Origin of the sequence: Nostoc sp. (genome assembly GCF_036919555.1) — a bacterium.
GTDB lineage: Bacteria > Cyanobacteriota > Cyanobacteriia > Cyanobacteriales > Nostocaceae > Nostoc.
Genome location: NZ_JBALCS010000054.1, coordinates 1 through 57550 on the forward strand (window position 1 = coordinate 1; position 57550 = coordinate 57550).

At 41.8% G+C, this 57550-nt stretch carries 58 protein-coding genes and 4 pseudogenes (1 of these 62 cut by a window edge); 35 read left to right on the forward strand and 27 right to left on the reverse strand.

What is annotated here, in order from left to right:
- Positions 1-741 precede the first annotated feature (741 nt).
- The 7 genes and pseudogenes from V7K36_RS16270 to V7K36_RS16300 all read left to right on the forward strand — a co-directional run.
- Positions 742-1311, forward strand: coding sequence for a photosystem I assembly protein Ycf4 (locus V7K36_RS16270; RefSeq protein ID WP_334827680.1), 570 nt, complete (start codon positions 742-744; stop codon positions 1309-1311).
- Between the two features lie 165 nt (positions 1312-1476).
- Entirely contained in the window at positions 1477-2277 is an 801-nt protein-coding gene (locus V7K36_RS16275) for a peptidylprolyl isomerase (RefSeq protein ID WP_334827678.1), read from the forward strand.
- Between the two features lie 86 nt (positions 2278-2363).
- Positions 2364-3509 carry a beta-ketoacyl-ACP synthase gene (locus V7K36_RS16280; protein WP_335117380.1) on the forward strand — a complete coding sequence of 382 codons (1146 nt, stop codon included), beginning with the start codon at positions 2364-2366 and terminating at the stop codon, positions 3507-3509.
- A gap of 144 nt (positions 3510-3653) precedes the next feature.
- The gene (locus V7K36_RS16285; RefSeq protein WP_335117382.1) at positions 3654-5777 is read left to right on the forward strand and encodes an O-linked N-acetylglucosamine transferase, SPINDLY family protein; all 2124 of its coding nucleotides are present in this window, start codon (positions 3654-3656) and stop codon (positions 5775-5777) included.
- Positions 5778-5980: 203 nt separating this feature from the next.
- Complete coding sequence (locus V7K36_RS16290; RefSeq protein WP_335117384.1) at positions 5981-7270, forward strand: Glu/Leu/Phe/Val family dehydrogenase; 1290 nt, start codon at positions 5981-5983, stop codon at positions 7268-7270.
- Between the two features lie 408 nt (positions 7271-7678).
- Positions 7679-7996, forward strand: coding sequence for a hypothetical protein (locus V7K36_RS16295; RefSeq protein ID WP_335117386.1), 318 nt, complete (start codon positions 7679-7681; stop codon positions 7994-7996).
- Positions 7993-8247: pseudogene (locus tag V7K36_RS16300) on the forward strand (aspartyl protease); the annotation flags it as partial. The gene V7K36_RS16295 and the pseudogene V7K36_RS16300, both read left to right, overlap by 4 nt.
- 487 nt (positions 8248-8734) lie before the next feature.
- On the opposite strand, the gene V7K36_RS16305 reads toward V7K36_RS16300, so the two are convergent.
- From V7K36_RS16305 to V7K36_RS16315, 3 genes are read right to left on the reverse strand one after another with little or no spacing between them, the layout of a single operon-like run.
- The gene (locus V7K36_RS16305) at positions 8735-10108 is read right to left on the reverse strand and encodes a DUF1802 family protein (protein ID WP_335117388.1); all 1374 of its coding nucleotides are present in this window, start codon (positions 10106-10108) and stop codon (positions 8735-8737) included.
- Positions 10109-10118: 10 nt separating this feature from the next.
- A complete protein-coding gene (locus V7K36_RS16310) occupies positions 10119-12035 on the reverse strand; it encodes a hypothetical protein (protein WP_335117390.1) in 1917 nt (638 codons plus the stop codon).
- A 38-nt stretch (positions 12036-12073) separates the two neighbouring features.
- On the reverse strand, positions 12074-12772 hold the full coding sequence (locus V7K36_RS16315; RefSeq protein ID WP_335117392.1) for a hypothetical protein: 699 nt from the start codon (positions 12770-12772) through the stop codon (positions 12074-12076).
- Between the two features lie 337 nt (positions 12773-13109).
- Between V7K36_RS16315 and V7K36_RS16320 the strand changes: the two genes are divergently transcribed.
- Entirely contained in the window at positions 13110-13601 is a 492-nt protein-coding gene (locus V7K36_RS16320; protein ID WP_335117394.1) for a hypothetical protein, read from the forward strand.
- A 95-nt stretch (positions 13602-13696) separates the two neighbouring features.
- Entirely contained in the window at positions 13697-14029 is a 333-nt protein-coding gene (locus V7K36_RS16325) for a translation initiation factor (protein ID WP_335117396.1), read from the forward strand.
- Positions 14030-14635: 606 nt separating this feature from the next.
- Here the strand turns inward: V7K36_RS16325 and V7K36_RS16330 are convergent.
- The 4 genes from V7K36_RS16330 to V7K36_RS16345 all read right to left on the reverse strand — a co-directional run bounded on the left by V7K36_RS16330 (position 14636) and on the right by V7K36_RS16345 (position 17180).
- On the reverse strand, positions 14636-14851 hold the full coding sequence (locus V7K36_RS16330) for an NAD(P)H-quinone oxidoreductase subunit O (protein ID WP_335117398.1): 216 nt from the start codon (positions 14849-14851) through the stop codon (positions 14636-14638).
- Between the two features lie 136 nt (positions 14852-14987).
- On the reverse strand, positions 14988-15869 hold the full coding sequence (locus tag V7K36_RS16335; protein ID WP_335117400.1) for a DNA-formamidopyrimidine glycosylase: 882 nt from the start codon (positions 15867-15869) through the stop codon (positions 14988-14990).
- Between the two features lie 249 nt (positions 15870-16118).
- The gene (locus tag V7K36_RS16340) at positions 16119-16334 is read right to left on the reverse strand and encodes a photosystem I reaction center subunit IV (RefSeq protein WP_012410286.1); all 216 of its coding nucleotides are present in this window, start codon (positions 16332-16334) and stop codon (positions 16119-16121) included.
- A 261-nt stretch (positions 16335-16595) separates the two neighbouring features.
- The gene (locus V7K36_RS16345) at positions 16596-17180 is read right to left on the reverse strand and encodes a PAP/fibrillin family protein (RefSeq protein WP_334827657.1); all 585 of its coding nucleotides are present in this window, start codon (positions 17178-17180) and stop codon (positions 16596-16598) included.
- A gap of 244 nt (positions 17181-17424) precedes the next feature.
- Between V7K36_RS16345 and V7K36_RS16350 the strand changes: the two genes are divergently transcribed.
- The 4 genes from V7K36_RS16350 (at position 17425) to V7K36_RS16365 (ending at position 21508) form a co-directional block, all read left to right on the forward strand.
- Positions 17425-17667 (forward strand): DUF3134 domain-containing protein, encoded by a 243-nt coding sequence (locus tag V7K36_RS16350; RefSeq protein WP_335117402.1) that lies wholly within the window; start codon positions 17425-17427, stop codon positions 17665-17667.
- An 80-nt stretch (positions 17668-17747) separates the two neighbouring features.
- A complete protein-coding gene (mraY, locus tag V7K36_RS16355; RefSeq protein WP_335117403.1) occupies positions 17748-18839 on the forward strand; it encodes a phospho-N-acetylmuramoyl-pentapeptide-transferase in 1092 nt (363 codons plus the stop codon).
- Between the two features lie 490 nt (positions 18840-19329).
- Positions 19330-20457 (forward strand): hypothetical protein, encoded by a 1128-nt coding sequence (locus V7K36_RS16360; protein WP_335117405.1) that lies wholly within the window; start codon positions 19330-19332, stop codon positions 20455-20457.
- Positions 20458-20482: 25 nt separating this feature from the next.
- A complete protein-coding gene (locus tag V7K36_RS16365; protein WP_335117407.1) occupies positions 20483-21508 on the forward strand; it encodes a hypothetical protein in 1026 nt (341 codons plus the stop codon).
- A gap of 35 nt (positions 21509-21543) precedes the next feature.
- Here V7K36_RS16365 and V7K36_RS16370 read toward each other — a convergent pair whose 3' ends face one another.
- The 5 genes from V7K36_RS16370 to V7K36_RS16390 all read right to left on the reverse strand — a co-directional run bounded on the left by V7K36_RS16370 (position 21544) and on the right by V7K36_RS16390 (position 25261).
- Complete coding sequence (locus V7K36_RS16370; protein WP_335117409.1) at positions 21544-23295, reverse strand: sensor domain-containing diguanylate cyclase; 1752 nt, start codon at positions 23293-23295, stop codon at positions 21544-21546.
- 137 nt (positions 23296-23432) lie between these two features.
- Positions 23433-23945: a MogA/MoaB family molybdenum cofactor biosynthesis protein gene (locus tag V7K36_RS16375; RefSeq protein WP_335117412.1), complete on the reverse strand. Its 513-nt coding sequence runs from the start codon at positions 23943-23945 to the stop codon at positions 23433-23435.
- Positions 23946-24046: 101 nt separating this feature from the next.
- Positions 24047-24388: a photosystem II reaction center protein Psb28 gene (gene psb28 / locus V7K36_RS16380; protein WP_335117414.1), complete on the reverse strand. Its 342-nt coding sequence runs from the start codon at positions 24386-24388 to the stop codon at positions 24047-24049.
- Positions 24389-24491: 103 nt separating this feature from the next.
- Positions 24492-24944, reverse strand: coding sequence for a D-aminoacyl-tRNA deacylase (gene dtd, locus V7K36_RS16385; protein ID WP_335117416.1), 453 nt, complete (start codon positions 24942-24944; stop codon positions 24492-24494).
- Positions 24863-25261, reverse strand: coding sequence for a hypothetical protein (locus tag V7K36_RS16390; protein ID WP_335117418.1), 399 nt, complete (start codon positions 25259-25261; stop codon positions 24863-24865). Before V7K36_RS16390 ends, dtd begins: the two co-directional genes overlap by 82 nt.
- A gap of 677 nt (positions 25262-25938) precedes the next feature.
- Between V7K36_RS16390 and V7K36_RS16395 the strand changes: the two genes are divergently transcribed.
- From V7K36_RS16395 to V7K36_RS16405, 3 genes and pseudogenes are all read left to right on the forward strand, one after another.
- Positions 25939-26178: a hypothetical protein gene (locus V7K36_RS16395; protein WP_335117420.1), complete on the forward strand. Its 240-nt coding sequence runs from the start codon at positions 25939-25941 to the stop codon at positions 26176-26178.
- Positions 26175-26588, forward strand: a complete 414-nt coding sequence (locus tag V7K36_RS16400) for a putative toxin-antitoxin system toxin component, PIN family (protein ID WP_335117422.1) — start codon at positions 26175-26177, stop codon at positions 26586-26588. The genes V7K36_RS16395 and V7K36_RS16400 overlap by 4 nt, the downstream gene beginning before the upstream one ends.
- 293 nt (positions 26589-26881) lie before the next feature.
- Positions 26882-27949, forward strand: a pseudogene (locus V7K36_RS16405) (STM4504/CBY_0614 family protein).
- A gap of 77 nt (positions 27950-28026) precedes the next feature.
- On the opposite strand, the gene V7K36_RS34150 reads toward V7K36_RS16405, so the two are convergent.
- Entirely contained in the window at positions 28027-28443 is a 417-nt protein-coding gene (locus tag V7K36_RS34150) for a Uma2 family endonuclease (protein WP_442948471.1), read from the reverse strand.
- Positions 28440-28664 (reverse strand): hypothetical protein, encoded by a 225-nt coding sequence (locus V7K36_RS34155; RefSeq protein WP_442948472.1) that lies wholly within the window; start codon positions 28662-28664, stop codon positions 28440-28442. Before V7K36_RS34155 ends, V7K36_RS34150 begins: the two co-directional genes overlap by 4 nt.
- Positions 28665-28968: 304 nt before the next feature.
- Here V7K36_RS34155 and V7K36_RS16415 point away from each other — a divergent pair, with 304 nt between their 5' ends.
- The 4 genes from V7K36_RS16415 (at position 28969) to V7K36_RS16430 (ending at position 31540) form a co-directional block, all read left to right on the forward strand.
- Positions 28969-29625, forward strand: coding sequence for a DUF2301 domain-containing membrane protein (locus tag V7K36_RS16415; RefSeq protein ID WP_335117424.1), 657 nt, complete (start codon positions 28969-28971; stop codon positions 29623-29625).
- A complete protein-coding gene (locus V7K36_RS16420) occupies positions 29625-30314 on the forward strand; it encodes a YdcF family protein (RefSeq protein WP_335117426.1) in 690 nt (229 codons plus the stop codon). The genes V7K36_RS16415 and V7K36_RS16420 overlap by 1 nt, the downstream gene beginning before the upstream one ends.
- Before the next feature lie 168 nt (positions 30315-30482).
- Positions 30483-30977: a helix-turn-helix domain-containing protein gene (locus V7K36_RS16425; protein WP_335117429.1), complete on the forward strand. Its 495-nt coding sequence runs from the start codon at positions 30483-30485 to the stop codon at positions 30975-30977.
- 11 nt (positions 30978-30988) lie between these two features.
- Positions 30989-31540 (forward strand): IS630 family transposase, encoded by a 552-nt coding sequence (locus V7K36_RS16430; protein WP_335117432.1) that lies wholly within the window; start codon positions 30989-30991, stop codon positions 31538-31540.
- Here V7K36_RS16430 and V7K36_RS16435 read toward each other — a convergent pair.
- The gene (locus tag V7K36_RS16435; RefSeq protein WP_335117434.1) at positions 31535-32731 is read right to left on the reverse strand and encodes an alpha/beta hydrolase; all 1197 of its coding nucleotides are present in this window, start codon (positions 32729-32731) and stop codon (positions 31535-31537) included. The genes V7K36_RS16430 and V7K36_RS16435 overlap by 6 nt on opposite strands.
- Positions 32732-33020: 289 nt before the next feature.
- On the opposite strand from V7K36_RS16435, the pseudogene dprA reads away from it, so the two are divergent.
- The 9 genes and pseudogenes from dprA to V7K36_RS16480 form a co-directional block, all read left to right on the forward strand.
- A pseudogene (dprA, locus tag V7K36_RS16440) lies at positions 33021-33737 on the forward strand (DNA-processing protein DprA); the annotation flags it as partial.
- Positions 33738-33800: 63 nt separating this feature from the next.
- Positions 33801-34913 carry a site-specific integrase gene (locus V7K36_RS16445; protein ID WP_335117436.1) on the forward strand — a complete coding sequence of 371 codons (1113 nt, stop codon included), beginning with the start codon at positions 33801-33803 and terminating at the stop codon, positions 34911-34913.
- A 204-nt stretch (positions 34914-35117) separates the two neighbouring features.
- Positions 35118-35354: a hypothetical protein gene (locus tag V7K36_RS16450; protein WP_335117438.1), complete on the forward strand. Its 237-nt coding sequence runs from the start codon at positions 35118-35120 to the stop codon at positions 35352-35354.
- A 30-nt stretch (positions 35355-35384) separates the two neighbouring features.
- Positions 35385-35576, forward strand: coding sequence for a hypothetical protein (locus tag V7K36_RS16455; protein WP_335117440.1), 192 nt, complete (start codon positions 35385-35387; stop codon positions 35574-35576).
- Between the two features lie 224 nt (positions 35577-35800).
- Entirely contained in the window at positions 35801-35974 is a 174-nt protein-coding gene (locus V7K36_RS16460) for a hypothetical protein (RefSeq protein ID WP_335117442.1), read from the forward strand.
- 154 nt (positions 35975-36128) lie between these two features.
- Positions 36129-36278 (forward strand): hypothetical protein, encoded by a 150-nt coding sequence (locus tag V7K36_RS16465; RefSeq protein WP_335117444.1) that lies wholly within the window; start codon positions 36129-36131, stop codon positions 36276-36278.
- 95 nt (positions 36279-36373) lie between these two features.
- Positions 36374-38173, forward strand: a complete 1800-nt coding sequence (locus V7K36_RS16470; RefSeq protein WP_335117446.1) for a VapE domain-containing protein — start codon at positions 36374-36376, stop codon at positions 38171-38173.
- Positions 38174-38616: 443 nt separating this feature from the next.
- Positions 38617-38877, forward strand: a complete 261-nt coding sequence (locus tag V7K36_RS16475) for a hypothetical protein (RefSeq protein WP_335117448.1) — start codon at positions 38617-38619, stop codon at positions 38875-38877.
- Between the two features lie 247 nt (positions 38878-39124).
- Positions 39125-39637 carry a hypothetical protein gene (locus V7K36_RS16480; protein WP_335117450.1) on the forward strand — a complete coding sequence of 171 codons (513 nt, stop codon included), beginning with the start codon at positions 39125-39127 and terminating at the stop codon, positions 39635-39637.
- 29 nt (positions 39638-39666) lie between these two features.
- Here V7K36_RS16480 and V7K36_RS16485 read toward each other — a convergent pair whose 3' ends face one another.
- Entirely contained in the window at positions 39667-39858 is a 192-nt protein-coding gene (locus V7K36_RS16485; protein WP_335117453.1) for a hypothetical protein, read from the reverse strand.
- A gap of 84 nt (positions 39859-39942) precedes the next feature.
- On the opposite strand from V7K36_RS16485, the gene V7K36_RS16490 reads away from it, so the two are divergent.
- From V7K36_RS16490 to V7K36_RS16510, 5 genes and pseudogenes are all read left to right on the forward strand, one after another.
- On the forward strand, positions 39943-40527 hold the full coding sequence (locus tag V7K36_RS16490; RefSeq protein ID WP_335117456.1) for a hypothetical protein: 585 nt from the start codon (positions 39943-39945) through the stop codon (positions 40525-40527).
- Between the two features lie 65 nt (positions 40528-40592).
- Positions 40593-40970, forward strand: coding sequence for a hypothetical protein (locus tag V7K36_RS16495; protein WP_335117458.1), 378 nt, complete (start codon positions 40593-40595; stop codon positions 40968-40970).
- Between the two features lie 80 nt (positions 40971-41050).
- A pseudogene (locus V7K36_RS16500) lies at positions 41051-41530 on the forward strand (DNA-processing protein DprA); the annotation flags it as partial.
- Positions 41531-41944: 414 nt separating this feature from the next.
- Positions 41945-42790, forward strand: a complete 846-nt coding sequence (locus V7K36_RS16505) for a hypothetical protein (RefSeq protein ID WP_335117460.1) — start codon at positions 41945-41947, stop codon at positions 42788-42790.
- A gap of 216 nt (positions 42791-43006) precedes the next feature.
- Positions 43007-43489, forward strand: coding sequence for a PIG-L deacetylase family protein (locus tag V7K36_RS16510; protein ID WP_335117462.1), 483 nt, complete (start codon positions 43007-43009; stop codon positions 43487-43489).
- Positions 43490-43493: 4 nt separating this feature from the next.
- Here the strand turns inward: V7K36_RS16510 and V7K36_RS16515 are convergent, their stop codons facing one another.
- The 4 genes from V7K36_RS16515 to V7K36_RS16530 form a co-directional block, all read right to left on the reverse strand.
- Positions 43494-45032: a serine hydrolase gene (locus V7K36_RS16515; protein ID WP_335117464.1), complete on the reverse strand. Its 1539-nt coding sequence runs from the start codon at positions 45030-45032 to the stop codon at positions 43494-43496.
- 170 nt (positions 45033-45202) lie between these two features.
- Positions 45203-45943: an RNA methyltransferase gene (locus tag V7K36_RS16520; protein WP_335117466.1), complete on the reverse strand. Its 741-nt coding sequence runs from the start codon at positions 45941-45943 to the stop codon at positions 45203-45205.
- 127 nt (positions 45944-46070) lie between these two features.
- Positions 46071-46466 carry an HNH endonuclease gene (locus V7K36_RS16525; protein ID WP_335117468.1) on the reverse strand — a complete coding sequence of 132 codons (396 nt, stop codon included), beginning with the start codon at positions 46464-46466 and terminating at the stop codon, positions 46071-46073.
- Between the two features lie 2 nt (positions 46467-46468).
- Positions 46469-46810 (reverse strand): hypothetical protein, encoded by a 342-nt coding sequence (locus V7K36_RS16530; RefSeq protein WP_334832849.1) that lies wholly within the window; start codon positions 46808-46810, stop codon positions 46469-46471.
- A gap of 121 nt (positions 46811-46931) precedes the next feature.
- On the opposite strand from V7K36_RS16530, the gene V7K36_RS16535 reads away from it, so the two are divergent.
- Positions 46932-49496, forward strand: coding sequence for a penicillin acylase family protein (locus V7K36_RS16535; protein WP_335117470.1), 2565 nt, complete (start codon positions 46932-46934; stop codon positions 49494-49496).
- Between the two features lie 12 nt (positions 49497-49508).
- Here V7K36_RS16535 and V7K36_RS16540 read toward each other — a convergent pair whose 3' ends face one another.
- The 7 genes from V7K36_RS16540 to secA all read right to left on the reverse strand — a co-directional run.
- Positions 49509-51209: a flavin monoamine oxidase family protein gene (locus V7K36_RS16540; RefSeq protein WP_335117472.1), complete on the reverse strand. Its 1701-nt coding sequence runs from the start codon at positions 51207-51209 to the stop codon at positions 49509-49511.
- A gap of 347 nt (positions 51210-51556) precedes the next feature.
- Complete coding sequence (locus V7K36_RS16545; RefSeq protein WP_335117474.1) at positions 51557-52240, reverse strand: class I SAM-dependent methyltransferase; 684 nt, start codon at positions 52238-52240, stop codon at positions 51557-51559.
- Entirely contained in the window at positions 52237-52581 is a 345-nt protein-coding gene (locus tag V7K36_RS16550; protein ID WP_335117476.1) for a low molecular weight protein tyrosine phosphatase family protein, read from the reverse strand. Before V7K36_RS16550 ends, V7K36_RS16545 begins: the two co-directional genes overlap by 4 nt.
- 200 nt (positions 52582-52781) lie before the next feature.
- Entirely contained in the window at positions 52782-53510 is a 729-nt protein-coding gene (locus V7K36_RS16555; RefSeq protein ID WP_335117479.1) for a DUF3800 domain-containing protein, read from the reverse strand.
- A 333-nt stretch (positions 53511-53843) separates the two neighbouring features.
- Positions 53844-54314 (reverse strand): hypothetical protein, encoded by a 471-nt coding sequence (locus tag V7K36_RS16560; RefSeq protein ID WP_335117481.1) that lies wholly within the window; start codon positions 54312-54314, stop codon positions 53844-53846.
- A gap of 28 nt (positions 54315-54342) precedes the next feature.
- Positions 54343-54801 (reverse strand): aspartyl protease, encoded by a 459-nt coding sequence (locus V7K36_RS16565; protein WP_335117483.1) that lies wholly within the window; start codon positions 54799-54801, stop codon positions 54343-54345.
- A 105-nt stretch (positions 54802-54906) separates the two neighbouring features.
- Positions 54907-57550, reverse strand: partial view of a preprotein translocase subunit SecA gene (gene secA / locus V7K36_RS16570; protein ID WP_335117485.1) — the 3' portion only. It continues 149 nt past the right edge of the window; only the last 2644 of its 2793 coding nucleotides appear in the window; the start codon falls outside the window, past its right edge; the stop codon is at positions 54907-54909.

Sequence of the window (57550 nt, forward strand, 5' to 3'; positions counted from 1 at the left end):
GACCAACCTACGAATACGAAGCGATCGCGCTTGAGCCAGTCGTCTAGAACGTCAAACCACCCTCTACTGGGGGCGCGTCCAACTGCGATGGTCATCGGACTAAAATCCTCTTTTTTTACTAAAATTGCAACGTTTCTAAGGCAGTACGGAGAGCTAGTGTAACCGACTCCCGTGAGGAATTAACGTTTTTTTTGACAATCTCAACAGCCTGAAAGCAACTGAGATTCTGAGAGCTTGCCGACCAGTGAAGTCACCATTTCTCAGGGTTATGACATTACACGTACCATCGGCTAGTAATCCAGCTTGTGGTAACTTAATGATTCTTAATTTATCACACTAGTCCGGGTTTTGCCTGATACACAACAAGCAAATCAGGATATGAAACACGAACCTCATAAATAATATAAATATCAGAATTTTTACAATTTGACACAAGTTTTCTCAGAAATCTGAAAAAATTTAGTGCCGATGGACGTAGGTAGGTAACTCATTCCCAAGAGTTCAAAAAGAGGCAGAGAGAGGGGATAAGAATGGCAGAGGGGTAGATTGAGAAAGAATTTTTATCAGTCATTGAGTAAAGAAATTATCTAACCTGCCTTAACAAATTATTATATGGGTAGCAGCAGCGAAGGCCGCAGTTGAGTTTTGTCAACAATCTTTGGTAAAATGAAATGCACACAAAGCCACCACTCAATGTAAAAACATTCAGTGTGCTAGTATTTCACGGGCAATGGTAGTTCAATGACGGCATCAACAACGATTAACAAAGGCGATCGCCTCTTGCATCAAAATGTTCTCGGTTCTCGTCGCTTCAGTAACTACTGGTGGGCAACTATCGTTACCTTGGGAGCAAGCGGCTTTTTATTGGCTGGGATATCCAGTTATTTAAAAGTTAATTTACTCATAGTTACCGATGCAACTCAACTGATATTTGTCCCCCAAGGATTGGTGATGGGGTTATATGGCACTGCTGGCTTGCTATTAGCCACATACCTGTGGGTAGTGATTTTATTGGATGTAGGAGGCGGTTACAACGAATTTAATCAGGAAACTGGCACAATCAAAATATTCCGTTGGGGATTTCCTGGCAAAAACCGCCGAATTGAGATTGACAGCCGCATAGAAGATGTGCAATCTGTGCGAATAGCCGTCAAAGAAGGTCTTAATCCCCTTCGCGCACTCTATCTACGCGTTAAAGGCCGGCGAGATATACCCTTAACACGGGTTGGACAACCGTTATCCTTAACAGAGTTGGAAACAGAAGGAGCAAAGTTAGCCCGCTTCTTGGGAGTGTCACTAGAAGGGCTGTAAGGGAGTGGGGAAGGTGGGGTCCCCTCTGGGGATAAGGGGTAATGGGGAGTGAGGTGATCAGGGAGACAAGGGACAAGAGGGACAAGGAGAATAATCAATGCCCAATGCCCAATGCCCAATGCCCCTCAAAACGATAAGATACTCTGGTTGAATCAGTAACTGGCAATGCGGTTAAAAATTTCACAATTTTTGCTTTCTCTTGTGCTTATCAGTGCCTTGATGTTGGGAGGATGTTCAACACAGCAAGTCGCTTCTAATACGTCTTCTCCAAGCTCGACAGCTACCTCGGCGACAAGCGAGGCAAGCACCAAGACAACTACTGAAGCAACATCTGTATCTCAAACTAGTAGTGAGAGTATTCCTGGAATCACAGATTTACCACGGCTCGAAGGCAAGGCTACTGTGGTTATGACGGTTAAAGGCTCGCCGATTACTATCGAAGTAGACGGCACTGATGCTCCGATTACAGCTGGCAACTTCGTAGATTTAGTGCAAAAGGGCGTGTACGATGGTTTAGCTTTCCATCGAGTTGTACGCGAACCCCAACCGTTTGTAGTTCAAGGGGGCGATCCCAAAAGCAAAGACCCGAAAGTTCCAATAGATAAACTGGGAGAAGGTAGTTATATTGACCAAAAAACGGGAAATGCTCGTTATATACCTTTAGAAGTTAAGCCAAAAGGTTCAGATACTCCGATTTACAATAAACCATTTGATGCTACTGCTCAACCCGTCGTATTGCCCCATAAGCAGGGTGCAGTAGCGATGGCGCGATCGCAACCACCAGACTCTGCTTCTGCCCAGTTTTACTTTGCTTTAGCCGATCTAGCCTTCTTAGATGGTAACTACGCCGTGTTTGGCAATGTCACTCAAGGCTTTGACGTCGTGAACAAAATTCAGCAAGGCGATCGCATTGACTCCGCTAAAGTCACCCAAGGTGCTGAAAATCTGAAAATACCGGGACAATAGGAGGAGAAATCAATTCAAAATTCAAAATTCAAAATGAAGAATTGAATGTTTGAATAGCGAAAGATTCCTCACTCGCAAAATTCAAATTGGTTAAGGTTTGTATCACTGGTATTGGTTTAATTTCCGCTTTGGGTGGAAGCTTAGAAGATAGTTGGCGAAATTTGCTAGCAGCTAAATCTGGAATTCGATTACATCAACCATTTCCAGAACTTACACCACTTCCTCTAGGTTTGATTGGTCAACAACCATGTGAGTTGGCAATGTTAACTCACATGGTTGTTGCTTCTGCTTTGCAAGATGCTGGGTTAGTTGCACCTTTAGCTGATTGTGCTGTAGTCATTGGATCGAGTCGCTCTTATCAAGCGTCTTGGGAGATGTTGGCCAAGCAAATGTATGGAGACGCGGCGAATTTCCCGGTGTTATCTTTTAAAAATTGGTTAGATACATTACCTCAGATGAATGCGATCGCAGCAGCGCGACAAATCGGTGCATCGGGGATGGTTTTGGCACCGATGGCAGCTTGTGCAACGGGAATTTGGTCTATTGCCCAAGCAACTTTACTTATACAAACTGGGCAATGTCAACAGGCTCTAGCTGGCGCAGTGGAAGCACCGATTACACCCTTAACTTTGGCAGGGTTTCAGCAGATGGGTGCTTTGGCGAAAACTGGAGCTTATCCATTTGATTTGTACCGGGAAGGCTTAGTATTAGGCGAAGGCGCAGCTGTGTTTGTCTTAGAATCAGCAGAGTTTGCAAAACAGCGTCAGGCAAAAGTGTATGGTGAAATTCTCGGTTTTGGCTTAACTAACGACGCATATCATCCCAATTCACCAGACCCAGAGGGAAAAAGTGCGATCGCTGCCATCAAACAATGTCTAGAACGTAGTTGTCTGTCACCAGCCGATATTGATTATATTCATGCTCATGGCACAGCTACTCAGCTAAATGACCGCATAGAAAGCATGGTAATCCAGCGTTTGTTTCCCCAAAAGGTGGCGGTTAGTTCCACCAAAGGAAGCACAGGCCATACACTAGGAGCATCTGGAGCTTTAGGTCTAGCTTTTTCTCTGATGGCATTAAAGTATCAAATTCTACCGCCTTGTGTAGGATTGCAGCAGCCAGAGTTTGAGTTAGCCATCGTTACAGCAGCACGTCTAAGTAAAATTAGGCAGGTCTTATGTTTGAGTTTTGGCTTTGGCGGACAGAATGCTGCGATCGCATTAGCAAGATAAAAACTTGTGAGGGTTATCATTTGTCATTAGTTCCCTGCCCTTAAGTTAGCTGTGAGAATATCTCGGTTACTGATGCCATTGCTGTAAAAACATATATAGTAGTGCCTATACACAAAGCAGCTTGCTATTAGTCATTGCAACGCTATGTTAATTAATGAATTAAGAGATATTAATTTTATTATTTTTCCTGACTGGTCTAATTTAGAAACAGCGATCGCCGAAGACTTGATAAATGTTCTCAGAACTCTTTTCACACATCCAGCTAGACAAGATATAACACTGCTAATTGACAGCCAAAGTTTATCAGATGAACTACAGGATAATGCTAACTCATTGCTTTTTGAGACAGTTCTGAAACTTAGCTTAGATGAGGCTATCTCTGAAGACTTGAATGTAGGGCTTACGGGTCAGTTAACCACACAAGAATGGTCTGTTATTAAATCATTAATTAACTTTCGCATCCCAATTAACAACGAAGATCGCTACATTATTGAGCAGCAAGAAATCGCCCAAGTTCCCAGATGTGATTTGTCAGAAATTCAAAAGCAAACTGTTTATGAAGCGGCTCGGCTAGAATCTTGGCACAGATGGGGTGAATATTTCGCAGCCAGTCAATCGCCTGAAAATGCTATCCCATATTACAACAAGTATTTAGCCAGTTGTCCGCACCAGATTGACTATTATCTGAAGCTAAGTGATGTTTTGTATAAAACTGGTCAGATGCAAGCGGCTATCCAAACATTGCAGAACGGTATTAGCCATTGCCCTCAAGCACAAGAACTCTACTTCTGGTTGATTATTCGCTTAAAGCAAAGCCAGAAGTATCTGGAAGCTCGTAATTTCGCTCAACAGGTTACGGAGAAGTTTCCTGAAAACTACGTATTTAAGATGTTGAGTCATCTTATACTGCCAGAAATTTATCATACTCCTGAAGAGATTGATACCTACCGGACATGGTTTCAGCATGGGCTAGAAAAACTCATTCAAGAAATAACAATGAATAGCCCTGATGAACAGAAAAAAGCTTTAATAGGAATCAGCCATCATACAAACTTTTTTCTTGCATATCAGGCAAAGAATGATGTGGTACTACAGCAGCAATATGGACGGCTAGTACACCAAATTATGGCGGCAAATTATCCACAATGGAGTCAGGTGCGTCCGATTTCTTCTATTAGCAACAATCAGCGAATTAAAATTGGCTATCTTTCCTATTTTTTGTGTAGCTGGAGCGGAACAGTTTTGTTCTTAAACTGGCTTAAATATGCAGATAATCAAAAATTTGAAATTTATTCATATCATATAGGGCATCAAATTGATGCTGTTACTCAATTATTTCAGTCCCATAGTACAAAGTTCTATCATTTGCCGAATAATTTAGAACAGGTTTGTCAACAAGTTATTGACGATCACCTTGATGTGTTAATTTTTCCAGAATTAGGAATGGATGCCACAACACTATGTATTGCTGGACTCCGTTTAGCACCGATTCAATGTATGGCTTGGGGGCAACCTGTAACTTCTGGACTGCCCACCATTGATTATTTCTTATCCAGCGAACTGATGGAGCCTGTGAATGGGCAAGATCACTACACCGAAAGCCTTGTACGTTTGCCTGGTGTTGGGATTTCCTATCCTACGATCAAAGTTGACTCAGTTCGCCTAAACCGATTATTTTTTGGATTACGAGAAGATGCGATCGTCTACATCTCTAGTCAAGCTGCCTATAAATATCTACCACAGCACGATTACATTTATGCAGAAATTGCCCGTCAAGTTCCCAATGCTCAGTTTATGTTACTTCGCTCTGGGATTTCTCAAGAACGTCTGAAACGGGCATTTGCGGCTGTAGGGTTAGATAGTCTTGACTATTGTGTATTCTCTCCTGTCCTACCCCGTGAAGATTACTTTGACTTGCTTTCTTTGGCAGACATTTATTTAGATACTTTTGAGTGGGTGGGTGGAAACACAACATTGGATGCGATCGCCTGTCATTTACCGATTGTTACTTGTTCTGGTGAGTTTATGCGAGGACGTCACTCCTATGGTTTCTTGCAAGCTATCGGTGTAACAGAAACAATTGCAGATGATTCCTGGCAATATATTAAGGTTGCAGTGCGATTAGCCGTAGATATTGATTGGCGATCCTCAGTTCGTGAAGCTATGAAACTGTCAATCAAGGTTCTGTTTGACAATCCCACTGCTACCCAAAACTTAGAAGCATTCATCAAGCAGGCGATCGCTTTGAGAGAGAATCAACCCACTTAAACGTAAGTGTTATGTAACTGCTTGCTAACGGTAAAGAACTTCCAAAAGTCTATTAGTCCGCATACTGCTTTGTATCTCTAGCAGGATATAAAAAATAAAACTGTAACAAAAACTACAAAATGCTTGTTTTTCCTAAAAAAAAGGATAAGCTAAGTATAGATAATATCCGGTTCGTAAAGATACCGTGATTAGGAGAAAGTTTTATGATTTCAAAATCACTGTTGCTGCCAGAACCCTATTCTCCAGCGCATATATGTCCATTTGACCAAGCCTGTAGCTACTTAGAAGCGGCAGCTAAAGAATTAAATTTAAATCAGGGTTTGCTAGAAATCCTCAGCCACCCGCGTAAAGTTGTCACGGTTTCCATTCCGGTAAAACTAGATGATGGGGAAATTCAAGTTCTCGCTGGACATCGGGTACAACACTCCGATGTCTTAGGCCCCTACAAGGGTGGAATTCGTTACCATCCAGCTGTGACACTGCGGGAAGTATCCGCTCTAGCAATGCTGATGACTTGGAAATGTGCCTTGTTAGGAATTCCTTACGGTGGTGGTAAGGGTGGCATTGCTATAGATCCAAAACGCTATAGTGTTGGCGAATTAGAGCGAATCAGCCGCCGTTATATCAGCGAGTTGATTAAAGATATTGGACCTGCTGTAGATATTCCTGCACCGGATATGGGTACTTCTGCCCGTGAGATGGCTTGGATGATGGACACTTACTCTGTGAATGTCGGTCATGCTGTACCAGGAGTTGTAACTGGGAAGCCCCTTTCTATTGGTGGTTCTCTAGGACGAGAAATGGCAACTGGACGTGGTGTGATGATTATTGTGCGTGAGGCGTTAGCAGAGCAAAGTAAATCCTTGGTAGGAGTGCGAGTAGTGATTCAGGGTTTCGGTAACGTTGGCTGTGCCGCAGCAGAATTACTATATGAAGCAGGTGCGAAAATCATCGCTGTTTCAACTGGTGCTGGAGGAGTATTTTCCGATGTTGGTCTTGATATTCCCAAGTTGAAAGTCTACGCTGCTGAAAATCGCAAGAGTATTATGGGTTTTTCAGAATCTGTATCAATTAGCAATGCAGATTTATTAACTTTATCCTGCGATGTCTTAATACCAGCAGCTTTAGAAAACCAGATTACTGAAGAAAATGTGAATCAGGTGCAGGCGCAAATTGTCGCAGAAGCAGCTAATGGGCCCGTTACTCTTGAGGCTAACTTGGCGTTAGAGGCGCGGGGTGTGACAGTGCTACCGGACATCTTGGCCAATGCTGGCGGTGTAGTGGTGAGTTATTTAGAGTGGGTGCAGGGTCTTTCTTACGTATTTTGGGATGAGGAACGCGTTAACAGAGAAATGGAACATTTGATGGTGAATGCTTACCATCGGGTGATTCACCAGTCGAAAGTAAGGCAAATTTCTTTAAGGTTAGCAGCTTACACACTGGGGGTAGGTAGAGTGGCTCAGGCACTGACTGACAGAGGTCTTTATCCTTAAGATTTAGGAACATGCAGTGGTTTTTAATTAAATAGACCAGATGCGTAGGGGTGCAATATTATATTGTGCCCCTACAATAACTTAGCGATCGCTGCGACATCAAAACTCATACCATTTCCAAAAATCTTTACAACACATAAATTTTATCTCACATTCCGTACTTCATTTTGTTAGACGTATATTGATATCAAAGTTTGCTATATCTTTTCAATAATATTTAAGCGTGTGGATAATTAATTTTGGTTTTCTTTTAATATAGTTTAATTATGCTACTAATTTAACTGCGGAATGTGGGATATATTGTACTGTCTTTCGTTAATAGGTAAATCACGGAGAAAGTAAAAACGATCGCCTTTATCTTCCTGTAAAATAAAGTTAAGACAGCATTAAAAAATCAGGGTAATTACTATGACTGAATCAACTGCAAAACAACTTGCACGTCCGGGTAGAATCTTTCCAGAACGCACTTTACCACCAGAAGAACTTGCTAGACGCAAAGCTGAACTAGAGGCATTTCATCAGCTTTGTCGTGCAATATTTGAGCGTGTGCGTCCAGAACATATCGAAAAAAATTATGGCTGGTATATTGCAGTAGAGCCAAATAGTGGAAATTATTTCATTGATGAAGATATAGAAATAGCTAGCCAGAAGGCACGCACTAAGCACCCAAATGCTGTACATTGTACCTTTTGTTTGAATGAGACTGGAGCCACTGGCACAATATAATATATGGGTATTTTGGCAGCAACGGGCAGCTATTTTTTGAAATTGATTTGATTACATCTGATGGATTAAATCTGCCTGTGGATACTATGTTAGATACTGGGTTCACAGGCTTTTTAGCTATTAATAAACAAGATTTAGATGGTTTGGACTGGCAATTTATTCGTGGTCAAGAACTACGAACGGCACAGGGCGAAAAATTTTTTGATTTGTATTTAGGTAAGGTGCAATTGAATAGACTGGAGTATGAGATTTTATCGAGTTATAAATAGTGGAATTTAAATTGTCCGTGTAGTTAGTGGTTATCAAAATTTGGAATCTTTATTTGCAGAATCAGATGAGTAATATCATGTCCGCTTGATTGCTTATTAAACCCGAAGAACCCCACCCCGCCAAAGCTATGCTTTTGTCTCCCTGCCCCTAATCCCCAGAGGGGACCCCGAGTTCCCCGCCGGCGGGGAGGGGATTAAGGGGAGCCAGCGCTCAGAGGAGTCTCCCCAAGTGGAGCATCTGGCGTGTGGGGTGCAATGACTATGGGAATCACAACGAATTACCCGGACATGATATAAGTTGGTGTTTTAGTTTACTTCTAATTATCTCCTAGCTTATTTTAGATTCATTAATCAATCAGCCTGAAAGTAAAAGCGATGCCTACGGCTGGCTATACCTACGCAGTTTCAGTTATTTTTAAACGAACCGCAAAGGATGCAAAGGTAAGAAAAGAGATATATTGTACTATTTTTAGTTAATAGGTAAATCGCGGAGAAAGTAAAAGCGATCGCTATTCAAATTACTGCTTTTTATTCGTCCTAAATAGCCTGTTAATGGTGAAGAAAGTTCTATCAGAATTTCGTGCATTTCTGTTGTTCTTAGTGGCTGTGGTGGATGTGAGCCGAAATACGCACCATGTAGAGATTCAACACCAGCAGATTCTATACCTGAGTTTTGTAGATAATTTTTGACAAGCTGGATAATGTGCGATCGCAACTTTATAGATTCTTCAACTTTATCGATATAAATATTAAGTTTATCTTCAGCTAAACCAAAAGGAGCTTGTTGTAAACAATCTTTTAGTTCTAACAAATTGATAGAATTTTTGTAGTGTGCTTGCAGTTCAACTAGTTTTTGTAAGGTTTCAGGACGAATTACATTCATTTGATTTTCGGTAGCTGTTCTTAATGCGTAAAAATTTAGTTCTCCGGCGGCTACAATTAACTTAATTGAATTTTCATACTGAACTTTACGAAGATGGTTCATACCTATTCTTAGTAACTGTGCAGGTGTACCATCAGTAACTTTTTCAGTTTTAGTTGCTTTGCACTCTCCTACTATTGGATAAGGTTGTTCAGCGTAAAAATCCATGCCACCTGCGCCACCAACTGCATCTGGATTCAAACCTGAACCTGTAAAGCCTAATTTTAGTAATCCTCTACGCACTAATTTTTCAAAAGTATGTCCGTCGCTAGAGTTCCCAACTTCAGCAATTTTCTGAATCCAAAGTAAGTCTAAATCTAATGGATTTGTTGCTTGATCACTACTCCAACCTAAAAACACTTTGATATCGTCGTCTAATTGTTTCGCTGCTGGTTGGCTAATGGCTAGGGATGCGATCGCACTCTGCAATTCTTCCAATTCAGGATGCAGCGCGGGTTCTAGTTTTTCTAATTGGTGTTTGCGTTGGGTGAAGATGCGATCGGTTAAAATTGGCTTTTCTTCAGAAACCGTTAAAGAATTAGGTAAACTAACAAATTTTCCTAGCTTTTCCTGAATGTTGGGATTGACTAATATTTCTTGTAACTGAGGTAACTGATAGACACGGAAGTAAGCCAAGAAAATATACTGTTGTTGTCGTAGTATCTCTTTTAATACTTTTGGTGTCCATATTGTTAATTTAGACAAAATATCTAATGGTTTAGTCTCGTCTAAAATTTGGCAAAGTTCACATTTAGCCCAAACTTTAATTAAAGCTGAAGAATCAGTAGGATAAAGTGCAAATCTCTGCCCTGGACGAATAAACATCCTGGGTAAAGCTGCAATTGTTCGCCCCTGTATTAAGGCTTCAATATCAGAGACGCATAGACACAGCGCTGTTGGAATTGAAAACTGCTGATTCATTTTTAGTTAGCTATAGATTTAGGTCGATATGATCAGCATTAGCAACACTTTTAGGAATACTAATAGGTAATCCATCATCAGTTAAATTAGTAGGTTCTTGCCCAGACGGATCGCTGAGTATTTCCCGAATTAAAGGATTACTTATTGCTAGTTTTTTCTGCTCAATAAATTCACAAATCTGTTCTTCTGTCAGATCGTAACTTTCACGGTTATAGTAAACGAATAATATCGCCAACAGAGGTTTAATATCTTGGCTTTGCAAGCCTACCCACTCTCCACCTTTTTTTTCCAACAGGATTCTCAAACGTTCTCTAGCTAATTCTGCATTTGGACTAATTTTCTTTGAACGCACTAAGCAACCGCGAGTTAAATCAAATGTTTTGTAATCAATTAGTCGTCCCAAGGCAGCACCTATAACCGTGCGGTCTTGCTGAACTACATCTACTCCAATCCTCACTTTTCTCTTATTGCCGATAATTTTGAAATCCATAAAGCCATTATTTGCTGCACTAGGCTCTACTTCTTCAATTGATTCGATTGTTACTCCCTCTAAAGTTTTACCTATTAAATTATTGAAAGCAAGCAAAAGAGCATCTGTAATTGTTGCTTCTTCTTTCATTAATGAATCAATAGAAGCTTCTACATTTGCTAACTCACTATTGAAGTATGCTTTAACTGGATGGATTGTTGTAGATGTCCATGAAGTTGTAGTATTCGTAGTTATTGTTGTTGAATTTGTAGAATCATCAATAATAGGCTCATTAGGTACGAAATTCTCTGCACACCATTTCAAAACTGACCTAACAGTAGGTCTACTCTTACCAAGTTCTCTGAGTTTAGTTTCATTAAATGGGTCGAGAGGATGAGGTGGGGTTTGTTGATGTTCCTCATAAAAATCTTGTAACCATTGACTAACTAGAGCCACAATATCATCAGAATTTAGATATTTTAATGCAATTGGTTGCCTGTCAGCTTGATCACTTACTAATCTATCAACAACTGCTTCCGCTTCTGGTAAAGCCTTGATTTGGTCTTCCCAGGTACGAGGATACATTGCTAACAGTAAAACACCTTGTTTGAGACTGTTATATAAATCCTTAACTAAGTTTGCAATAACTTGTGCTGCCATAAATCCATTATCAGCAGCATCTGCAATATCTAATTCGTCAAAACAAATGACTGGAACTCTGTAATAGCTAGTGATATCTAGAATTTGACGAACAATGCTTAATGCTTCAGCTTCTCTATCCTCGCTTTTAGGATTTGGCAACCCCATTGCTTCAGCTTGTGATTGTGCTAATTCCAAACCAGATAACCAATAGCTTGCATAATTAATATGGACTGGAGAAAGTGTCCATAAAATTGCTTTTACGATATAAGGGTTGGTTATTTCAGGCTTGATTTTCAGAACACTTTCTGTAAAATGAACTATCGCCTTAGTTGAGTGTTTGCTTAACCAACCTGGATACATATTAATATACTGTTGTGGCGTATAGTTCCATTGCTTTACTTCGTTAATTAAAGCTGCTGCAATTTCCTGCCATTGCATTACTTCTTGACTACCAAAAGCTCTAAGACTAGAGGCGACACTTTGCAGAAATTGAGACTTAATTTGATTCAAGTTATCATACTTACTCATATAGATAAATAAGCTACTATCTTCTGTCTGTAATCGGTGGCGAATCCGACTAATAATATGGCTTTTACCTAACCCTTTTTCTGCTGTAATTGTGATACCTACAGTTTCACGTTTTCCTTTACGGACTTTTTCAACAGCATCAAAAACTGCATTGGACGCATGAGCATTAATCGAGAGAACATCAGGAAAACTTTTACCCCAGATTTGTTGCGGTCTGACGACAATATGGCCTGCAAATGGATTTTGATTTTTAATCAGATCATCAATGGTAGATGTGGTGACAGTCATAGCGTTGTCAAGTTAATGTGTGAAGAGTCAAATAAGGTTTAAGGTTTCAGGCGTGTGGCGTAGCAGCGTAATCCATCTAATTCTGTAGCTACCGAATCTTCAATTTTGTCGGGTGCGCTGTCTTCTACACTCCCGCCTTGCAGTTGCAAAATGTCGTCGGCTTGCGTTTCCAGCAGCCAATCATTAAACTCTGTACGATTAACGCGATCGCCTATTGCTCTCCTGATACGATAAATTGGCACCAGATTATTAAAGTTGTATTCATAGTTCAACTTGTCGTAGACTTCCAAAGTCACTGACTTAAACTCGTCGTAAGATGCGATTTCTTCTCTTCGAGACGCTACGCGAACGGAAAGCTCGGCGATCGCACTCTTCCCATTAACTAGTACATATGCACCATTTTCCGCCACATCAATCTGACTAATCCACTTCACCAACGCATTCGCCGCCCAAGTTCCGACAATCGTCCCTTTAAATTTAAAATCACCACTTCTCAAACCCTCACCCAATACCTCTAAACCCTTACCAGATGTCAAAGAGTATCCCTTTTTGGAGATTGCGATCGCACCCTGGCTCTGTAATTCGTCGAATATGCCCTGATAATCTGCTAACTTCTGGCTTTTGGATACAATTCGCCTAGTGAATTGACCTTTCTTAACTTCCTGCCGCGTTCCTCCCAAATCCCACAAAGCCAAAAGGAGACGAGTTATAGTTTGGGCTGTATTTTGTGATGTCATATTGAGTGTATTTTGTGACAAATTTTATTGTAGCGACTGTATCTTTTTAATTTATTTACTCCGAAAAAATAACCGAGAAATTGCTGAATATTTCGGCGTTTCAGCTAAATTGATTCATCAAAAATTCAGAAAATATTTCCTGGGGATGAATACAGTTCTCTCAAAGGCGGGATGGAATACTTGAGAAAATCGATCATGATCATGGTGAAACAGTGTAGCTGTGCTGTTGTAAATTGAGTGGTATATGTTTTTTCAATTCCAGGCGAAATAACAGGAATTCCAACTTTGTTTTTGCAACAGCAAGGCTTTTAGCAAATACAGGTGATGATGAAATCCCATGAACACAACAATATATAAAGAACGTAAAATAGTTTCGCGTCTATTTGCAGTGCTGCTTTCAGCAGTGCTAATGGTACCCTTGCTGAGTAGCTGCGGAGGCGGTTCACGAAACGCTTCAACACCACCACCTGTTGATGATAGTGCTGGTAGAACAGTCAGCGATCGCACAAACCAGCCTGAAGCTAAGAAGGGCTTGGGTACAGGGCAAAAAGTTGCACTTTTGGCAGGTGCTGCGGGACTTTACTACCTCTACAACCAGCATAAGAATGCTTCACAAGAAGGAGCGCAAGGTAAGTACTATCTTTCCAAGAATGGACGTGTATACTACCGTGATGCTGAACATCGCGCTCACTGGGTAACTCCACCAGCAGAAGGAATTCGAGTACCGGAATCTGAGGCGCAACAGTATCGGCAATTCCAAGGCTATAACAGGAATACCACAGGTCGCGATCTAACTGGCATAACTTCATCCGCAGCTCCAGCACTCTAGATTCAGTGAAGCGTGTGTAAATCTAAAGCGGGTTTCCCGGAGGATAACGCCGATCGCGCACGTCCCAAACACGAACTTAAATCAGGAGACAGATTATGGTAGATGACTTTTTGCGAAAGGCGAAAGATTTCCTTTTGGGATCGGACAGCGATCAAGCTGACAAAGATGCCAAATTGCGCGATCGCAATGTACGTCCAGCCAGCGAAGACCCCTACGGTGATCCCGCAGATCCGGCATCTTACGGCAACGTCACCCCAGCCAGTCAAGACCCCTACGGCGACCCCGCAGATGTCGCGTCTTACGGCAACGCTCGCCCAGCTAGCGAAGACCCTTACGGCGACCCCGCAGACCAAGGGGAGTTTGGCAACGTTCGCCCAGCCAGCGAAGATCCCTACGGCGACCCCGCAGATCAGGATTCCCGCCGTTAACGCGAAACTAATACTTTGTCAAGCTAGTTTTGAGGGTTTGTAATAAGCACTTAAGTGCTTAGAAATTCAGGACTAAAATCCTAACTACGAACTTGCTTACCCATCAACTTAAACTTGACAAAAAACTAAATCTCTCTCCTTGTAGGAGAGAGATTTTTAATTTTCCCCCTTCCCGCGTCCTACAGTGTACACACAAGTCATCCAATTACCCAAAACAAAAACCTCACCCTGTCCTGACAGACATCCCTCTCCTTACCAAGGAGAGGGACAGGTTTTGCGTAGCATAACCAGGGTGAGGTTTCTTTGGCTATTTGATAAACCGTAAATTGCGTCCAGAGAGACTTGTGTGTACACCGTAGCTTCCCGCGTCGGGAAGGCGGTTAGAGGATGTCTCAGAAGTATCAAAAATTTGTTGATCCCCCTAACCCACGCCAGCGCTCCACTTAAAAAAGGGGGAATAAGAGTTTCTAAATCTCCCTTAAAAAGGGGGATTTAGGGGGATCTCCAAGGGTTAGGTGTATACAAAAAAACTTTTCAGACATCCTTTTAGGGGGTTAGGTTTTCCGTGGGCTTTTCCAGATGAGGTGAAAAATTAGGGCGGGATTATTATTTAAACTCTTCGAGTTGATCCAGACGTAGCCAAATATTAGGTGTTGGCACTTTCCCAAACTTAATCAGGGCGTAATCACCTTTGACATCTACAATTTCGCCCTTAGTTTCAAACAAATAAGAAGGAAAGCGAGTATCACTGGCTTTTGCCTCCAGACTGTTTTCTAGTTTCTCGCGCACAGCGCGAACCATATCTCCTTTTTTGACTGCCATCAGTTCCTCTCTCAAATTTGTAAGTTCTTTTATCTGCATTTTAAGAGAGTTCCGAGTTAGAAGTAAAAACTCTAAACTCCAAACTCCTGTACAGATGCGATTAATCGCGTCTCTCCAAACTCCTGTACAGATGCGATTAATCGCGTCTCCCAACCCCCCGCAGAGTTTGACACTGGGAGCAAAAGTGACTAGATCGCCCAGCTAACCTAATCCGTTGAATTTCTGTACCACATACTCGACAGGGTTCTCCAGCGCGGTTATAAACCCAGGCAACACCACCATAGTTGCCGTTAGTACCTTTAACATTTAGGAAATTACTAAAAGTGGTGCCACCAGCCTCAATGCTGGTTTCTAACACTTGAATTATGGCTGTTCGCAAACGCTCAATTTGCTTTAGCTGCAAATCTATACACAAGGTTTCAGGTAAAATCCCACTCTTAAACAACGCTTCATCAGCATAAATGTTACCTAATCCCGCCACCACCGATTGATCCAGTAGCGCAGTTTTAATCGGACGGCGACGGTTTTGAAGTTTAAGAGCTAGATATTCGACAGTGAATTCGGGTGAAAATGGGTCTGCTGCCAGTTTTGCCAAACCAGTCATAATACTTTCTACAGCAACACCAGGCGGAATCCACCACATTTTACCGAAGGTACGCTGATCAACAAAGCGTAATTCCTGCTGATCCCCAAAGAATAATCTAACCCGCGTGTGCTTGTGTAATGGTTCATCTTGATGCAGCCATAGTAGTTGACCTGTCATTCGCAGATGAACCCCTAGCCAGCCTGTGGAAGAGAGTTCGGCGAGGAGATATTTACCGCGACGATGCCAAGTAGCGATGGCTGCGCCAACCCCTCCGGGGTACGCATTCTTTTTAATTCCGTCAACAAATTCACCGACAGAAAACGGGTAGGCGATGGTGCGATCGAGCAACACATCTCCACCCGTAATTTCTTGGTTGAGGGTCAATTGATTTAGACCCCTTCGCACTGTTTCAACTTCAGGCAGTTCAGGCATTCAAACTGATTAAGCAAGCAATTTTAATGTAACTTGGGGGGGTCAAGAAAGAAGGCATAAGGTAGTATATTAGACACACGTAGGTGGCTTGCCGTACTACCAAAAAGAAACCGTAAATACCCGGAGGACGGCTTCTCGTAGATTAGGGTAGGCTAGGATGAAGAATGAACTGAAATTTTCAGACTTCATACTTCAGACTTAAGACTACCCTTCATCATCGCATCAAACAATCCCCTTATAACTTTGCTGCTATTTTTTAGCTGGTTTAGCCTTTGGTGCTTCAACCTCGACTAATTCATCCTGGGCAAAGTTGTTGGTATTGATACCAGAGTAATTTACCTTCTCAAAGCGGACAATTACAGGGTATTTGATGCCGCTTTGGTCAATGGAAGCCACAGTTCCTAGATCCTGAAACCAGTAGGATTCAGGGCGGAGAATACGTACTTTAGAACCACGTTGAACCATGATTATTTTCCCTTTATAGTTATCAATCGCCAATCTAGAGAGCTAATTGATTTCACTCTACAACCTGAAGGTCGCACCAAGAGTCTTTGTTAAGTTATTTATCTGAATTGGGCATTGGGCATTGGGCATTAAATATTAGTTATTCTTTCTCCCACATCTCCCCCACTCCCCACTCCCAAAATTTAAAACGGTATTACACCCCACTTGACAAGGCACGCATTATAGCGTACCTTCGTTCGCAAACGGTCATTTTGTACAAGTTTATGTTTTAGTTAACACAAACACACTTCCCTCGTTACCTCTGCCGATCCGCAGATCGTGATCTATATAAGTGATATCTAACCAGCCTTGCTGTTTATCACTGTTTATGGCAACATCAATTGCCGGAAATTTTCTACCAGCTTCAATTTGTTGGATAAAAGTTACCGGAGAATTGTATTCTATTAAACGTTGTAAGCCGATAATAGAACGCTCAAATTTAACTTGGACACGCCGACCTGAAACTGGCTCAAATTTAGCAGCAATGCTGACTAATCCTTCCAGATAAGGTAAGCCATAAATCTCAGCTATGTTGTAAACACTGGTAGTTTCTACCCGGATACACTGATAGATTTCACCTAGTTTGCATAAAGGTAGACGATCTAAGTTTAAAAGAGCCTTGCTAGTGGTGTATAGTAATCGCCAATTGCCATCTAGCAAATTACTAGCTTCCACCGGACGGGGTGTAGGATTAAAGTCTTCCAAATTGGCGATCGCAGCTAAGATAGCCTGTTTCTGTACTTCGGTCGCCAATAGACCGCGATTTGTAAGTGCGATCGCATCTATAAGAGCCGCTTTTCCCATCATCGCCTGTCACCTCAAAAATCACTCACTTTCCCTCAGCATAAACAAGATATTCATCGCCTATGTGTAGAACCATAAAAATTACTAATAATCGCTTGACGTCAGCCATACGCCTATTAAATAAAAAAATTTCTATCTGAATGCGGATTTATCAACTGAAGGGTTGAAAAGATAACTAAATAAATCCATGTCAAGTGATAGACTCTAAATGTCAACTTACGTAAACCTTTTCTTGTCCTCACTCGATATGTTGAACTCTCCATTACGTGAAGAACTCCGTAACCAACGAGCCGATGTCATCCCCCTAAAGTTAGAGTCCTCTTTGTTGGACTGGTTGCAAACCAACGGTCGGATCATCGCGCGTGACATTCACGAACCGGATTTTCAAACTGACGCAGAAGGAATAGACTCCTTAATGGGTGTAGAAGATGGAATTGGCTACGACCTTGATGATGATGATGATGACGATATAGGAATCGCTGAGGATTAGCCTTTTCAGGCTAGGGACTTGGTTGTATCCCTAGTTCCTGGTATTCAGTTTTATTAAGTGTGGAGTGAAGGGAAACTTCTGTGGACGCTAAATTATCTCCTGAGCAAGGATTAAATATTTCTGGAATCGCTCTAGCCTCTTTATTAGCCATCGGGCTAGGTACAACAGCATTTTATTTGGATTCGATCGCCAATAGGCTACCCTGGCAAAGTATGTCCTTAACCCTGCCACTATTATTATGTGCGCTGGGTTCAGGTGTCGTGGGCTATTGGGTAATACCCCTACTTCAAGCACTCAAAACTGGACAAATAATTCGCGAAGATGGACCCCAAGCCCATTTGAAAAAAGCAGGCACCCCAACAATGGGAGGTATATTTTTTGTACCTGTAGGTGTGATAATTGCCTGTATATTATCTAACTTTGCTACAGAGGTGCTTGCAGTTTCGGCATTGACAATCAGCTACGGATTGATTGGCTGGCTCGACGATTGGCAAATTCTGCGCCGGAAATCAAATAAAGGTATATCTCCCCAAACGAAACTGGCTTTGCAGGTGGGTTTTGCGGCTGTGTTTTGTGTATGGCTGATGTTTAATCAACCTTCTAATATTACAAATATTGCTTTGCCTTGGGTAAGTTTTACATTACCCTTGGGATTCTTATTCTGGCCTTTAGCAGGTTTTGTACTAGTTGCAGAAAGTAATGCAACTAATTTAACAGATGGTATTGATGGCTTGGCAGCAGGAACAGTAGCGATCGCACTTTTGGCATTAGGCGCCTTAATCGCACCTACAGCACCTGGGTTGATGGTTTTCTGTGCTGCTTTAAGTGGTGGCTGCTTAGGTTTCTTAGCCCATAATCGTAATCCAGCCCGCGTTTTCATGGGAGATACCGGTTCTTTAGCACTGGGAGGAGCTTTGGCTGCTGTAGCGCTATTGACAAACACCTTAGTAGCGCTGTTCATTCTCAGTGGTATATTCTTCGTAGAAACTCTTTCGGTGATGGCACAGGTAAGTTATTACAAAGCTACTAAAGGCCCCGATGGCAAAGGCAAGCGCCTCTTCAAAATGGCACCCTTACACCATCATTTAGAACTAACTGGCTGGTCAGAATTACAGGTGGTTGGAGTATTTTATGTCATCGCTGCTATATTGGCTGCTATCTGTTTGGCGTAGGCGCAGCCCAACCCAGGCATCGCTCCATTCTGAATCCTTTGAAAAACTAACTGCTAGAATCTAAAATGACAACTCCCACATCTTCAGGGAGTTGTTTTTTTATTAGGAATCATGAATTAAGGCTCTACCACTTCCAATACGGTTCGCTTTCAAGTTTCTACAGGTGTTGAACCTCGTAAGTTCGCTGTAGTATTTTTTAGTACTAGATTGTACTGCAAGTCTAATTAGCGTAGGCGCAGCCCAACCAAGGCATCGCCCTTGAGAAAAACTTTATGATTTACTAATCTTGTCACTATTGTCACTATTACATATCTGCTCATATGATGTAAGTCCATACAAAACTTACTGAGTACCTAGTCAGTACTTAAGTGTGGAATATAGCACTATAAACGCCCTAAAGGCGATTTCACGATAACTCATGAAGATGAAATTCCAGATTTAGTATACATTTCGATGAACCACAGAGTTATTTAGGTCTGAGGAGGATTAAGTGGATAAAAAACAAAAAAAGTCCAACAGCAACAAGATTTATCAACTGACTGTTGTTAAGTATATTTGCTATATCTTCGGGGCAAGTCTGGTAACTACCTTCACAACATTAATGGCTATTTCAGTCAATCCCGCAGTTGCTGAAGATAATATTGTTTTTCAAGAACAACAGACTCCATTTTTAGAGCAGAAAATTATTTTTGAAAAACAACAGAATGTATCTTTAACTAAATTAGCCAACACTCAAACCCAAAAAACGATTGTTTCTCCGAGAGTAAACTCTTCAAATCTCAGTCCAGCACAGATGCTTATGATCTCACCAAACCAAGGTGATCATAAAATTCTATTACAAGCTCAAACTCCCTCTGCTGACTCTCAGACTCAATTAAATGATCGTGAATTACGTCAAAGGCTAAAAATTAAGCCTTTGTTTGGAGGCATAGGTGGTAAACAAACCTATACTCCTAGCCTCAGCTTTGGCATTCCCAGTGCTTTCGGAGCTAACTGGGGAGACTTTTTCGTGCAAGCAGCAGGAGCAACTCGCAAAGAGCGCAATGGCAATGGTGGTTTGGATGGGAGTATCAGTGCGGGTTTTGGTTTGGGAGATAGCCAGAAGTCAATCGGTTTAGAAGTCGCCTTCAACGAAGGTAGTATCAAAAACTTTGGTGATAATGGAAGTTTCGATCTCAAAGCCCACCGTGTTATCTATGCTGGTACTACCAATCAAGTTGCGGCTGCTGTTGGCTGGAATACCTTTGCCCAGTATGGGAATGAAGGAGTGGCTGATTCTAGTGTCTATGGTGAAGTTACAAGTGTCTCCCTGTTGCAACCTACCAATGCTCAAAATCAGATGCCATTGGCACTTACCGTAGGAGTGGGAGGCGGCAACTTCCGTTCAGGAAATGACGAAGTTGGGATATTTGGAGGCGTGGGTTTGCAAGTTCATCCTCAAGTAGGTATCGGTGCATCTTGGAGTGGAGTAGCTTTAAACGCTGGGGTTTCTTTCGTTCCTGTTCAAACTATTCCTCTGACGATTCAGCTTCAAGGTTTAGACCTGACGGATCGGACTGCTGGTGGTAGTGCCGTACTTTTGAGTGTCAGCTATGGTTTCAATTTCTTGCCCAAGTAAATCCCTTTATTTTGAGAGAATCACTATGATCAAAATCAAGTCTCTAATCCTTGCTCTGAGTCTGAGTCCTCTGCTTTTGAGTGCTTGGCAATTGCCAAACCAAGCCATCCCTCTCCCGATCGGGCAGACGGACAGTCAGGGAATCAGTGGTCATACAAGTGGTAATAACTCCGGTGCCTCAAGTGGTACTATTTTTTCAGTGCCTGTCACTCTTCAAAATGGTGGCACAACAAAATTTGGCAACATTACAGTGACTAATAGTGGTGGAATATTTAAAATTACTGTGCCGCCAGATATTCAAAAAATTCTGAATACATCTGCACAAAACGCTGTTGCGACCTTACAAACTGGCGGTTTCACAGAACAACAACTTGCAGCTTTGGTTGGGGCGGTGGCTCCTCTAATTGTGAATCGCACTGAAGCGCCAGTTCCTGGTCGGGTTTTTGTAATTGTGAATACTACTCAAGCGCTAGTTCCTGGTGGGGGATCGTTGTTAACAGGTAGTGGTCAGAGAGAAAGTTTTTCCACTCTAGCGGCTGCCATTGGATATGTAAGGACTGCAATTACTACACTACGTGTCAAAGGCTCTATTTCTGTTCAAATTGGTGGTAACGCAACTATACTTCCTCTTCAAGCCCAAACCCTTAATAGTTCATTAATAGAAACTGTAAGAAAGGTTGTTACATTCAAGAAACCTAATGGGGAAATACTTAATTTTGAAATAGTTGGTCCACGGGATAAGGCTAATAATGCAGACATTATTCTAGCATTTGTGTTGGCAGCCGGAGTTGATCCTAGTGCTGCGAATACTTCCATAAGGCTGGGGTTAGCAGGGGCTGATGCTCTATCCACAACCGATTTAATCTTGAGCCTCAACGGTCTAGTAACAAACCAGAACGATGTCAATCTGACTAAACTCAATCAGGCAATTAATGCCTACAATACCATTGTAGACAAAGCTAATACAAATTCCCTAAGAGCTTTGAATAATACTCCTGAATTTACCAATATTGGAGGGTTATTGCGAAATACCAGAGCGCCTCTAAATTAAAGGCTCCAATTATAAGGGGAGCGGTAGAATCTGAATTAATTATAAGTATTTGCATACTCAATAACCCGATTCTTCCCTGTTCGCTTTGCCTCAAGCATCGCTTGATCTGCCCGATTCAGAAAATCCTTAATTGTAATCCCTGGTTCTGATACAGCTATTCCAAAGGAAGCGGTGATCCTTTCGAGGATCTGATCGCCGTCCTTCAATTGCATTTGTTCAACATCTAGCCTTAGTTGTTCTACTCGTTTCCTGAGTGTTTCTAGCGTCATATTAGGCATGACAATTACAAATTCTTCACCACCCCATCTGCAAGCAATGTCAAAGGAGCGAATAGATTTTAACAGCAGTTTTGCTAATCCCTTAAGAACAATGTTGGCAGTCACATGCCCATAGCGCGAGTTGTAAGATTTGAAGTTATCGATATCAAGGAAAATAACACTCAGAGGTTGTCCCAACCGTTCAGCTTCCGCTAGCCTCTGTTCCGTTATGGTTTGCATATAGTTTTGATTGAATAGTTGGGTCATCCCATCCCGCAAGTTATCATGGGTTAGACGTTGTTTTATCGATAGATTATTCAGTGCAAAGCCTAATGTTCTAGCAATAATCTCACTAATTTCTTGATCTTCTGGGCTGATTTCTTCAAGCGCATGGATGTGTAAAATGCCAACTACTTCGCCTTGTCCAAACAAAGGAATACACAAATGTGCGCCACTAACAGGCTGTATTAAGTGGCTGCACATCAGTCCTGAGTTACGAGGCAATAAAAGGTTGAATTTCGCTCTCCGCAATGCCCAACACTCAGATTGTGAAAATATTTCTTTACTGCTTTTTTCGCCTCCCCAAATACTATTCATTTGAACATAATTCTTGGAATTAGAAATTATACATATACAACCACTCATATTAGGAAACAGCTTGGAACAGGTTAAAGCTACCACTTTATATACCTCATCTTCAGACTCGCAAGAATAAAGCATATCCGCCATATCTGAGAGATATATAAGTTCTCGTTTTTTTGCCTCTAATTTCAGTGTTTTTTCTTCTAAGTTCTGATTTAGGTTAGTGAGCGATCGCTCTGCTTCTATGGATTCTGTAATATCGATACTGAACCCACCGATGCGGTTAGCGCCCGTTGCGTAATCGATAAAGGGAAACTTAAACGATAACCAGTAGGACGACTGATCATTACCAGGTGTCTTTACCTCTTCAATCAGCTTCAAGGGGCGTAGAGTCTTCAAAACGAATTGATCATTTTCCATTACCTGCCGCCCCTGTTCTGGATCTGGCAAGAATTCAATATCCGTTTTCCCCAACCATTTTTGTGAATCTATCGAAAATCTAGACTGTAGCTCCTGGTTGTAGTAGAGCATTCTAGATTGCTCATCTTTGATATAGGCTGCAAATGGCCCATGATCTAGAAATAGCCGTTGCATCTGCTGGCTGCGTTCAAGTTCGCGGTTATCTTCTTGATATCTGGCGATCGCCTCGACAATTTGATAAGCGGTTGGCATCAGGTAGAGTAAAGCAGACAAGGAAATAAACGCCATTACATCAAGTACCCCCAAGTGCAACAGCGACACTGGCGAATGTGGCTCAAATACTGCCAGAAGGTGATGAAATCCGCAAAATAGTACAAATCCACCTGATAAGAAAAAGGCTAGCCAAAACTTAGAAGGGATAGTTGTCTTAGTTTTGGCAAAGAAAACCCCTATTACTGTAGGGATGCCAAAGTATGAAAATGCAGTGATGCCGTGAGCAATCATCCAATTCCACTGAATAGGCTCCATTGCTGACCTGATATGAATATTTCATCCGTTTCACTATAATTCTAGATAGGCTAAAAATGTAATGATAGAAGTGATGAGTTCAATGCATGATGTGTTAGTTTTACAAAAGTTATTATAGTAACGTTCTGAAAGGCTGCTCATTTCACCCCCCGACAAACCTGACTTACCAAGTGAGTGAGTTCCGGCAAAATCAATTTTTCCATCGCTAGTCGCACAGCATTACTGGAACCAGGAAGCGAGAAGATTAATTTATTTTGATAAACACCAGCAACGGCGCGAGAAGCGATCGCCCGCGAACCAATTTCTTGATAACTTAAAAAACGAAATAACTCACCAAATCCCGGTAAGGTTTTCTCCAGCAACTTTTCAATGGCATCGTAGGTGGTATCTCTTGGTGCAATACCTGTACCACCATTGAAAATTACAGCATCTAAATTTAAGCTTTTACCAAGATTTTCTATCTGCCCTTGAATTTGTGTTGGTTCATCTTTGATAATCGTATAGGCTCCTACAGTATGGTTAGTACCAAGGAGTAATTGCTGAATTAGCTGGCCACTTTTGTCTGTTTTAAAAGTGCGTGTATCGCTGACAGTAACCACAGCGCAAGTTACCGTAATTATCGGCGAGTCTGGGTGGGGTTGTTGTGTCATCGGTTAAGCTTTCAACTTTTGATAACGAGTAATTTGACATGGGAAATAGCACATTGGACATGAAAATAATTACTTATGCCCAATGCCCAATGCCCTATGCCCTATTTTTCAGCTTTGCTCAGTCCCAGATCGTTTTCTTCAGCATACCGCTCCATGAAGCGCATAAAGCGATCCCATTCTTGGGCTGATTTCATCACGTAAAGTGCTTCTAATTCTTCCGGTTTCCCGTTAACAAATTTAGCCTTAACTTCACGGGTAACTATTTCCCCTTCTTCGTCAATCAAGTACATCCCGGTAATATCTTCGGTGCTACTTTGATCTAAAATCTTTGGATTCGTAAAAATAAACGTCGCTGTACCACTATCGCCAGTGCGCGATCGCGTCAAGCGCACCTCTGGAATTACTTCTTCGTCAAGACCTTTAGAAAACTGGATTTTCGCCATGATGAATGAATTTAAACTTTTGTGATGGTTAATTTAATATTCTCTCACCAATTAGAACTGCACTGTACTATAGGCTAGTGTGATTATTTTTTAGTATATATACTTAAAATACCTCTTTTTCAAGTATCAAAGTCACAGGGCCATCGTTTTCAATTGTAACTTGCATCATTGCACCAAATTGACCTGTTTCCACCTGCAAACCGCTAGCTCTTAACTTGGTAACAAAACGATTATACAAATCTTCTGCTGATTGGGGAGTGGCTGAACGGTCAAAAGAAGGACGGCGACCTTTGCGACAGTCCCCGTAAAGGGTAAACTGACTGACTACTAACAAATCGCCGCTAATTTCTTGTACAGATTTTTGCCAACGGTTGTCTCCTTCCTCGTCAGGAAACAGCCGCAATTCCAAGCACTTACGCACCATCCAGTCGATTTCAGTATCAGTATCGGTATTGGCAATACCCACAAGTAAATTTAGCCCCCGCCCAATTTTGCCGACAATTTCACCGTTAACGGTAACTTGAGATGATTTAACTCGCTGGATAACAACGCGCATTTTACAGCAATTTTCAGGTAAATAGACCACAGTGGTTGAACCTTCTCGTAGGCATCATCTTCGGTAAGATAATTTACAGTAAGAGCCATTGCAAGCAGGGTATCAACCATACCACCAAAGCTTAAACCGTTTTCATCTGGTGCAAAGATTGGTTTTGTGAACAGAAAGCTTGCCCATAAATTCCTGTGGTTGGAAAGATCAGTAATCACTTCTTCGCCATCAAACTCATTGAACCGACGCTGCCAAACCAAGGCTGCAAAGAGTTCTTGAGGAGAATAGGATTGAGCAATCGATTGAATTTTGGCTAAGTCAAGCATCGCATTTACGGGAAGTAGTATTTTTAACAAAACATTTGTAACTACCCTTGCAGTTTATTTACCCAGTGGCTGCTATTCTTATAGTTACTTCGGTCTGTCATAGCAGATAGATTATCCTCGATAATGATTTTCATTTATTAGCGCTCATATACCTCGTGGTAATGTGGGTGCTTTTACTTTATCCCCTGATCGCAAAAACTGTTCGGTTTAATTTTTAGGCGATGTCTGGTGTTTGGTACACTAAGCTGACACTGAAGCTTTAACTTGACTAAAACGGCGATCGCGACTTTGGTAGCTCAACAAAACCTGATAAAATGCTTCTCTAGACTATCAGAAATAAGAACCCCACCCCGCCAAAGCTACGCTTTGTCTCCCTGCCCCGCAAGCAAGGAGGGGATTAAGGCTGGGGTGTTTGGGACTTTTGCAAAAGGTCTTCTGTTAAAATCTGGCCAAAGGATATCGGTAAAATACAGCGATCGCACTTTGTTTTGTCAGTCGGCTAAAGTCGGCAATTTTATCTTATGCAGTTGGAAAAGTTGGGTAAAAAGTTGGTTATAGAAAATTTGGGTTTCAAATATCCTCTAAGACAACTTTACAAAGTTAGAAGAGAGAATTGCAGAGAATGTGGCGAAATTGTTAGAAGAAGGGTAGATAAAAGTTGAGTAACAAGATAAATCATGAACGCTTATAAAACATATATCACCATTTCAGATCCAAAGCAGTTAGTATTATCTGATTTACCATTTCAAGCAGGACAGAGAGTTGAGGTGATTATTTTGGCAGATGATAATCAAAGGGTTACTTTAGCAGAAGAATTAAAAAAGTTATTCAAAGAAATACAAGCGATACACGCAGATAATCCCTTGACTGAGGAAGAAATAGCAGCAGAAATTGAAGCTTATAGACGGGGAGAATGAAAATTATTATTGATACTAATATTGTTGTCTCTGCTGCTATAGCTGATAAAAATCCAGAGGCAGTAATTTTATTTGTGATTGCTAATTCTGCTTTTGAGTGGGTTGTATCGGCAGACATTGTAGCAGAGTATAAGGAAGTTTTAAAGCGTCCTCGTTTAAAATTAACTGAGGCACAATACGAAAGATGGGTTTATTTAATTGATTCAGTGACAACACTAATTAATGTGGATGTGGAGGTTGATTTTCCCAGAGATAGGAAAGATGCAAAGTTTTTAACTTGTGCTATTGCAGCCGGGGCAGATTTTTTTATTACAGGTGATGCTGATTTTAATGAAGCGCAAACTTTGTTAAACACAACTATTATTTCTCTGTCTTTATTTAAAAGATTAGTTTGTGATGTGAGGGAATAAGCTTCAATCTGGTAGGGTGCGTAAGATAGCGGCATAACACATAGTATAAAACTAAGCGATCGCACTTCGTTTTGTCAGTCGCTTGAAGTCGGCAGTTTTATATGATGTAGTTTGAAGAGTCGGGGAAAAAGTCGGCTATATATGTAGCTATTTTTACATACTAAAGCTTGTATTGGTGCGCTATGCTAGTCTGTAACTCCATTTGCACGTATTTAAGATAAGTGAAAATCCACTACATACAACATAGTTAACACTAGTATAGTATATATGTATTGTATAGAGGTTTATCAAGTATGAAGGTCTACGATATATACTCAAAACGCCAAAAAAGACTTATGGGAGAATTCCTTGATGTTTATCGATATGACTATATCTCTAAACAGCTTCGCGTACAAATTATTCATATTCTGAACGATGCTATAGGTGAGCATAGAAATCTGCAAACAATACAGAGCTTCCAGAATATACACGATATTTTATGCCGTGAACATGGCAAATTATGGCTTAAAAAAATATTGAGCAATGGTTACATCCAAGATGTATAGGAATCATATTTGATTTTTGAACAAAATTAGGTATTGTAGGGTGTGTTAGAACGCAGTTCGTAACGCACCAAACCGTTGATGATGGTGCGTTACGCTGTCGCTAACACACCCTACGTATCTTTTCAGAAATCAAATACTAGTCCTATATTTGATTTTATGTTGGAAACTAAGGTCATAGAAGAGATACTTGATGTTGTAGAGTTAAGCTTTGAATTGATTGATAGAGCATACAGGGATGATAGCTTACGATGTATAACTAAATCAAAAATTACACCTGATGAAGCAATTAAAGAATTGAACTATAGATTTAGAGAACACGGGGTAGGCTATCAGTATGAGTCAGGTGAAATTATTAGAGTTGACTCTCAAATAATCCACGCTGAAGCAGTGAAGCCAGTTTTAGAATTACTAAGTGATACACGATTTCAAGGAGCAAATGAGGAATTTTTGAAAGCACACGAACATTATCGGCATGGACGATACAAGGAATGCCTTGTTGAATGCCTCAAATCTTTCGAGAGTACTATGAAAACTATTTGTGATATTCGAGGCTGGATTTATCAACCTGGAGATCCGGCGAAAAATCTTATTAATGTTTGCTTCCAGAACAATTTGATTCAACCTTACTTACAGACTCAATTTACCTCACTAAAATCAAATCTTGAAAGTGGAGTTCCTACTATGAGAAATAAAAATGCAGGTCATGGTCAAGGTTCTCAGCCACTTACTGTTCCACAATACTTTGCTGCTTACCAGCTTCATCTCACAGCAAGTACAATTCTATTTTTGCTAGAAGCCGAGAAGTCCTTATCTTAATACTAATGCTTTGCTTATTCTGGAAGTTCCCCAAATTGTTGACGATAACGCTCAAGTTGTTTTTGCGCTAGTTCAAGCTATTCTTCTGAAGTTTGATAGCGATTTCTTTGTTGGTCATACCAATACAAAACCTGACGCTGGATATTACCAGAGATGTATTGCGATCGCCCGATTCCCAAACTAATTTCTGGCATCCAAAATGGTTCACCAATTTGCAATTGATAGCTACCATCTACTAAGCGATAAACTTCAAAGGGTTGGTGGCGAAGCTCCGAAGGAGCCGCTTCGCTAACGCATTGCCAATACTCTAGATTGTAAATAATGTAGTATAGTACACCTAACTTGGCATAAATGTCTAATTTCTTATCGTATTCTCCACCCGGAGTTAAAGAGACAATTTCCAAAGCCAAGATAGGTACAATGTAGTCTTCTTCCCAGAGGAGATAACTTTTACGAGATTTCCCTGCCTTGGGGCGTTCTACACCCAAGCTCAAAATCCGTCTGGTACAATTGGCACAAGTGGACTAACCCCTGTGGTATGGTAAACGCCCATATCCACGCTGAAAAACCAGTCATTACGGTTTGCCCAAATATATTGCAGCAAGAAGAGAAGCAAGTTAGGAATAAAGTTCTGGTCTTCGTTATCCACAGGGGTATCGTCTGAACAAGGAAGTTCAGCACTGCTAGGCAATTGACGGGGGTCTGATTTCACCATAAGTAATGATGGTGCTGGAGTGACCTATTGACTTTTATTGTATTAGAACACAAGTCTCTAAAGTTGCAAGAGTCGGAAAAAAAGTGCGATCGCTATCGACTTAAGTGGAAATTATTTTTACAAGCGATGGCACATCCTCCATAAAGAGCGATATCTGACGACAAACCGAGCAAGCTTCTACACTTTTGTAAAAGAATTTAGGGATTGTCACACTAAGTTCGTCTGATTGCCGATAATAGTAAAAGTAACCCTTCAGCAATTTACCGTTGTACTCTATCAGTAAATCCTAACTATATTTTTAACCATGACTACGCAAACACTACATCCACCAGAAGTTTATCAAGGTCAGTTTGGGGAATTTACAATTACTCAGAGCGATCGCACTGGCGTAATTATCTACCGCGCTGGGTTAATGGTAGCAGCACTGAGCTTTGCCATAGGTAGCGCTTTAGTTTTGCTCAACAATAACCCGACTGTTTTTACCGCACTTACACCTCTATATGCTTGTTTTAGTCTCGCTCTTGGTGTAAGTTTATTTACTATTCATATCTACATGGCATCAATGCACCGAATGTTGCAAGTTTTTTGGGCGATCGGTACTATAGCATCAGTGATTCTAGCAATCTCTAGTAGTAAACCTTTGGCTCTCACTGTTTACAATCAGCCTCTTACCTTATTTGGAGTTGGTTTTATCTTCGTTGCTTTGACAGGTATTTATTTTAAAGAGGCTTTTTGTTTCAATCGCCTGGAAACCAAAGTATTAACCTTAATAGTCCCGCTACTATTATTAGGACATTTGGTGCGAGTTTTACCAATTCAGGGGGAAAGTGTTTTATTAGGAATTTGGGCGACGTTATTTTTGGTGTTTGCGCTGCGAAAGACAGTGCAAGCAATTCCTGCTGATATTGGAGATAAGTCTGTCTTCACCTACTTGAAAGAGCAACGTTTAGCTAAGGTTTAATGCAGACCAAAAATCGCCGGCGTCAAAATTTTCCTAAGATAAAACTAATAAAACGCCAAGAAATGTGGACACTTACGGCTCAGGGGTGGGCGATTGCGATCGCTTTGATCGCTTCTTTGATATTTTTCACTATTACTCATATACACTCTTTTCTTGCCGTAACTTCCCCGATCAAATCAGCAGAAGTATTAGTTGTGGAAGGATGGCTACCAGATTACGCTATAGAAGAAGCATTGACTGAATTTAAAAACGGTTCTTATCGTCAAATAATTAGTACCGGAGGTACATTAGGAAAAGGAAGTTATCTGACTGGATACAATAACTTTGCAGATGTGTCAGTTGCCACCTTCATCAAACTCGGTTTAGAAGCAGAAAAAGTGGTAGCTGTTCCAACACCTTTCGTGATTAAGGATCGTAGTTATGCATCTGCTGCTGAATTTTATCGCTGGCTATCCAATTCCAATTTACAGGTAGAATCAATTAATCTTTTTTCTTTGGATGTTCATACCCGTAGAAGTTGGCTAATTTTCAAAAAATTACTGAATCCTGATATCAAAGTTGGTGTGATTGCTGCCAAAACGCAAGATTACAATCCAGAGAAATGGTGGGGTTCTAGCCAAGGTGTACGGACAATGCTTGATGAAGCGATCGCTTATATTTATGCTCGGTTTTTGAATTGGAAAGACTAAAGGTGATAATTCGTAATTCGTAATTCGTAATTCCCAGATATCCGACTTCTTTGAGAACTCGGATATCTATCTAGAGAGCGTTTTATGTTTAATTAGATTGACCTACTTATACCAATTCTGTATGAAGATGCGCCAAAATATGAGGTGGGTGCATTTGGTAAAAGCATTATGGGTATGAGATTGCTTATTGAGATTGAAGAGAGCCAAGAAGAATTGGAAAAAGCCCTTAAATATGTCACACAAGCAAGTAGTAAAGAACGCCTACAAATGCTCTACTGGTTAAAAAGTGGACAAGTGACAAGTAGGCAGGCGCTCGCAGAGCGTCTAGGACGTGACCAAGCAACCATAACTCGTTGGATAAGAAAGTATAAGAATGGGGGACGAGAAGGCTTACTGTCAGTGAAACAAGCCCCAGGTAAAAAGCCGATTGTTCAAGGAGAAAACTTGGAGCGTTTAAAACAAAGATTGTGCCAGCCACAAGGATTTCACAGCTATAGTCAAATTCAACAATGGCTCAATACTGAATTAGGACTAAACATAGCGTATAAAACGGTGTATCAGCTAGTTCGCTATCAACTGCAAGCCAAATTGAAAGTTCCTCGTACTCAAAGCACTAAACAGCACCCTCTAAGTCAGTCTCACTTTAAAAAAAACTTCCCTTAGCACTCAAGTTTTTGCAGTCAGAATTTGGAGATTCTAAGCGCCTAAGGTATCTGTGTGAAGACGAAACTCGTTTAGGACTCAAAACAATTACTGGACGTTTAATTACTGCAAAAGGAATTAAACCTTTAGGACAAAGCCAGTGGCGGCGTGAGAATTTTTATTTGTACGGTGTTGTAGAGCCGCTTAGTGGCTATAGCTTTTTCTACGAGTTTCCCTACCTCAATGCTGATTGTTTCCAACACTTTTTGGAATTAGTATCTGCCGAGCTTGGTGATGATATCGCGGTTATCCAGTTTGATCAAGGGTCGTTTCACAAAGCCAAAACTCTTGATTATCCTGATAACATTATCCCGATTTTTCAACCTCCACACTCTCCTGAACTCAACCCAATTGAGCGTTTTTGGGAACTTCTCAAATCAAAACTCCAATGGGAAAACTGTAAAACTCTTGCACAATTACAGCAGAAGTTAACTGACGTTCTCAAAGCAATTACACCTGAAATGATTGCTTGTGTAACTTCCTACGACTTTATCCTTGAAGCTTTATTTAGCGCAGCTTCATAAAGAATTGGTATTACCCAGGATTTGTAATAATGCTTGTCGATAAATTTTTAGACCCTCTGCATTCAGATGGTCGCCATCACTGGTCAAATTTTCTTTGAGAACATTATTTTCATACAAGGGTGCTAGTCCTGCGGCTGCAACTGGCACTTTTTCGGTTTCAGCAACTCGATTAATCAGAACATTAATTTGCTCAACTTTAGGAAGTGGGGCTGATACAGTTGCATCTAAGCTTGCTGCAACTGTTGAATAAAAAGCCGGAATCAGAAAAATCTCTTTATTTCCCATTGTGCGGATAAGTGCGATCGCCTCTTGCAAGTTTTTGCTAAATAATTCATCACTAATTCCATACCAAGCATCATTTCCACCTATGGCAATAATCGCTTTTTCACATTTCACCTTGGTAGGAATTAAACTTTTCAGTTGTTCCAGTAAAGAGATTGTACTCAGACCATTTAACCCAAAATTAAAATTACCACTCCCAAGGGTATTACCAAGTTCAGCCGAAATAGAATCGCCAAATAAACAACCTGAGAACTGTTTACCTTGGGTAGCAAGTATCTGATATTGTAGTGCAATTTGCCCTAAAGGTGAAGAACTTACATTGTCTTTTGGAGGTGCATCAGCAGAACTAGAAGATGAATTTGCCATGCTGATTAGCTTCTGAATTTTTGACACGTCAACAACTAGTTGATTACTAGGATAGGCTTCTAGAAAGCTGATTACTCCTAGACCTTCTGGTGATTTTGCTCCTAAGATAATGGCAGCTCGTAGGGCTTGTATACTGCCTTGATCAGGACGGGCGATCGCGGAGCGTGCCGGAAAGACAGTCCCTTGGGAAGCAAAAGATAAAATTTGCTTGCCTATTCCTGTATTTATCAGCTTATCTAAAGCCGCAATATCAAGAGGCATTTTCACCTGAAGAGTATCTCGGAACTTCTGTTTATCCTTAGCGCTGAGATAACCTAAGAAAGATTGCAGATCGGCAGAAACCTTTTGCGTCTCGGCATAGTTGCGTATATCTGCCACCGGGATCGATTGCTCAAACAATCCATACCTGAAAACAATCTTTTCGGCAGCCAAACTCGGCAACAAACCAAAGACACTATGCAGCAGTAAAAATATTAAGCACCCAGATAGGCATATTAAAAGACGATAGAAATATTTCATCACAGAAGATAGTCGAATAGTCAATAGTCAATAGTCAATGGTCAAGAGTCAATAGTCAAGAGTTAAGAGTCAATATTTAATACTAAAAGGCTCAATTTTCAACCTCAAAAGCTCAACTTCCATGTTTTACAGCAGAATTCAAGTATTTGAACCACATCTGTCATAGGGGCACAGCAATGCTGTGCCCTTACTGCGTGGTCTATTTACCTAAAAATAGCTGTAAGAAACTTTGCCATCTCCTCCACTCCCCCTTTATATCAACAGTCAGCCCTAATTTGGGAATACTTAATCCAGTAGGCGTGAGGATGGAACCGTGGTAGAAGAAGGAGCATATTGGCTAGCTTGGACGCAAATTTCTGGAATTGGCCCGGTATTACTGCGACGGCTGCAACAGCATTTTGGTACACTGGCAACGGCTTGGAACGCTACCAAGGTACAGTTAGGAGAAGTAGAGGGTTTTGGTTTTCAGACACTAGAAAAAGTAGTACAACAGCGATCGCGTTTGCACCCAGAACAACTATTCATCAAGCACCAGCAGGAAAATTCCCATTTCTGGACACCAGCAGATGCCGATTATCCCCGCTTATTGCTGGAAACTCCAAGTCCGCCACCGATTTTATACTATCGCGGTGAAGTCGAACTCCAAGAAAATCTCGGACAAAAACCGATGGTTGGGATTGTCGGAACACGCCAACCCTCAGAATACGGCATCCGTTGGACTCACCAAATTAGTACAGCTTTGGCTAAAAATGGCTTTACAGTTGTTTCTGGGATGGCAGAGGGAATTGACACAGAAAGCCACGTCGCCGCCATGAAAGCAGGTGGACGCACGATCGCAGTTTTAGGAACTGGTATAGATGTCATCTATCCACATAAAAATCGGGATCTCTACAAGCAAATTTTGACAGCCGGGTTAGTCGTGAGTGAGTACCCCACAAAAACCCCACCCGATCGCACTCACTTTCCCCGCCGCAACCGGATTATTGCAGGTTTAAGCCGCGCCATCCTGGTAATGGAAGCAAGGCTTCGCCTTCTGGATATCCAAGCCTTCTAATGGTTACTATACGGGCTTTTGGGGCTACTTGGCTATTCGGTGGCTATTTTGGTAAAAGCAAAAGCAGGTACAGTTGGTATTGAGAAGTACAGGGGTCACTATAGACTCAGATTACCCAGAGCGATCGCTAATGGTTCCAGTCGCTACATATCCACTGGGTTAGCCATTGATGACCCCAGTAGTCTTAAGCAAGCCCAGAGATTAGCCTGGGACATTGAGGACAGTATAGCCAAGGGCAGATTTGACCCAAGCGGCTACAAGGCAACCACTAAAACCCAACTAACACCACAGTTAACCCTTAGTGAACTTTGGCAGCTATTTAGTGATCACAAGAAAACCTCGGTAGCAATATCGACCCACCATAAGATTTATGAAGGCACTTGGAAGCGCTTAATAGCTACAGTACCCCATCAGTCCCCTGATGATGCCGAGGCTGTTAGGGACTGGATAATGAGAAACAGGCCACCCAGTACCGCTAGGCAGGTAATAATACATCTGAGCGCCTGTATGGACTGGGCTAAGTCTCAGGGACTAATAGCGACCAATAAGTTTACTGGGTTATCTAAAAGCATTAAGGTGGCCAAGGGGCATCATATTGACCCATTTACTCACTCGGAAATGTTAGCTATCCTTGAGTCTTTCCAGGGTAGCCATTATGAATCATTTGTGCGCTTTCTGTTTCTGACTGGTTGCAGGACTGGTGAAGCGATCGCCCTACAGTGGAAACAGATGACCCCAGACTACCGCAGTATTACCATAAATGCTACTTATTACCTTGAGTTAAAAACTAGGAAGCCTACCAAGACTAAGAAAGCCCGGATAATCCCTTGTAACCCACAGTTGATTAGATTGCTTCAGGGGTTAACCAGAGGCACACCGACTGATCAGGTATTCCCTAGCCTCAAAGGATGTGTCATAAATAATCATAACTTTCTATTGTATCACTGGCGACCTAAAATAACCCAGTTGATTGAACAGGGGCTAGTCGATCGCTACAGGCCAGCATACAACACCAGACACACTGCGATCACTAGAATGCTAGAGTCTGGTTTGACTTCTGCTGAGGTCGCCAGGGTGGTTGGGAATAGCCCTAGAGTCATTACGGAACACTACGCGGGGGTTAGTAGGAACATAGTACTACCAGAGTTTTAAGGGCTATCTGACTGTATTTAGGTATCAGAGTCTGGACTATTTTGTAATCCTATAAATATTACTTTCTTCAGAGTTCTTAAACCTCCCGGTTAACCCCAGGAGGTTTTTCTTTAGGTCTATTTGACTATATTAGGATATCTAGTTGACTATATTAGGACACATGGATTATTTTTATGGCTAACAAAAAACTACCAATCACTTTAGATGAACACTCCTTTCTCAAACTCAAAACCCTTTCTAAACAATCTAATATCTCTATGGCCGCTATCATCCGGCAGCTTATCTCTAAAGCAGCTACGGAATGATATTAAGGAACAAAGCGATCGCCAAGTAGAACTACGGAAGACCATTGATCGCATTGAAGTTACTGTTAATGAACAAAGCCAAGTTTTAAACTTCATTGCCCAGAGGCTATTAACTCCCAACCAAGACCAACATTAAGAACTCTAAAATACTAAGGAACCGAAGATAATGACTTACCAAGCCATATATGATGATGGCTATTTACAAAATGAAGTTTGTATGGATAGGTTCCCTAGTTATGTTCAAGGGCTAGTCGCAATCAATAAAATGGCTCAGACCAACCCTGTAGAACTCCCTGACGCAGATGATTTAACCCTTGATGACCTTATTTATCTTGAGGATTTATTCGGAGCTTATTAAGGTCTACAGAGACACCAATAAACCTCCGTAGGTCTACTAGCACCTACGGGGGTTTTTCAATGGGTTCTAAGGTAGTTTAGGTCATCTTAAAATACCAGAATGATTGTAAACAGGTTAACCTTGTGTACCAGTTTATGCCTTAATGTGCCAGTTCTGGGTAGCCCAACCATGTTAGCTATGTTACAATGATATCAAAGACATCAAAGATATCAGAGGTTAATCAAATGGTTACTAAATCCAGAAAAACTATCCCTGTGCGCTTCGATGATAATCAGTATGATGTACTGACACATAACTATATTCAATACATGGCTGATACTGGGCTTAGGTTATCCTTGAACACATATATAAAACTGAAGTTGGGACTAGTGGAACCCGTAGACAACCCACAAGTATAAATACCTATTCCTCTAGATAGATGTTTAGTTTTCTTTATATTCTCTTAAGGTTTGTAGGTGGTAATCAGGGACACCCAGAGGCTGAAACCCTTATTCTACTGTTGATATTCAGAAATGACAAAATATTTATAAGTAAGGCAAAAGGGATACACCAATGAAAAGACAAGACGCACAGCAGACACTAAGACTTTCTACCGATGTTCAGGCAAAGCTACTTCGGGTAAGCAATAAAAAACAGAAGCCAGTATCAGAGATTATCAGGGATGCGATCGGGCTTTACCTGAGCCTTCAAGATGATGACTAGACACCAAATAGGGCAACTAGCTGGTAACTGGTCGCCCTAAGACCAAAGATTCAAAGTAAACAAACAACAGGGCTAAATGCCCAAGGATTCAAATAATGGCCTTCTCAAAAGCAAAATACTCAGAAGAAGACAATATATTTAATGATAACACAGATACCTATACTCAGTCAAGCGCCGATATTAACTGGAGTAACCCAGTTCTAGAGGAATCAGAGAAGGCAGCTATTAAAAACTGGACTACTACTAGTGATAGTTATGACAAGCTGTTGTGGCAGTCATCCAGGATAAATAAAGACATCATTGAATCTGATGAATACATCAGAAGTAGATATGAGAAAACAATAGGGTGTGATATGTCTCGCCTTCCTGACCCTAAAGGTGATTATGATGCGCTAGGTAGAATACAGAAGTTAAGAAACATCATCCACTTTGCTTACTACAATAACTCTAAGTTAGGTAAAGAATCCCTAATATTTGATATGTGGGCTAGCTGGGAACTGCAATATAAATACCAGATTAATATCTTAACCAAGGATATTGAATGCGATGGTAAAGTAGTTGACCCAGAGGAGCTTTATCATGATTCTTGGATGACTTACACCCGCGCTTTAGGTGTTGGCATAAACAACAAAGAACAGTTTATTTCATTACTACTAAACTACTTGAGGGATAACAAAGTTAACCCCTGGTTAAAACTAATGAATGATAATGTGTATCTTGTGTCCCCTGAAGAGTTCATGGCAAAGCATGGGTTTGACCCAAATAGAATGTGTGAGTTCATCACAGGGGATGATAGAGAGCTACAGCAGTTTCTCTGGTTGGTTCAGTTCACAGGAGTTATGGCTAGAACTTACAAACCAGGATGTCAGCATGATCATATATTAGTTCTCATGTCAGCCGAGAAAGGACAGAGAAAAACATCCTTTCTCAGGGAGATCGCTAAAGACCCGGCATCATCAGAGCAAAACTCTAAATATTATGTACAGCTAAGAACCTTGAAATCTGATAAGAAAGATGTAGAAAGGCTCAGAGGCAAGATTATAGTTAACCTAGATGAGTGTGACAGCGCGTTCAGGGGGGCTAACTCAGATGACCTCAAGGAAGCCATTTCTAGTAGGTCTGATAACTATCGCGCGTCTTATGGCAGAGTTGCTAAGGATTGGGATAGAACTTGTGTAGTATTTGGGACTACTAACACTACTGGGTTGATTCAGGACTACTCTGGTGATCGCCGTATATTCATTGTCCATGTTAAAAAGCAGATTGATACTGATTGGGTAAAGGATAACTGGGCGGATTTCTGGGGCTTTTACAAGTGGGCTTACAACCAGATGGAAAAAGGCGACACTACACATTACCGCAACTGGTTAAACAAGACTGAGGAAGATTTGGTAGTTGCCAACCAGTCAGAGTATAAAGCGCGAGAGCCTTGGTTAGATGCACTTGAGGGCGTAATGGATGTTTTAGAGCAAACATATCCCGCAGTTGCGATTAAGTCCTCAGATATCCTGGCAGTTATTGGGTCTGAGATTGAGAGTAAGAAGCGATACATCTCTGACCACATCAAAGACATACTGAAGGCAGAAAGAGGGTACACAGAGGGTAGACCAAGACTATTAGGGGGTAAACAGCCAAGTAAACCCGTTATGTATCTATTGGGTGCTGATGAGGACAAGCCCTATTTGGCATCCAGAGAAGACATTTATTCTGCTTATCAGAGTTATCTTAAAGGGATCTACCCAGAGGATAAGCCAGCTAACCGGAGGAATGCCGAGGCTTTTAAGGCTACTCAGGTTAACCCTGAAGTTATCCTTAACGCACCTAGCCTATTACCCCCTGCCCCTGTAGCAGTACTTTTAGGTACAGAAGTTGACCCTGATGATACCCCCTTCTAAACCCCTGAGTCCCTTTTGAGTTCCCTGAGTCCCTAAAAAGGGACTCTGAGTCCCTAGTTGAGTCCCTTTTTGAAACCCTTGAAAACTTTACTCTGTCTAGGTTGTAGGTCTCTGAGTCCCTATAGTCCCTATAATATTTCAAACTTTCCTACAGAGAGAGACAGATAATCAACAGGGGGCTACAGCTACTACTACAGTAGAGAAATGTTGTAAAAAACAGGGACTATAGGGACTCAGAGAGCTACAACCATTACCCACTAATGGATACAGCCATTTCAAAAAGGGACTCAGAAGGGACTCAGCAGGACTCAAAAGGGACTCAAACAGCTAGAACCATTACCCAGCAAGGATTGTATGGATTTATAAAAAAGGACTCAAAAGGGACTCAGCTAACCATAGCCCCTTGAGAACCCCTGGAATATTCAACCCCGGAGGATAATACGATGACCAATCGCTACATAGTAGACCATCTGAATAATACCGGAACAGTTATTTTAAACGGCAAGACCTACCCCGACTACTTTGTAGACTCTGTTGAGGCAGACAGGGGTAGTAATAGAAGCCCCTATGATTTTGATAGTACTAACAGCTATGTTATTACCTTGACCAATGATGAGGGGGTTACTTGGTTAGAAATCATTTACCGTAAGGATTGCGATAGTAACTTACAGGGTTTTCTCTCGGCTGTTAAGTTCCCTGGCTAGAACCACCAACGCACAACGGGGATATCTAAATGACTGAATAGGGGTACAGACAACACCAAAAGACCCAAGGATACCTGATGACCCCTAAGCAACTATTTATTTATAAAAAACTAAACCCGGCACAGAAAGCTTTATACAAGAAACTGACCCCTGAGCAAAGACAAAGGCTCCTAGAGGTCTTAGGGCGCAAGCAAGCTGCACAACGGAGAACAAAGAGAATCGCAGCATCATCTAGGAGGGTAAAATAATGGCTAACAAGAAACCCTGTGTAGTCGATTTACTACCAGATGACATTAAGGAAGCTGTAGACGCACAGTTAGCTAAAAGTATTCCAGCCCCAGCGATCGCTAAATGGTTAGTAGTAAGGGGTCATAAGGTAACATCTCGGCAGATTTATGGCTACAAGGCTAACACAGTCCCCAAGGCTACTCTAACTACCCCCGTAGACCCTAATAGCTATGATGACTACTCAGACGCGGATAAACTCCAGAGCTTACTAAAGACTACATTAGTTACCATAGATACCTTGAATGATTCCTTTAAGGTCACTGGCGACCTAAGCACTGTCAGAGCGCTACGAGAAATGATTGAGACTGCATCAGGGCTTCTGAAATACCAGCTACAGTACAGCCAGCCTGACCCCATAACCCATGTGACTTTTCAGATAGGGAGCCTAGAGGAATCATTAGGGTTTCCTGAAGAGGATTGGGAAAACCAGACGCACTATGGTAATAATCAGGGAAATATACCCCATGATTAGGTAAAGCCCTTAAAATACCCCAGAACCCCCTAGATTACCCCAGAACCCCCTAGAGATACAAATGCCTCTAGGGGGTTTTTGATGCCTCTGTAACCTATTGTGACCCCTGACGCTTTGCGATCGCCAATAATGTCACCAGGATTATGAAACCAGACAACCTCAAGTCCTCGCAAAAGCCTAGAACTCGGTTTTACCCCAATCTGACTATTTACAAGTGACACATAAGCATTGCTTCTAATGCAAAACCCCTATGAGTAGTTACTAGCTACGCACAGGGTTATCTAAATACTTTTCAAATAAGTTCTATGTCTATCATAACACACATTGCGCCTAATGGCACAAGTAAAAACTCCGATCATTTTCAGGATTCCTTTAGCGATCGCCTAGCCTGTGGTAATGCCTGGGAATACTCCCTAGTCGCGCATCTGAAGACCTACGGGTTAGACAAGGTTTATCAGGTTGATCAATATCTACCCTATCGGTCTGAGGTTTGTTACTGGCAGAATAACCCCATGAAACCAGATCCCCAAGGTTGGCGGGATAACCCTAAGTCTAATCTACCACAATCCTTATTTGCCAAGTTCCAAAGGGACATTAGGGTTATCCACAATGGCCAGGGATACAACGTAGAGGTCAAGTCTGGGGTTGATAAGTTCAAATACCCTAACATCCTAGTCGGTGGTATAGAGACTAGATGGGAGCGCTATAGATTCCCGGTTCACTTTGTAGTAGCCATCGATCGCACCACGGGGGAAGCCAGGGTAACTGAGGCGGACAGACTAACCAGGGAAACTAGCTGGCATCGCGTCAAGTCCCAAGAGTTATCTTACTCAGTGCCGAGGCAGTTATTCAAACCTCTGGATAGCTGGTTAGATTTTATCAAAGGTTAAGTGATCCTATGGTGGGCAGGATGGGTAACTCACAACTATATTGCTTGTATAGTAAGAGTTAACCCATGTTTAAGTTACCCGCATTTGTTTTATTGACCTTGGCGATCGCTGGGTATCAGCCGACCCATGAGTTCACTGTTTTACCTCACAGGGAAATGGTTACGGCGGATAATGGTGTACCTATTGCTCTTGAGTTCAAATATGAGAAGCGCGGCGAATGGGGTAAGACTTACACAGGAGTAACCGCATACTGTGCCAACGGGCAGCCCTCAAGTACCCCTATGAGTACCAGTGAGAAATACAAACTATCCGAGCCGGGTTTTATGACTAACTTGGCGGACATGGGTAGACCCTCAGAGCTTACTTATTATACAGTTAGCTACCGGGGGATTACAGAAGTGCTACAGGAAGTCTGTAAGGCAACTGAGGAAGATCAAGATTAGTAAGAGTCAACCCCTAACCAAGCGCTTTTGTTGACCACCGGCTATCCGGTGGCTACACTGGTAGATGTAAACAGCCCCAGAAGTCCCTAGTAGACCGAAGGTCTAGGATTATTGCAGGTTTAAGCCGCGCCATCCTGGTAATGGAAGCGCCGATAAAATCTGGTGCTTTAATTACAGCTACCTACGCAAATGAATTTGGCAGGGATGTCTATGCATTACCTGGAAGACTGGATGATCATCCATCCCAAGGGTGTTTAAAGTTACTGAGTCAGGGAGCAACCTTCATTCTTAAGGAAGTAGACGAACTATTAACAATGCTAGGAGCAATACCACAAATTGATGGAGTTGAGGCTTCGACAGCACCAGAACAGTTAAGTTTGCCAACTTTGTCCCTAGAATTGCAAACGGTAATGAATGCGTTCGCAAGTGATCCTTTATCCTTCGATTTTATTGTCCAACAAACCGGCATGGCGGCTGGCTCGGTTTCCGGTGCTTTGTTACAGTTGGAACTTATGGGTTTAATTTCCCAACTGCCAGGAATGCGGTATCAAAAAAGTTAACAGTTAAAAGACAACAAGACTTTACTACTGTATACGTGCTTGTATACAGCAGTAAAGTCTTGTCTACATTATGTTTTTTATTTGACTTTCTGTGGTAGGTCTGCTGCTCTAAGCTTTAACAGAGTTCTGTCTTGCTCACAAGTCAGGAATACCCTTAAACGAGCGCCCATATTTTAGTTACCTCGGTAGATTCTTTCTCCGTATTTATTTATTTATCTTCACATAGCTTGGTTTTGTCATGCCTACCTACTTACCACCCTTATTCTACATAAGCAAAATATAATAACTATATAAAAATCACATACATCTAGTTAAATACTCGGATAAAATAAAAGTCAGGATAAATACATATATTAAATATGTGTTTTATACCAAATTATATTTCATCAGAATTAGCAAGCTACCTTTAAAACAATGATGCCATTCGTACAACCGACTAATACTCCAACTCACGAGATTAAAGAGAATCTTCAGCAATTTTGTTTCTGTACTCTAGCTATAGGTGCAAAGTATCGTAAACTCGCTGTTGATTTAGCAGCAGATTTAGAAAAATTTTCATCCCAACCACTGCTTATCCTGACTGACAAACCACAAGATTTCAATCAGTCTTCCCAGCTACTAGTTTTTAAGCACTCCCAACAGAGTGTAGGATGTTACCACGATAAACGCTACGTTATTGCGAAAGCTCTATCTCTTTACGATGCTTGTGTGTTTGTTGATGCTGATATGCGAATTTTAAAAGATGTGGCACAAATCCAGTGGCAACCTGGTATCTCGGCTCGCAGTTGTGCAAACATTCTGCAACACTATCAACCAGTCGAGGATAGACCAGATCGCATCAAACGTATAGAGATGATTAAAAAATGTTCTCAAAAATTCAATCTGGACTTAGAGCAAGTCAACTTTGTAAGTGAGTTTATGTTTGCTGTTGCTAAAGATTCAGGCAAGGAGATCAAGTTCTTAGAACTGTGGGAAAAAATTGGCAACTACTTTGAGCTAAATGGAATATATGACAGTGAGGGTAGTGTAATCGGACTAGCGGCAGCTGCTCAAGAATTTCCCCTCCGACATCAGGAAATGCCAGAAATTGAATTTTTCAATGACAAAATTGATGCTATTAGAATTAGAAAGGCACAGGTAGATCAGGAAAACTGCAAGTCTATTTCGAGAATCATAAACAGAAGGCATTCCCACAGCGCTCACTCCTCGAAAAAATTACCAGCCGCATTGGGAAGTTCGCAAGATATCTCTATTTTTTAGCCGGATTGCGAGTTACTACATTAAAGGATTTTGTTTTTTACTATAGCTAAAAAAATTAAGTTTTTGCAGAAAGTTTAAAACCACTGCTTAATTGTCGCCTATCTCCCCCGAAATTTTTTGTTCTCCAGAGTAAGTTAGTTATTACTGCTGAGGCGATTAACTATCTTTAAGGATGAAACTAAAAATAGCGACTCACTTGATGGAACTTTAGAAAATATGAAAATAGGATATCTTCTTCATCGCTTAAGGTTAGGACTACACAACAAGTGGTGGCTGTTTAGCTACAGTTGGCGAGAGTTTCAGTTAAAGCTACAGTTCTACTGGCTTATGTATCAAAGCAGTAAAAGACTAGATTTTAGTCAAAAATCGGCGCTCATATTTGCTCCTCACCAAGATGATGAAGTACTCGGCTGTGGTGGCATAATTGCGCTCAAGCGAGAACAAGGTGTGCCTGTTAAGGTTGTTTTTGTCACGGATGGTGGAGCTTCCCATGCGGATTATTCTAAGATTACCCGCGAGGAAATTATTCAAATCCGTAGACAAGAAGCACTCACTGCTTTGAATATCCTGGGTGTTAATTCCACAGATATTCACTTTCTCGATAAACATGATGGTGGACTGCGCTGGATGACCCAAGCAGAGCGAGAACAAACCATTGAGGAAATAGCTTTGTTGTTGCGTGCCTTTAATCCCAATTAGCCAATTATCTTGGAGGGTAATACTGGGGATTTATAACTGGAGATTGATAACCGTTTGCGGGTACAGGATTCACAACAGGGGGCTGATAACCATTCATCGGTACAGTGCCTGTCGTACTATTGGGTACAGGACTCACAACAGGGGGCTGATAACCATTTGCGGGTATAGTGCTTGTGGTACTGTTGGGTGTAACAGCATTTTGGCTAAACTCTTGGTAGGCAGCACGAGAAATTGAGCTAATCAGTTTTTCGGCGCGAGGGTCGTTATTAGGGCGTTGTACCATCACAGCAGCTATGTAGCGCTTGCCAGTTGGAACAACTATTAAACCTGCATCTGCCAACATTGTGCCAATATCACCCGTTTTGTGGTATATTCTTGCGCCTGTTCCCAAACCCGATGGTAGCAGAGTGTCTTTCTGAGTGCGACGCAAGATATCGAGCATTAGATCGCGTGATGGCATACTCACCAAATTTCCCTGACTCACAATCGCCATCAAATTCCCCAATTCCCTCGAACTAGTGGTGTTTGTCCCTTGCAAATCTGGGAGTTGATTACGAATGATTGTGTTTGTCAATCCCCAAGTGCGGAAACGCTGGTTTAAAGCATCCATTCCTCCCAATCGGGCAATCAACATATTTGTCGCTGTGTTGTCGCTGATGGTAATCATTTGAGTGGCGACTTCCAAAGCAGCGTACTTGGTTCCGGCTGGTTTATATTGCAGAGTTCCCGAACCGCCAGCTACCATATCCTGTTGCATGGTCAGCATTTCATCTAGGCGAATTTTCCCTGCATCCACATCCTGGAAAAAGGCAATTAGAACCGGCAGTTTAATTGTGCTAGCCGCCGGAAAACTGGTTGAGCCATTGACATCTACATAATTACCAGTATCTAAATCTACTAAGAAAACTCCGGCTGCAAGATTTGGGTTGCTGTCCGCCAAATTTTGCACGGCATTTTTCAAAGGGATAATTTCCTGGGATAGGTATAGGCTAGAAACTGCGGCTGGGGGAGTTTGAGTAGGTTGTGGCTGCGATCGCACCACATTACTATTAGATTGTGGCGTCGAATTTGTGCTGATGCGATTAGCTGGGTCTAATACTGACAACACCGTGCCTACAATTGCACCCATCCCAACACCCACAATCAACAATCGCAGAATATACAGCATAGTTTTGGCCATTGGCTTTAACCGCGTTTTCCGCGATGAGCGCCGGCCTCTTTTTGGCATTTCCATCCCCACTGTTTTGACCATCACAGCACCTGGTCGAAAGGGAGGAATTTTCCCCTTCACAGTAGGTATTGGTTTTACTGCCGATGGCATGACTAACCCCGATTTTACCCGACGTGTAGCACCAGGGATTGGGGCAGGACTGATTTGATTTTTTGGGCGTGTTAGCGCCGCTTGCCGTCCATTCGCACCTTGCTGCTGGCTGTTAGCTTTAACTTTCTTCTTTACCACTTTTTGAACTTTTTGTGGACGCTGGCGGCGATTTAAGGGTTGACGCCGCGAGAAAGCTGTTAGTTCGTCACTTGACTCTGACACAGTTACTCCTTGTGACCCACTTGACTGTTTTCTTGCAGACTCCTGACCCAAAACTTAATCTTTAAGCAATATTAATACTTAAATTCTACTTTGCCGCTATGTAGCATTTTTGTGTTTAGTTTAAGCCTAATTATTTTGGGGGGATGATTGCGTATATATTAAACGAATAATTACAAGTTTTCACCATCCCTCTGGTTTTTAATCGCCCATTCTACCTGCTGCAAAATCCCTCGCAGCATGGCTACTTCCCCTGTTTTCAGGTAAGCGCGATTATACAGTTGGCGAAATTTTTCCATCCGACTAGCTGCCGTATGCGGATACACATAACCAATTTTCAATAATAGTGATTCTAATTGCTGGTAGTATGCTTCCACAACGTCTATTGGTGCAAGCTCAGTTTGGGGTAAGGTCTGAATGTCAGGTTGTTTTACAGATTGTGACAATTCATAACAACAGATTGCCACAGCAGTAGCCAAATTCAGGATTACATAATCTTGACTTGTGGGAATGCAAACAAACCTCTGAGCATAATTTAATTCTTCATTGCTTAATCCCCGGTCTTCTCTGCCAAAAATAAGTGCTGCGGGTTTTTCTGGTTCCTCCAGTAACCAGGGTAGTGCAGTCCGGGGGTTTTCTAAAGGTGTTTGCAAACTCCGAAAGCGACCAGTGGTAGCGATCGCCCTGACACATCCATGCAATGCTTCTGGTAAGGTCGGCACTAATACCGCAGATTCTAAAATTTCCGTAGCATGAACAGCCATCATCAAAGCTTCCGACGATAGCGGATCGCATTGGGGATTTACTAATACTAAATGATCTAGCCCAAAATTTTTCATTACCCTGGCGATCGCTCCGATATTTATCGGCCCAGCTGGTTCTACCAACACAATTCTTAATCCACCCAAGCCCATTTTTTGCCTCCTGCGATCGCACCATAAGATATTTTTAGGCTAACTTTCAGCATTGTGGTTCTGCTGAAGAGTTTCCTTGAAATCATTTTAGCTGTGTAAGTGAATGCCTGCGTCAGGTCTGAATAGTTCAGCCCAATCTGTGCCGTTCAGCTAGTCGTTCGTCACTATTTATTTGTAGCAATCTAATTGTTGTACGTCCTGAAGGCGTTAATCCCACCAGATTTAGTTCTAAAAAGGTGAAGTGTTCAGCCCATTTCTGGGTGCGTGGGTTGAAGAGAAAACTAAAAGCCCCTGTTTCTGGATCAAACGATCCTAAGTCAGTGCCTTTATGACGATTACATCGCCAGCAGGTGAGGGCTAAATTATCAGCATCAGTTGCACCGCCGTGCTTTTGGGCAATAACATGATCGATTTCATGGGGAAAAAAAGCAACTCCTGCGGGTAACTGGCAATATTCACATCTATAGTTTGCCCGTTCTTCTACCAGTCGGCGAAGAGCAACCGGAATATAGGTTACACTCACGGTCAACTGGTCAAATAAGATAAGTTACCTGCTTTAATCATCACAACTAAGTGTTCAATACGTTCATACTCATCTAGTTCTTTCAACTCTGTGGGTGTGAGTTCACCTGCGTTACTGCGTGCTAGCAAGATACGCAACCGTTCTTGCATTTCGAGAGTGGGTTTAAATTTAGCAATTTGTTCAGGAGTGGGGTTGCTGGCCAGAAAATTGAGGATATATCGGTAAATTTGTGCTGGTACAGCTGGTTGTTGGAGGCTCAGAGCAAGTAATTCAGGTAAGCGATCGCCTACTTGTGCTAGTTGTTGAGATAGTTCCTCTGATACTTCCAGGGTGATTTTCGGCATGTTGCGCTTTCCTGAAGTGTGTCCTTCTTTCCATTGTAAAGGTGGTAGAACAGACATCAAATCAATATTGCTCACTCTACTGTAATATCAACGTTGTAACATCGCGTGATTTCACTAAACAATGCCACGGCAAGCCCAAATAAAAAGCTTCAGGAAACGTTGGTTTCCTCGGATTCTCAAAAGAACTTTGATCATGCTGTTAGTGCTGGGGCTATTGTTAGTGGGATTCGCCACTTATACTGTGCGCCAATCCTTTCCTGAAGAGAGTGGCACAATTCAACTACCTGAACTCAAAGCTGAAGTAACCGTCCAGCGTGATAAATGGGGAATTCCCCACATTTATGCTGCCAACTCCCACGATTTATTTATGGCGCAAGGTTATATCCACGCCCAAGATCGTTTTTGGCAAATGGATTTTTGGCGACACATCGGTTCTGGGCGACTCTCAGAAATGTTTGGTTCTTCTCAGGTTGACACTGACAGATATCTGCGGACAATGGGTTGGGCGAGGGTGGCGCAGCAAGAAGTTCAGGAAATTAATGCAGAGATGAAGGCATATCTGGAAGCATATGCAGATGGTGTCAATGCCTATCTGTCAGAGCATCAAGGTAGCGCCTTGAGTCTAGAATACGCTGTGCTAAAATTTCTCAATCCTGGGTATAAGCCAGAACCTTGGCAAATACTGCATTCCCTGACTTGGGGAAAGGTGATGGCTTACGATTTGGGTAGAAATTTCGAGAGCGAAATTGAACGTGTCATCCTGCTCAAAACTCTTACTCCCACCCAAGTAGAGGAACTTTTTCCACCATATCCTCAAGATCTGCCAGTGATTTTGCCTGAGTTGCAGCAAGCAGAGGAAGCAGGGGGAGCAGGGGGAGGGGGGGACAAGAATGCTAAACTACTCTACTCTCCAGATGTCTTCCCTGCTTTAGAGTCAATTACTAAGCCGATGATGGCTTTGGAACAACTTATAGGACCCAGGGGAATAGGTATTGGTTCAAATAACTGGGTGATATCTGGTCAGCGGACGGCTACTGGTAAACCAATTTTGGCGAATGACCCCCACTTAGGTGTACAAATACCTTCTATCTGGTATGAGGTTGGTTTGCACTGCACACCTAAGAGTGCAGAATGTCCCTACAACGTTACTGGCTTTTCCTTTGCGGGAATGATCGGGATAATTATCGGTCATAGCGATCGCATTGCCTGGGGTGTGACTAATGTACAATCTGATGTGATGGATTTATACATCGAGAAAATCAACCCAAAGAACCCAAATCAGTATGAGGTAAATGGCAAATGGGTTGATATGAAACTCGTGCAAGAGACGATTCAAGTCGCGGGAAGTCAGCCGATTGTGCAAACGGTGCGCTATACCCGACATGGGCCGATTCTCTCTGATGTTTCACCTAATCTGAAGGAGTTCCAGCCAAGTCAGCCGTTACAAATACCGCAAAACTACGCCGTAGCCCTGCGCTGGACAGCTCTAGAACCTTCCAAAATAGGGTATGCCATTTCCCAAATCAATCGCGCTCAAAACTGGCAGGAATTCCGTACTGCTGCCAGGAACTATGATGTCCCGGCTCAAAACTTGGTCTACGCTGATGTTGATGGCAATATTGGCTACCAAATGCCTGGTAAATTCCCGATCCGAGCCAAGGGAAATGGGCGTTATCCCGTTCCTGGTTGGACGGATGAATATGAGTGGCAAGGCTATATTGACTTTGAACAGTTACCCAAAAGTTTTAATCCATCTCAAAGTTATATTGCTACTGCCAATAATTTAGTTATGCGTAAATTTCCTTACTTAATTACCACAGACTGGGTTTATGGCTATCGGGCAAAGCGGATCGTTGAAATGATTTCACAACAAACGCAACCGATTTCCCTGAAGGATGTGCAGGGGATACAAGGTGACGATCGCAATCTCAATGCACAAACATTAGTGCCACTACTGCAATCTATCACTGTTGATACCCCCCGCTTGCAAGCAGCCCAAAAACTTTTACGAGATTGGAATTTGCAGTTGGGAATGACATCGCCTGCTGCTGCCTTGTTTGAAGTATTCTGGAAACACTTGCTAGCAGATACGTTTCACGATCAATTGCCTGAAAGATACTTTCCTGATGGAGGCGATCGCTGGTATGCTGTGGTAGCAAATCTGGTAAAACAGCCTAATAGTTCTTGGTGGGATAATCGCAACACCCCAAAAGTTGAGAACCGCGACCAAATCCTGCGACAATCCTTTACAGAAGCCGTGGAAGAACTAGAACGGATTCAAAGCAAAGACCCGAAAAACTGGAATTGGGGCAAACTACATACTGTTACTTTTCGCAATGCCACCTTGGGTAAATCTGGGGTTGCACCGATTGAAGCTTTATTTAATCGTGGTGCATTTACTACGGCTGGTAATGGCGAAACAGTGAATGCTAACCGATGGAGAGCAAACAAATCCTTTGAGGTAACTGATATTCCTTCACTGCGGATGATTGTAGACTTGGGAAATTTGGATAACTCAGTAGCGATTCATACACCTGGACAATCAGGCCATGCTTTTTATCGGCACTACAACGATATGGTTGACTCCTGGCGCAAGATTGAATATCATCAGATGCTTTGGGAACAGAAGACTGTTGCAAATAATACTGCTACGACATTGAAGTTAGTTCCAAAATTGGCAGAGTAAAGGACAAGCTGACTATGCTTCGGTGTAGTCGTCAGAAAAACGTTCATCCCTTGGAATCCTGGGATGATAGTGATTTAGTTGATTAGTATTAATTGGTTTTTTCTGTTGAGCAGGGATATTTCGCCAACCTAAATCTTTGAGGATTCTCTGAGCTGCAACTTCACCTGTTCTACAACCCCCTTCCATATATCCTTGGTAGGACTGAGAGCAGTGTTCACCGGCAAAAAATAGATTACCTACACGTTCTTGTTCAGCTCCACTTATCCCTGTCCATTGTCCGACTAAATAGCAAGCATAGGAGGCTCTTGTGTATTGCTCTCCAGGCCAATAGGCGCGAATGGCTTCACCTTGACGCAGGTTTTTGATTCCGGGGAAAATCTGATTTAATTGTGGTAAAAGTATTTGAGCTTGAGATTCAGCTGAACCTTTGCCCAAAGATAAACCATGTTTACCACCAGTAAAGTCAGTAACCAGACCTGTGGGGCTTTTTTGGTAGCGACTGGCTTCCCAGGTGTTTTGAAAGCCTGTATCAGTAAATGTTGCTGCTGTTGAGTTATATTTAGTGCGCCACAATTTTTGTTGATAGGCTGTAATTAACTTGGCATTTGTACCATATCCTAATTCTGCGTTAGCGAAGCTCACCGAAGGTATCGCTTTCTTTTTAAATGCTGGTAAATTCACATCCAGCTTCACTAAACGCAAAGTGCTAAAGGGCAATGTCAGCAATATCCTTTCATAAGTGCAATCAAAAGTTTTATAACCAGACCGTAAACTAACTCGATAGCGACCATCGGGACGGATATAGATAGCTTCCAATTCTGTTTCAGTTTGTATAGCATAAGCTAAGGAATTCGCTAGCAGACGGGGTACTTGGTCGTTACCACCACGAATGGTATAACGTTCATCGCTTTCACCGTAGAGTGAGAATCTATCAGTGTTAGTACCAATCAAAAACAGTAGATTCAAACAGGATTGTTCTACCGCTTCTCGACCATACTCGGTAGTATAAGATACCTTCAGCATTTGTTGCAGAATGGGATTAATTTGTGCTTGCTCTAAATATTCTGCAATGGAAGTATTATCTAAAGTGAAAGCTGCCTGATTGTAAGAGCGATAAGTTACATCTCCATCCCCAATAGCAGCTAAATCAGCTTCAATTTTTTTGGCTAAAGGAATAAAGTAATTAATAATTTCTAGTTCGGGAATTTTGCGTCTTTGAAAGTACCATGTTTCTGGCACTAATCCCTTATCAGTAGCGAGTATATCGACTATTGTTAAACCAAGTTCTTGAGCAAGCGATCGCAATTTCGTATGATCTGTATCAATAAATTCTCCACCTAGTTCCACAGTCACGCCAGTACCTGCTGCGTTGGCTAAACTACGCATCCGACCACCAACGCGATTCCTCGCCTCAATGATGTCTACAGGAACCCCAGCTTGACGTAAGCGGTAAGCAGCAGTTAAGCCAGCAATTCCTGCACCCACTACTAGCACCTTGGGAATCGTGGCAAAAGCCGTAGAATCACGTCCATTATGCCAAGTAGCTGTAGCTAATGCGCTTGCTAATCCCAAACCCCCATACAGTAAGCGGCGACGAGTGGTTCTTTGTTTTAAAATGTCAACGATCTCATCTGTGGGAATGCCAGTTTTGATCGATGCCCTCGCAATTTTATAAGCGCGTTGGAAAGATACCATTAGTGCAGACCTAGCCATTCAACGCACCTCTATTGCCGCTAATTTTCAAATATTATTAATAATCGCACGTTGAAATGACTTTTTTGATGAAGTAATTAAATTAAAATATGAAAATTAATCAAATTTCTCCTGAAATTTTTGGTTTATCAAAGTGTGAGCAATAAATAATTAAAGGTTTGTAGTAAACGGTTCCAGCCCTTACTACGAGATAATTTAACTAAATTTAAAATACGTAATATAGTTTGATTTATTCTTGCCCACTTACTTGTATTAAGTGAAACACTTTCCTTTATTTTTAACAGTGACTTTACCAAAAAGCTAATTAGGTGGACACTATATTAGCCTTCAAATTCACGTTTACTTAGTTAAATAGGCAGTCGATAACCACCAAAAACAGCAAAGCTAAAATTTTTGTACCAACAATCCACATTTTGAAAACCAGCCGCTTCTAGCCAGCAAAGTTGAATATCAAGGGTTGCCATGCGATCGTATTCCATGCGTTTTTGTGCAGCTTTAAGATCCTCCTGTGAGATACCCTTAGCACGGACAGAATCTAACCAGTGTTGGCGATAAAGTTCTTCTAAATCAGGGGTTTTGCCAAGAACTTGATCGGCGTTGACAAATATCCCTCCAGGATTGAGGATATCATAAATCCGTTGATAAAGAAGTTCTTTGTCGAAATCTGACAGATGATGAATCGATAAGGCCGAGATTATCAGGTCATAGGAACTACCTAAATCAGTCTTAATGTAATCACCAATTAAGATTTTGGGAGATTTGCCCATTTTACTAAATCTAAACTTAGCTTTCTCTAGCATCTCAGGGGCTAAGTCCAGCAAGGTGAACTCTGCATTGGGGAAGACAGACTGAACCATACCTGAGTAAAGTCCAGTACCAGCACCCAAATCTAGAATCTTCAAAGGCGCAGCGCCGTCGCCTGAGATGATTTCAACGGCTGTTTTGTAAAAGTCATCAAAACAGGGAATTAGGATACGACGTAAGTTATCATAATCTGTTGCGGCAGTATTAAAAGCTTCTTGAATATTCATTTTTTAATCTTTAATAAAGGTAGAACTTTTTGTTTTAACAATTCAATTAAAGCTGGTTCCATATACTCATATTCATCTGGTATATCTAAACAGATAATTCTTTTATCTTTCAGCAAGGGCTGAAAATTTTTCGATAGTTTGCTTTTATGAGATTTTTCCATTACAAAGATAATATCAGCCCAGATAATAGCCTCCGTTGAAACTGGTACTTCGGCATAGCGATCTAAACCTGCTGAGTCTGTTTCAAGTTCTTCATATTCAGAAAACACAGCCTCGGCGGTGGGACTTCGCAGTTTATTCTGGCTACAGAAAATAAGAGCTTTTTCATTAGGTGTATCCATTTTGCTCTCCTGTGCAGCATCCTAAACTTATTCTAATTGGGCTTAGGGTTAGCGTAGCTCTACAGTTTAACAGTTCAGATAAAGTATTTTACTTTGCGATCGCACCACAGACAAGCCCAAAACTACGCTAAGTATAAGCGATCGTATTCTGTTCAACTTCAGAAAGTTGCATTGGAGTGTGGTGTTAGACAAATAGAATTTTATTGCTGTATATGTAATCCATGAACTATACCGCCTTCAGAATCAAATCTAGACTGAATGATAGAGAAAAACCTGCTATCCCCCTTTTCAAAATGTCTGAAAATTGCGTAAGCGAGTAGATCAGCAAGTTGAATTAGTCTCGAAGCTTTTGAGTCTAAAAATAAAGGCACTTCCGAAAAGTTTCTGATAACACCCCAACTGTATCCAATAGTTCTAAAGTCAGTTGCTAAAGATTGAATTGTTGTCTCGTAAGTGGATTTGTCAAAAATTATGATGCCTCTCTGTGTATTATCATTTTTGTGCAGCCTGATCAAATACCTATCAAACCTACTAGCTAGTTGTTCAAATGCAACTTCAACAGGGTCTTTTGGTGATACTACAGTCTTCTTGATCACACTTGCGAATAGTCGATTACTTGGGTGTGACTGTAGGAAAATCTGCAAAATATCTTCAATAGCTTTCTCTCTATCACTCTTAGGATAGCTTCTCCACTTTCCTCGTCCACTCAGCATTGGACTACCATGCAATTCAACTGATACTGGATCAGCCGGATCAAATCTAGCAGCAATTTGGTCAAGCTGATCAGAAATCCAGTATCCTTGGCGCTCGAATACACAAAACCCAGCCAGTACAAAATATTGTTGGTTTGAGTCGTGTGTTGTGCCAGACTCTCTGCATACAGCAAATACATGGCTGTTCTTTATTCTTAGACAATAAAAATCAGTCAAGGGAAGACCTAGCTTCCGCGATCTGAAAAGGTCAGACCTCTTGACTGCTATTCATATTATATCAGCTACTTTATAGGCTAGCTTGTCTCTGGTTGCCTAGTTATTAAAGTAAAATAGCTTACTCTGCGATCGCACCACAGACAATCCCAAAACTACGCCAAGTATAAGCGATCGCATCTGTTTAGCTTCAGAAAGTTGCATTAGAGTGTGGTGTTTATTCTTAGACAATAAAAATCAGTCAAGGGAAGACCTAGCTTCCGCGATCTGAAAAGGTTAGACCTCTTGACTGCTAACTATATTATAAGTTGTTATATCTCTAACATAAAAATTTTACTACAATAGATTCCTTATTTCAGGACTTACACCACCAGCAGATAAATAAAAATCCTGAATTTTTTTAACGTACTCGTAAACAAGTTTGTGCAAATCTGAATCAAAATTTGAAAATCCTTGCTCTGATGATAAATCTTCGTCTTCATCTTGCCATACCAAATGGCCAGGACATGGTTCTTTTGATTTCCAATTTTTTTTGTCTTTCTCTGAAGGAGTAATGCTTTTATCCCATACACGAATTATATACATATCATTTGGCCAACTAAAGTAAACTCCTAGCTCAATAAAAGATTTTTCCAGACTGACATCTATTTCAGATAACCTTATAGATGCATCATTTTCTTCATAGTCAGTAGAAGTTTTTAATTCACACTTGTTAGATTTTAAACCCTGAATAATTGATTCAGAAATATGTATTAAATTATTTTCCAGCTGACGGTAAGTGAAATCACTTCTATTGTTCTGTTTCATAGTGTCCCTTCTGAATTGAGATGGTCGCTTACAATACACTAAGGTAAGTTTGCTCAGAATTCATCGGTAAAACTCGCAACTTCCGATTTTTCAAGTCTGGTTCTAAGCCTAAAACTTCCATTGGCGTCACACCCAAAAGGGCATAGGGTACTTCTGTAAGTTCCAGACAATCAAAGGTTCCTTGGCGTTCTCCAATACTAAGTTCAACATCTCGGAAAATCCGCCCCTGCTGCACTCCAGCCGCAGTCTCTACCTGGGCTTCTCCACCTTGGACTAAACCTAGTTGACTAATAATGCTAGCAGGTAAACACAGCAAAGTTGCGATCGTATCAACTAAAACATTATCTAGAATATAAGAGCGAACTTCCTCTGGAGAAATAAAGCCTCGCTGTGCCAAAACTTGATCAATTCGATTCGTGACAGTGAGGGTAACTATTACTTGCCCCATTTGCTTACCTTGAAGATTTGGCAGTACCAGCTTACCCATTTCAGCAAACTCCTGAAAACAAAATATTTTTGAGAGATGCCTTAAAATACAAAGACGCAAAAACGCTTCTGCGCTTCTGCGTCTCTGCATCAGATATCGGACTACTTACACCATTTCAGACGAAGCCTGCATCATCTGCTGCGGCTGCGGCTGGAACATGAACAACGAGTACACCACATCTCGGCGAATGTTAACCATCATATCCAAGAAGAGTTCGTAACCCTCGCTCTTATACTCAATTAGCGGGTCTTTTTGACCATAACCGCGTAATCCCACCGATTCGCGCAAAGCATCCATTTGTTGCAGGTGTTCCCGCCACAGTGTATCAATGCGTTGCAAGATAAAGAAGCGTTCAGCTTGGCGCATCAGTCCAGGTTGAACTTGGTCAATCTGTGCTTCTTTGAGATCGTAAGCAATTCGCACCTGTTCGTGGAGGAAGGCTTTAATCTCACTAACAGACATATCCTCTAATTGATTTGGCTGCAAATCCGCTAGCAGATAGACGAATTCTTTGACTTTCTCAACCAACTTTTCTAACTCCCACTCTTCCGAGGGTAAGTCTACGTTGATGTAGTAATCAACGATGTCATCCATCGTTTTTTCAGCGTACTTGATTACCTGTTCTTTCAAATCTTGACCTTCTAGCACTCGGCGGCGTTCGGCATAAATAGCACGACGTTGATTATTCATCACCTCGTCATACTCAAACACCTGCTTACGAATATCGTAGTAATAGGTTTCAACTTTTTTCTGTGCGCCTTCCAAACTGCGGGTGAGCATCCCAGATTCGATGGGCATATCTTCTTCCACTTGGAAAGCATTCATTAACCCAGCAACACGTTCGCCACCAAAAATCCGCAGTAGGTTATCCTCTAAACTTAGGAAGAATCTCGTGGTTCCAGGGTCGCCTTGTCTTCCTGCACGTCCGCGCAACTGGTTGTCAATCCGCCGCGATTCATGGCGTTCTGTACCAATTACGTGCAAACCGCCGATTTCCACTACCTCATTATGTTCGCGGGTAGTAAATTGTTCATATTCCTGCTTAACGCGATTGTAAGCTGACCGCAATTTCAGAATCACAGGGTCATCAATGGGAGCTTTTTCTGCGGCGATCGCTACCTTGTCTTCTGCTTCCAGTTCCGGTAAACTGCGATCGCCATACTCACGCACCGCAATTTCTACTGCTTCTTTAATTAGTTTTTCTGTTTCTTTTGTCAACTGGGTGGGGAAAATTTCTGGCGAAGCCCGCCAAGTTTTGACTTTTTTACCAGGGGCAAAACCTTGACCACTGCCGTGTCCTGTTGGTAATCCGGCTGGTCTTTGAACGCTAAAGCTGTCTTCATCTTCTGGCATGACGATTCGGGGCATGAAGTATTCCCGCAGTTTCAGACGTGCCATGTATTCGGAGTTACCACCGAGAATAATGTCAGTACCTCTACCAGCCATGTTGGTAGCAATAGTAACAGCACCTTTGCGTCCGGCTTGGGCGACGATTTCCGCCTCACGTTCCACATTTTCCGGTCGGGCGTTGAGTAATTCGTGGGGAATGTCTAGTTGCTTCAGCAGTCGGCTGAGAAGTTCGGATTTTTCTACACTAGTGGTTCCTACTAATACAGGTCTGCCGAGTTCGTGCATTTCGGCACATTCTTTAGCGATCGCCCCCCACTTGCCCGGTTCTGTCTTAAAGACCATATCAGACACGTCTTCGCGTCTTCTGGCTTGATTGGTGGGAATTACCGCGACTTCCAGTTTGTAAATTTTTTCAAATTCTGGTTCTTCTGTTTTTGCCGTTCCGGTCATTCCACCGAGTTTTGGATACAGCAAAAACATATTTTGATAAGTAATTGTCGCTAGAGTTTGAGTTTCTGGCTGAATTTCTTCGTGTTCTTTGGCTTCAATAGCCTGGTGTAGTCCATCACTCCAACGCCGTCCGGGTAGTACCCGACCGGTAAATTCATCCACAATTACCACTTCTCCATTGCGGACGATGTAATTTACGTCCTTGAGAAAAAGTTCTTTGGCTTTAATCGCATTGAAAACGAAGTGCGCCCAAGGATCTTCTGGGTCAAATAAATCTGTGACTCCCAAAAGATTTTCCGATTCAGCAAAGCCTTCATCTGTCAATAGCACGTTACGAGCTTTTTCATCCACATCGTAATGCTCGTCTTTCTTGAGTGTGAATGCGATTTGGGCGGCTTGGAGATACTTTTCTGTAGGTCTTTCCACCTGCCCAGAAATAATCAGTGGTGTCCGCGCTTCATCAACTAAAATCGAGTCTACCTCGTCAATCACACAATAATTGAACGGGCGTTGCACCACATCTGCCATTGATGTCGCCATGTTATCCCGCAGGTAGTCAAACCCGATCTCACTGTTAGTGACATAGGTAATATCGCAGTCGTAATTTTTCTGGCGTTCGCTGGGAGTCATGCTTGCCTGGATTAACCCCACACTCAGCCCCAAGAATCGATGCACCTGTCCCATCCATTCCGCATCCCGACGAGCCAGGTAATCGTTGACGGTGATGACGTGTACACCTTTACCAGTGAGGGCATTCAAATAACTCGGCAAGGTGGCGACCAATGTTTTACCCTCGCCGGTTTTCATTTCGGCAATTTGCCCTATATGCAAAATGATCCCGCCAAGGAGTTGGACATCAAAGTGCCGCAAGCCTAAGACTCGCCGTCCTGCTTCCCGGACAACGGCGTAAGCTTCTGGCAATAGGTCATCCAGAGTTTCGCCTTTTGCA

What these genes read in the sequence shown, in the direction of transcription:
- V7K36_RS16350 (WP_335117402.1), top strand. Translation starts at nt 17,425, where the DNA reads ATGTTGAACTCTCCATTACGTGAAGAACTCCGTAACCAACGAGCCGAT.
- V7K36_RS16505 (WP_335117460.1), top strand. Translation starts at nt 41,945, where the DNA reads ATGATGCCATTCGTACAACCGACTAATACTCCAACTCACGAGATTAAA.
- V7K36_RS16370 (WP_335117409.1), bottom strand. Translation starts at nt 23,295, where the DNA reads ATGGAGCCTATTCAGTGGAATTGGATGATTGCTCACGGCATCACTGCA.
- V7K36_RS16565 (WP_335117483.1), bottom strand. Translation starts at nt 54,801, where the DNA reads ATGGGTAAGCTGGTACTGCCAAATCTTCAAGGTAAGCAAATGGGGCAA.
- V7K36_RS16450 (WP_335117438.1), top strand. Translation starts at nt 35,118, where the DNA reads ATGAACACTCCTTTCTCAAACTCAAAACCCTTTCTAAACAATCTAATA.
- V7K36_RS16310 (WP_335117390.1), bottom strand. Translation starts at nt 12,035, where the DNA reads ATGACTGTCACCACATCTACCATTGATGATCTGATTAAAAATCAAAAT.
- V7K36_RS16420 (WP_335117426.1), top strand. Translation starts at nt 29,625, where the DNA reads ATGCAGACCAAAAATCGCCGGCGTCAAAATTTTCCTAAGATAAAACTA.
- V7K36_RS16335 (WP_335117400.1), bottom strand. Translation starts at nt 15,869, where the DNA reads ATGCCTGAACTGCCTGAAGTTGAAACAGTGCGAAGGGGTCTAAATCAA.
- V7K36_RS16475 (WP_335117448.1), top strand. Translation starts at nt 38,617, where the DNA reads ATGACCAATCGCTACATAGTAGACCATCTGAATAATACCGGAACAGTT.
- V7K36_RS16465 (WP_335117444.1), top strand. Translation starts at nt 36,129, where the DNA reads ATGAAAAGACAAGACGCACAGCAGACACTAAGACTTTCTACCGATGTT.
- V7K36_RS16270 (WP_334827680.1), top strand. Translation starts at nt 742, where the DNA reads ATGACGGCATCAACAACGATTAACAAAGGCGATCGCCTCTTGCATCAA.
- V7K36_RS16560 (WP_335117481.1), bottom strand. Translation starts at nt 54,314, where the DNA reads ATGAAACAGAACAATAGAAGTGATTTCACTTACCGTCAGCTGGAAAAT.
- V7K36_RS16295 (WP_335117386.1), top strand. Translation starts at nt 7,679, where the DNA reads ATGACTGAATCAACTGCAAAACAACTTGCACGTCCGGGTAGAATCTTT.
- V7K36_RS16400 (WP_335117422.1), top strand. Translation starts at nt 26,175, where the DNA reads ATGAAAATTATTATTGATACTAATATTGTTGTCTCTGCTGCTATAGCT.
- V7K36_RS16550 (WP_335117476.1), bottom strand. Translation starts at nt 52,581, where the DNA reads ATGGATACACCTAATGAAAAAGCTCTTATTTTCTGTAGCCAGAATAAA.
- V7K36_RS34155 (WP_442948472.1), bottom strand. Translation starts at nt 28,664, where the DNA reads ATGGTGAAATCAGACCCCCGTCAATTGCCTAGCAGTGCTGAACTTCCT.
- V7K36_RS16540 (WP_335117472.1), bottom strand. Translation starts at nt 51,209, where the DNA reads ATGGCTAGGTCTGCACTAATGGTATCTTTCCAACGCGCTTATAAAATT.
- V7K36_RS16320 (WP_335117394.1), top strand. Translation starts at nt 13,110, where the DNA reads ATGAACACAACAATATATAAAGAACGTAAAATAGTTTCGCGTCTATTT.
- V7K36_RS16340 (WP_012410286.1), bottom strand. Translation starts at nt 16,334, where the DNA reads ATGGTTCAACGTGGTTCTAAAGTACGTATTCTCCGCCCTGAATCCTAC.
- V7K36_RS16495 (WP_335117458.1), top strand. Translation starts at nt 40,593, where the DNA reads ATGTTTAAGTTACCCGCATTTGTTTTATTGACCTTGGCGATCGCTGGG.
- V7K36_RS16455 (WP_335117440.1), top strand. Translation starts at nt 35,385, where the DNA reads ATGACTTACCAAGCCATATATGATGATGGCTATTTACAAAATGAAGTT.
- V7K36_RS16390 (WP_335117418.1), bottom strand. Translation starts at nt 25,261, where the DNA reads ATGCTTGACTTAGCCAAAATTCAATCGATTGCTCAATCCTATTCTCCT.
- V7K36_RS16325 (WP_335117396.1), top strand. Translation starts at nt 13,697, where the DNA reads ATGGTAGATGACTTTTTGCGAAAGGCGAAAGATTTCCTTTTGGGATCG.
- dtd (WP_335117416.1), bottom strand. Translation starts at nt 24,944, where the DNA reads ATGCGCGTTGTTATCCAGCGAGTTAAATCATCTCAAGTTACCGTTAAC.
- V7K36_RS16470 (WP_335117446.1), top strand. Translation starts at nt 36,374, where the DNA reads ATGGCCTTCTCAAAAGCAAAATACTCAGAAGAAGACAATATATTTAAT.
- V7K36_RS16315 (WP_335117392.1), bottom strand. Translation starts at nt 12,772, where the DNA reads ATGACATCACAAAATACAGCCCAAACTATAACTCGTCTCCTTTTGGCT.
- V7K36_RS16365 (WP_335117407.1), top strand. Translation starts at nt 20,483, where the DNA reads ATGATCAAAATCAAGTCTCTAATCCTTGCTCTGAGTCTGAGTCCTCTG.
- V7K36_RS16460 (WP_335117442.1), top strand. Translation starts at nt 35,801, where the DNA reads ATGGTTACTAAATCCAGAAAAACTATCCCTGTGCGCTTCGATGATAAT.
- V7K36_RS16415 (WP_335117424.1), top strand. Translation starts at nt 28,969, where the DNA reads ATGACTACGCAAACACTACATCCACCAGAAGTTTATCAAGGTCAGTTT.
- psb28 (WP_335117414.1), bottom strand. Translation starts at nt 24,388, where the DNA reads ATGGCGAAAATCCAGTTTTCTAAAGGTCTTGACGAAGAAGTAATTCCA.
- V7K36_RS16290 (WP_335117384.1), top strand. Translation starts at nt 5,981, where the DNA reads ATGATTTCAAAATCACTGTTGCTGCCAGAACCCTATTCTCCAGCGCAT.
- V7K36_RS16285 (WP_335117382.1), top strand. Translation starts at nt 3,654, where the DNA reads ATGTTAATTAATGAATTAAGAGATATTAATTTTATTATTTTTCCTGAC.
- V7K36_RS16305 (WP_335117388.1), bottom strand. Translation starts at nt 10,108, where the DNA reads ATGAATCAGCAGTTTTCAATTCCAACAGCGCTGTGTCTATGCGTCTCT.
- V7K36_RS16480 (WP_335117450.1), top strand. Translation starts at nt 39,125, where the DNA reads ATGGCTAACAAGAAACCCTGTGTAGTCGATTTACTACCAGATGACATT.
- V7K36_RS16520 (WP_335117466.1), bottom strand. Translation starts at nt 45,943, where the DNA reads ATGGGCTTGGGTGGATTAAGAATTGTGTTGGTAGAACCAGCTGGGCCG.
- V7K36_RS16275 (WP_334827678.1), top strand. Translation starts at nt 1,477, where the DNA reads ATGCGGTTAAAAATTTCACAATTTTTGCTTTCTCTTGTGCTTATCAGT.
- V7K36_RS16535 (WP_335117470.1), top strand. Translation starts at nt 46,932, where the DNA reads ATGCCACGGCAAGCCCAAATAAAAAGCTTCAGGAAACGTTGGTTTCCT.
- V7K36_RS16510 (WP_335117462.1), top strand. Translation starts at nt 43,007, where the DNA reads ATGAAAATAGGATATCTTCTTCATCGCTTAAGGTTAGGACTACACAAC.
- V7K36_RS16425 (WP_335117429.1), top strand. Translation starts at nt 30,483, where the DNA reads ATGGGTATGAGATTGCTTATTGAGATTGAAGAGAGCCAAGAAGAATTG.
- V7K36_RS16375 (WP_335117412.1), bottom strand. Translation starts at nt 23,945, where the DNA reads ATGACACAACAACCCCACCCAGACTCGCCGATAATTACGGTAACTTGC.
- V7K36_RS16490 (WP_335117456.1), top strand. Translation starts at nt 39,943, where the DNA reads ATGTCTATCATAACACACATTGCGCCTAATGGCACAAGTAAAAACTCC.
- V7K36_RS16545 (WP_335117474.1), bottom strand. Translation starts at nt 52,240, where the DNA reads ATGAATATTCAAGAAGCTTTTAATACTGCCGCAACAGATTATGATAAC.
- V7K36_RS16330 (WP_335117398.1), bottom strand. Translation starts at nt 14,851, where the DNA reads ATGGCAGTCAAAAAAGGAGATATGGTTCGCGCTGTGCGCGAGAAACTA.
- V7K36_RS16345 (WP_334827657.1), bottom strand. Translation starts at nt 17,180, where the DNA reads ATGATGGGAAAAGCGGCTCTTATAGATGCGATCGCACTTACAAATCGC.
- V7K36_RS16530 (WP_334832849.1), bottom strand. Translation starts at nt 46,810, where the DNA reads ATGCCGAAAATCACCCTGGAAGTATCAGAGGAACTATCTCAACAACTA.
- V7K36_RS16395 (WP_335117420.1), top strand. Translation starts at nt 25,939, where the DNA reads ATGAACGCTTATAAAACATATATCACCATTTCAGATCCAAAGCAGTTA.